At 44.8% G+C, this 57,671-nt stretch carries 54 protein-coding genes (2 of these 54 cut by a window edge); 33 read left to right on the plus strand and 21 right to left on the minus strand.

Features of this window, described 5'->3' with window-relative positions; all coding sequences use genetic code 11:
- The 6 genes from LZG72_RS24395 to LZG72_RS24420 form a co-directional block, all read right to left on the minus strand.
- A protein-coding gene (locus tag LZG72_RS24395) for a metallophosphoesterase family protein (protein ID WP_233877754.1) crosses the window boundary here: on the minus strand, positions 1-1,386 show its 5' portion. The gene continues 384 nt to the left of window position 1, outside the view; the window shows 1,386 of its 1,770 coding nt (coding positions 1-1,386); it begins with the start codon at positions 1,384-1,386; its stop codon lies off the left edge, out of view.
- A 23-nt stretch (positions 1,387-1,409) separates the two neighbouring features.
- Entirely contained in the window at positions 1,410-2,768 is a 1,359-nt protein-coding gene (locus LZG72_RS24400) for a PhoPQ-activated pathogenicity-related family protein (RefSeq protein ID WP_233877755.1), read from the minus strand.
- A 25-nt stretch (positions 2,769-2,793) separates the two neighbouring features.
- The gene (locus tag LZG72_RS24405) at positions 2,794-4,113 is read right to left on the minus strand and encodes a hypothetical protein (RefSeq protein WP_233877756.1); all 1,320 of its coding nucleotides are present in this window, start codon (positions 4,111-4,113) and stop codon (positions 2,794-2,796) included.
- A 99-nt stretch (positions 4,114-4,212) separates the two neighbouring features.
- Entirely contained in the window at positions 4,213-5,856 is a 1,644-nt protein-coding gene (locus tag LZG72_RS24410) for a SusD/RagB family nutrient-binding outer membrane lipoprotein (RefSeq protein WP_233877757.1), read from the minus strand.
- A 37-nt stretch (positions 5,857-5,893) separates the two neighbouring features.
- Positions 5,894-9,298, minus strand: a complete 3,405-nt coding sequence (locus LZG72_RS24415; RefSeq protein ID WP_233877758.1) for a SusC/RagA family TonB-linked outer membrane protein — start codon at positions 9,296-9,298, stop codon at positions 5,894-5,896.
- A 164-nt stretch (positions 9,299-9,462) separates the two neighbouring features.
- Positions 9,463-9,717, minus strand: coding sequence for a hypothetical protein (locus LZG72_RS24420; RefSeq protein WP_233877759.1), 255 nt, complete (start codon positions 9,715-9,717; stop codon positions 9,463-9,465).
- Between the two features lie 730 nt (positions 9,718-10,447).
- On the opposite strand from LZG72_RS24420, the gene LZG72_RS24425 reads away from it, so the two are divergent.
- The 10 genes from LZG72_RS24425 to rfbD all read left to right on the plus strand — a co-directional run bounded on the left by LZG72_RS24425 (position 10,448) and on the right by rfbD (position 18,467).
- On the plus strand, positions 10,448-11,452 hold the full coding sequence (locus tag LZG72_RS24425; RefSeq protein WP_233877760.1) for a hypothetical protein: 1,005 nt from the start codon (positions 10,448-10,450) through the stop codon (positions 11,450-11,452).
- Positions 11,425-12,135: an RHS repeat-associated core domain-containing protein gene (locus tag LZG72_RS24430; protein ID WP_233877761.1), complete on the plus strand. Its 711-nt coding sequence runs from the start codon at positions 11,425-11,427 to the stop codon at positions 12,133-12,135. The genes LZG72_RS24425 and LZG72_RS24430 overlap by 28 nt, the downstream gene beginning before the upstream one ends.
- Positions 12,136-12,407: 272 nt before the next feature.
- Positions 12,408-12,623, plus strand: coding sequence for a hypothetical protein (locus LZG72_RS24435; protein WP_233877762.1), 216 nt, complete (start codon positions 12,408-12,410; stop codon positions 12,621-12,623).
- Between the two features lie 39 nt (positions 12,624-12,662).
- Positions 12,663-13,124: a C69 family dipeptidase gene (locus LZG72_RS24440; RefSeq protein WP_233877763.1), complete on the plus strand. Its 462-nt coding sequence runs from the start codon at positions 12,663-12,665 to the stop codon at positions 13,122-13,124.
- Positions 13,121-13,486, plus strand: a complete 366-nt coding sequence (locus LZG72_RS24445; RefSeq protein WP_233877764.1) for a hypothetical protein — start codon at positions 13,121-13,123, stop codon at positions 13,484-13,486. Before LZG72_RS24440 ends, LZG72_RS24445 begins: the two co-directional genes overlap by 4 nt.
- Before the next feature lie 745 nt (positions 13,487-14,231).
- Positions 14,232-14,609 (plus strand): hypothetical protein, encoded by a 378-nt coding sequence (locus LZG72_RS24450; protein ID WP_233877765.1) that lies wholly within the window; start codon positions 14,232-14,234, stop codon positions 14,607-14,609.
- Positions 14,610-14,706: 97 nt separating this feature from the next.
- Complete coding sequence (locus tag LZG72_RS24455; protein WP_233877766.1) at positions 14,707-16,122, plus strand: BamA/TamA family outer membrane protein; 1,416 nt, start codon at positions 14,707-14,709, stop codon at positions 16,120-16,122.
- 116 nt (positions 16,123-16,238) lie between these two features.
- On the plus strand, positions 16,239-16,835 hold the full coding sequence (locus LZG72_RS24460; protein WP_233877767.1) for a hypothetical protein: 597 nt from the start codon (positions 16,239-16,241) through the stop codon (positions 16,833-16,835).
- 5 nt (positions 16,836-16,840) lie between these two features.
- Positions 16,841-17,548, plus strand: a complete 708-nt coding sequence (locus LZG72_RS24465) for a peptidylprolyl isomerase (RefSeq protein ID WP_233877768.1) — start codon at positions 16,841-16,843, stop codon at positions 17,546-17,548.
- Between the two features lie 10 nt (positions 17,549-17,558).
- Positions 17,559-18,467, plus strand: a complete 909-nt coding sequence (gene rfbD, locus LZG72_RS24470; RefSeq protein WP_233877769.1) for a dTDP-4-dehydrorhamnose reductase — start codon at positions 17,559-17,561, stop codon at positions 18,465-18,467.
- Here rfbD and glgP read toward each other — a convergent pair whose 3' ends face one another.
- The 6 genes from glgP to LZG72_RS24500 all read right to left on the minus strand — a co-directional run bounded on the left by glgP (position 18,468) and on the right by LZG72_RS24500 (position 23,993).
- Positions 18,468-20,114, minus strand: a complete 1,647-nt coding sequence (glgP, locus tag LZG72_RS24475) for an alpha-glucan family phosphorylase (RefSeq protein ID WP_233877770.1) — start codon at positions 20,112-20,114, stop codon at positions 18,468-18,470.
- 102 nt (positions 20,115-20,216) lie between these two features.
- The gene (locus LZG72_RS24480) at positions 20,217-21,365 is read right to left on the minus strand and encodes a DUF692 family multinuclear iron-containing protein (RefSeq protein WP_233877771.1); all 1,149 of its coding nucleotides are present in this window, start codon (positions 21,363-21,365) and stop codon (positions 20,217-20,219) included.
- Positions 21,341-21,499 (minus strand): hypothetical protein, encoded by a 159-nt coding sequence (locus LZG72_RS24485; RefSeq protein ID WP_233877772.1) that lies wholly within the window; start codon positions 21,497-21,499, stop codon positions 21,341-21,343. Before LZG72_RS24485 ends, LZG72_RS24480 begins: the two co-directional genes overlap by 25 nt.
- Positions 21,500-21,641: 142 nt before the next feature.
- Positions 21,642-22,457: a hypothetical protein gene (locus LZG72_RS24490; protein ID WP_233877773.1), complete on the minus strand. Its 816-nt coding sequence runs from the start codon at positions 22,455-22,457 to the stop codon at positions 21,642-21,644.
- A gap of 93 nt (positions 22,458-22,550) precedes the next feature.
- Positions 22,551-23,117 (minus strand): hypothetical protein, encoded by a 567-nt coding sequence (locus tag LZG72_RS24495; protein WP_233877774.1) that lies wholly within the window; start codon positions 23,115-23,117, stop codon positions 22,551-22,553.
- 111 nt (positions 23,118-23,228) lie between these two features.
- Positions 23,229-23,993 carry a DUF1080 domain-containing protein gene (locus LZG72_RS24500; protein ID WP_233877775.1) on the minus strand — a complete coding sequence of 255 codons (765 nt, stop codon included), beginning with the start codon at positions 23,991-23,993 and terminating at the stop codon, positions 23,229-23,231.
- Positions 23,994-24,183: 190 nt separating this feature from the next.
- Between LZG72_RS24500 and LZG72_RS24505 the strand changes: the two genes are divergently transcribed.
- The 3 genes from LZG72_RS24505 to LZG72_RS24515 all read left to right on the plus strand — a co-directional run bounded on the left by LZG72_RS24505 (position 24,184) and on the right by LZG72_RS24515 (position 30,712).
- Entirely contained in the window at positions 24,184-26,034 is a 1,851-nt protein-coding gene (locus LZG72_RS24505; protein ID WP_233877776.1) for a family 16 glycoside hydrolase, read from the plus strand.
- Between the two features lie 24 nt (positions 26,035-26,058).
- Complete coding sequence (locus LZG72_RS24510) at positions 26,059-27,993, plus strand: c-type cytochrome (protein ID WP_233877777.1); 1,935 nt, start codon at positions 26,059-26,061, stop codon at positions 27,991-27,993.
- A gap of 187 nt (positions 27,994-28,180) precedes the next feature.
- A complete protein-coding gene (locus tag LZG72_RS24515) occupies positions 28,181-30,712 on the plus strand; it encodes a hybrid sensor histidine kinase/response regulator (protein WP_233877778.1) in 2,532 nt (843 codons plus the stop codon).
- Here LZG72_RS24515 and LZG72_RS24520 read toward each other — a convergent pair.
- Entirely contained in the window at positions 30,700-32,073 is a 1,374-nt protein-coding gene (locus tag LZG72_RS24520) for a sigma-54 dependent transcriptional regulator (protein WP_233877779.1), read from the minus strand. The genes LZG72_RS24515 and LZG72_RS24520 overlap by 13 nt on opposite strands.
- A gap of 68 nt (positions 32,074-32,141) precedes the next feature.
- The gene (locus LZG72_RS24525) at positions 32,142-32,444 is read right to left on the minus strand and encodes a hypothetical protein (protein WP_233877780.1); all 303 of its coding nucleotides are present in this window, start codon (positions 32,442-32,444) and stop codon (positions 32,142-32,144) included.
- Between the two features lie 515 nt (positions 32,445-32,959).
- On the opposite strand from LZG72_RS24525, the gene LZG72_RS24530 reads away from it, so the two are divergent.
- The 13 genes from LZG72_RS24530 (at position 32,960) to cysM (ending at position 45,638) form a co-directional block, all read left to right on the plus strand.
- A complete protein-coding gene (locus LZG72_RS24530) occupies positions 32,960-33,679 on the plus strand; it encodes a ferritin-like domain-containing protein (RefSeq protein ID WP_233877781.1) in 720 nt (239 codons plus the stop codon).
- A gap of 27 nt (positions 33,680-33,706) precedes the next feature.
- Positions 33,707-34,498 carry a ferritin-like domain-containing protein gene (locus LZG72_RS24535; protein WP_233877782.1) on the plus strand — a complete coding sequence of 264 codons (792 nt, stop codon included), beginning with the start codon at positions 33,707-33,709 and terminating at the stop codon, positions 34,496-34,498.
- A gap of 206 nt (positions 34,499-34,704) precedes the next feature.
- On the plus strand, positions 34,705-35,937 hold the full coding sequence (locus tag LZG72_RS24540; RefSeq protein ID WP_233877783.1) for a sulfite oxidase: 1,233 nt from the start codon (positions 34,705-34,707) through the stop codon (positions 35,935-35,937).
- 1 nt (position 35,938) lies between these two features.
- Positions 35,939-36,343: a hypothetical protein gene (locus tag LZG72_RS24545; RefSeq protein WP_233877784.1), complete on the plus strand. Its 405-nt coding sequence runs from the start codon at positions 35,939-35,941 to the stop codon at positions 36,341-36,343.
- Positions 36,344-36,379: 36 nt separating this feature from the next.
- On the plus strand, positions 36,380-36,919 hold the full coding sequence (locus tag LZG72_RS24550; protein ID WP_233877785.1) for a thermonuclease family protein: 540 nt from the start codon (positions 36,380-36,382) through the stop codon (positions 36,917-36,919).
- Positions 36,920-36,928: 9 nt separating this feature from the next.
- On the plus strand, positions 36,929-37,525 hold the full coding sequence (locus LZG72_RS24555; protein ID WP_233877786.1) for a hypothetical protein: 597 nt from the start codon (positions 36,929-36,931) through the stop codon (positions 37,523-37,525).
- Positions 37,526-37,623: 98 nt separating this feature from the next.
- Entirely contained in the window at positions 37,624-38,754 is a 1,131-nt protein-coding gene (locus LZG72_RS24560; RefSeq protein WP_233877787.1) for a hypothetical protein, read from the plus strand.
- 77 nt (positions 38,755-38,831) lie between these two features.
- On the plus strand, positions 38,832-40,223 hold the full coding sequence (locus LZG72_RS24565) for a hypothetical protein (RefSeq protein WP_233877788.1): 1,392 nt from the start codon (positions 38,832-38,834) through the stop codon (positions 40,221-40,223).
- Positions 40,224-40,255: 32 nt separating this feature from the next.
- Positions 40,256-40,765: a GNAT family N-acetyltransferase gene (locus LZG72_RS24570; RefSeq protein ID WP_233877789.1), complete on the plus strand. Its 510-nt coding sequence runs from the start codon at positions 40,256-40,258 to the stop codon at positions 40,763-40,765.
- Between the two features lie 141 nt (positions 40,766-40,906).
- On the plus strand, positions 40,907-42,625 hold the full coding sequence (locus tag LZG72_RS24575; protein ID WP_233877790.1) for an AMP-binding protein: 1,719 nt from the start codon (positions 40,907-40,909) through the stop codon (positions 42,623-42,625).
- A 66-nt stretch (positions 42,626-42,691) separates the two neighbouring features.
- Complete coding sequence (locus LZG72_RS24580; RefSeq protein WP_233877791.1) at positions 42,692-43,423, plus strand: alpha/beta fold hydrolase; 732 nt, start codon at positions 42,692-42,694, stop codon at positions 43,421-43,423.
- An 80-nt stretch (positions 43,424-43,503) separates the two neighbouring features.
- The gene (locus LZG72_RS24585; RefSeq protein WP_233877792.1) at positions 43,504-44,709 is read left to right on the plus strand and encodes a S9 family peptidase; all 1,206 of its coding nucleotides are present in this window, start codon (positions 43,504-43,506) and stop codon (positions 44,707-44,709) included.
- Between the two features lie 56 nt (positions 44,710-44,765).
- A complete protein-coding gene (cysM, locus tag LZG72_RS24590) occupies positions 44,766-45,638 on the plus strand; it encodes a cysteine synthase CysM (RefSeq protein ID WP_233877793.1) in 873 nt (290 codons plus the stop codon).
- A 74-nt stretch (positions 45,639-45,712) separates the two neighbouring features.
- Here the strand turns inward: cysM and LZG72_RS24595 are convergent, their stop codons facing one another.
- A complete protein-coding gene (locus LZG72_RS24595; protein WP_233877794.1) occupies positions 45,713-46,132 on the minus strand; it encodes a cytochrome B in 420 nt (139 codons plus the stop codon).
- Between the two features lie 77 nt (positions 46,133-46,209).
- Between LZG72_RS24595 and LZG72_RS24600 the strand changes: the two genes are divergently transcribed.
- The 3 genes from LZG72_RS24600 to LZG72_RS24610 all read left to right on the plus strand — a co-directional run bounded on the left by LZG72_RS24600 (position 46,210) and on the right by LZG72_RS24610 (position 47,596).
- Complete coding sequence (locus LZG72_RS24600; protein ID WP_233877795.1) at positions 46,210-46,512, plus strand: DUF4286 family protein; 303 nt, start codon at positions 46,210-46,212, stop codon at positions 46,510-46,512.
- A 229-nt stretch (positions 46,513-46,741) separates the two neighbouring features.
- The gene (locus LZG72_RS24605; RefSeq protein ID WP_233877796.1) at positions 46,742-47,113 is read left to right on the plus strand and encodes an HPF/RaiA family ribosome-associated protein; all 372 of its coding nucleotides are present in this window, start codon (positions 46,742-46,744) and stop codon (positions 47,111-47,113) included.
- A gap of 69 nt (positions 47,114-47,182) precedes the next feature.
- Positions 47,183-47,596, plus strand: a complete 414-nt coding sequence (locus tag LZG72_RS24610) for a MaoC family dehydratase (protein ID WP_233877808.1) — start codon at positions 47,183-47,185, stop codon at positions 47,594-47,596.
- 57 nt (positions 47,597-47,653) lie between these two features.
- Here LZG72_RS24610 and LZG72_RS24615 read toward each other — a convergent pair whose 3' ends face one another.
- Positions 47,654-47,833 carry a histone H1 gene (locus LZG72_RS24615; protein ID WP_233877797.1) on the minus strand — a complete coding sequence of 60 codons (180 nt, stop codon included), beginning with the start codon at positions 47,831-47,833 and terminating at the stop codon, positions 47,654-47,656.
- Between the two features lie 258 nt (positions 47,834-48,091).
- Positions 48,092-49,360, minus strand: coding sequence for a pyridoxal phosphate-dependent aminotransferase family protein (locus LZG72_RS24620; RefSeq protein WP_233877798.1), 1,269 nt, complete (start codon positions 49,358-49,360; stop codon positions 48,092-48,094).
- A 188-nt stretch (positions 49,361-49,548) separates the two neighbouring features.
- Between LZG72_RS24620 and accC the strand changes: the two genes are divergently transcribed.
- The 4 genes from accC (at position 49,549) to LZG72_RS24640 (ending at position 54,138) form a co-directional block, all read left to right on the plus strand.
- On the plus strand, positions 49,549-51,051 hold the full coding sequence (gene accC, locus LZG72_RS24625) for an acetyl-CoA carboxylase biotin carboxylase subunit (protein ID WP_233877799.1): 1,503 nt from the start codon (positions 49,549-49,551) through the stop codon (positions 51,049-51,051).
- A gap of 200 nt (positions 51,052-51,251) precedes the next feature.
- Positions 51,252-52,301, plus strand: coding sequence for a tRNA preQ1(34) S-adenosylmethionine ribosyltransferase-isomerase QueA (queA, locus tag LZG72_RS24630; RefSeq protein ID WP_233877800.1), 1,050 nt, complete (start codon positions 51,252-51,254; stop codon positions 52,299-52,301).
- 86 nt (positions 52,302-52,387) lie between these two features.
- Positions 52,388-53,059 carry a 2-C-methyl-D-erythritol 4-phosphate cytidylyltransferase gene (locus LZG72_RS24635; protein ID WP_233877801.1) on the plus strand — a complete coding sequence of 224 codons (672 nt, stop codon included), beginning with the start codon at positions 52,388-52,390 and terminating at the stop codon, positions 53,057-53,059.
- Complete coding sequence (locus LZG72_RS24640; RefSeq protein WP_233877802.1) at positions 53,056-54,138, plus strand: winged helix DNA-binding domain-containing protein; 1,083 nt, start codon at positions 53,056-53,058, stop codon at positions 54,136-54,138. The genes LZG72_RS24635 and LZG72_RS24640 overlap by 4 nt, the downstream gene beginning before the upstream one ends.
- A 2-nt stretch (positions 54,139-54,140) precedes the next feature.
- Here LZG72_RS24640 and LZG72_RS24645 read toward each other — a convergent pair whose 3' ends face one another.
- The 4 genes from LZG72_RS24645 to LZG72_RS24660 form a co-directional block, all read right to left on the minus strand.
- Positions 54,141-55,295 (minus strand): alpha/beta hydrolase family protein, encoded by a 1,155-nt coding sequence (locus LZG72_RS24645; protein WP_233877803.1) that lies wholly within the window; start codon positions 55,293-55,295, stop codon positions 54,141-54,143.
- Positions 55,296-55,427: 132 nt separating this feature from the next.
- A complete protein-coding gene (locus LZG72_RS24650; protein WP_233877804.1) occupies positions 55,428-56,570 on the minus strand; it encodes an acyltransferase family protein in 1,143 nt (380 codons plus the stop codon).
- Positions 56,571-56,655: 85 nt separating this feature from the next.
- Complete coding sequence (locus tag LZG72_RS24655) at positions 56,656-57,402, minus strand: glucosamine-6-phosphate deaminase (protein ID WP_233877805.1); 747 nt, start codon at positions 57,400-57,402, stop codon at positions 56,656-56,658.
- Between the two features lie 4 nt (positions 57,403-57,406).
- Positions 57,407-57,671 carry the 3' end of a Gfo/Idh/MocA family oxidoreductase gene (locus tag LZG72_RS24660; protein ID WP_233877806.1) on the minus strand. The gene runs 1,142 nt beyond the window's last position, so the window shows 265 of its 1,407 coding nt (coding positions 1,143-1,407); its start codon lies off the right edge, out of view; it ends in the stop codon at positions 57,407-57,409.

The raw sequence follows: 57,671 nt of genomic DNA on the forward strand, positions 1-57,671 counted from the left end.
TTTCTTCAACTGCTCCTCCACCCACGCACTTTGCTGCGGAACAGATAACGTCGCATCGAGCATTAAAAACAGCGCATCCTGATAGCTGAACGCATAGGTCATTTCCGACGGCTGTTTCGCCGGCCCGTTTTCAGGCAGACTGAACATTTCCTTATACATCCACGCACCCAGCCCATCCTGGCTGTCGTGATTCCCCGGAACCGGCATCAATGGTTTAGTCGTAAACGTGTTGCCCCCGTGTGCCCAAAGCTGGTCCCAGTCGTCGCGGTTTAATCCGGTACTTACCAGATCCCCGGCGATAGAAAAGAAAGCCGTTTCAGGATGCCGTTTTACAGATTTTTGCGCCATTTCGCCCCAGATCGGCGAGTAATGCGTATCTCCGAACCAGATAAACGAAAAGCCTTCATTTTTAACAGAAGCGGTTTTGAAAGATGCTGGCACCGTCCATTTCCCTGGTTCAGAACAAATTGAATAATGGTATAATGTACCCGGTTTAAGATCTTTCAGTGTAGAAGTAAAGCGTTTTACATACCGATCATTCTGCAAAAGCCTGTCCTCCATTTCAAATGCGGAGGCATCATTGAACAAAGTGTCCGTCTTCTCTGGAATCCAATATTTCACTTTGCCTGATTTCGCTTTAAAATTACTTCTCCATTGAACGTTCACCGAACTGGTCGGATCGCTACTCCACGTCAGGATTATCTGATCGGGGTTCTCGGACGAAGGTGTTGCTGTTTTTCGGAATGCCTGCACTAAATGTGCTTCTCTTGCACGTCCTCGCACAGTCGTAAAAAGTGTTTGTCCGGTAAGCTGTTCGGGGACTTCTGTGAGGATCAATCCGTCCCAGTCATGATAGGTGAATGCACCTTTTTGCAGGGTACCCAACGAATATTCCGAAGGCGTCACCTGCGTAATCGTCAGTTTTTGATCACTATCCTGAGGCGCGACGCTGATAAAGTAAACCGGCCTGTGTTTGTCAAATCCATTGATTCCCAGACCGACCGTACCCTCATCAAAATCCTTTTTCCACACTTCATAGGTATACTCTTCATTCTTCACAAACACGTCAGTCTTTATAAATCCGCTTTTTGCGAGCCAGAAAGGCACTACTTTCTGAGCCGTGTCCCGCATTAATGAAACGGTAACGGGTACACTGGCATTAAATGACCAAAACTTCGTGGCTAGTATTTCTTTTTCTTCATCACTCAGCGAACTGAGAATGTAACTTTCAGAAATCGTGTCCAGCTGTGCCGCTGAAAGTTTTTCGTAAAACCGTGTCACGGCACGATCGATAACTTCCTTGACTGTCCCGGAAACAGGCTCCTTTTTCGGTTGGCAAGACATGAATGTGCCTGCCAGCAGAATGGCTAGTATTATAACCTTCAATTGCATTTCGTTTTTTGAATTAATTATAGCAGTGCTTTGCTGCTGGTCAGGAACACGCGGGTACTTTCGGTGTAGGTATCGCCTTTCGGGGTCCTGTATTTCAAATCCACGTAAAAAGCACGGAAACCGCTTGCCGGGAAAGTTGATGATACTTTTACGGACGATTGCTTTTTGATACCCAAGCTTTTACTTGTCCATTGATCATTTCGCAAATCCTGATCTGTAGAATTGGCTGACCACAGGATCACATCTTCCAAGACATCCGGCGACGTTTTAATGGTAAGGTTCACTGTTTTGTTGCTTACCGTTTGCGTCCATTTACATTCCGTATATGGTTTTTTATTAATGGTCGAACCAAAAAAAGCGCTCAATGCTTCCATGGCCTGTACACCGTCGCCCAGATCGTGACCGGCATTCGGAACGTAATGCAGCATGTTGTTTCCGGGAATTTTATCCAGATAGTTTTTGATATTATCCACCACCCAGTATTCGTCATTGGTCCCCATAAAAATCATCTTCGGCATGGTCAGTTTAGCTCGGTACGAATAGGGATCGATCATCGCGGTAATGGCCTCTCCATCGGCTGAGCCGGTGGATTGCGGAATGCCCAGCTTCACATAATCTTCGATCTGAATGCTATACTCGCCCCAGGATTTGATCTGGTAGTCCAAACTTACCGGCATATTCAACACATCGATCACCATAGGCGCAATCGCCTCCACCCTTTTATCACTTGCCCCGGTAAGCCAGGTTGTCCAGCCGCGTTTCGACGCTCCGGTCACCACAAATTTGTCAATCGTGTGATTCAATTTTTCTTTTGAAAACTGCTGAACGGCGTCCATTGCCTTCACGGCACTTTTCACCATCGGAAAAAGCAGCGGCCAGCTGTAATCCTTGTCTTTTTTGAAGTTATGTAAGGTATAGGAAATCAGCGCATCCTCGGTAAGATCGCCAAAGAAAGGCTGGTTCGGCGTCTGTTTCAGCAATGCAACAATGGCCTGGTTCGTCTCCACCACTTTGCCGAGCGACGCGTACATTTTGTCGTCTTTTTTACTGTTCCAATTCGGCAGCTCATTGGTATTGGAGCCTCCTGTGATAAAAAGCAATGCATCATCGTGCTTGTTTTCTTTTGGAACAATGAGGGTTAACTGGTGTGTCCAGGTAAACTCCCGCCATTTCTGAGAGGTCAGCAGCAGATTGTAAATCGTCAGATCACCTCGTTGGAAAGTTTCCTTAAGCTCCCATTTAAACGTTTTATCCCCATTTGCGAGATAACTTTCAAGGGCGTTTTCAGGTGTAATTTTTTGTGCAAATAAATGATTGACACTGAGAATGTTGATGAAAAGCACTAGCAATGCAATGCGCAAATTTTTCAATTTCATACAATACGGATTGTTAATTGGGAGGTCATTTTACTTCTTCTGGTTTCGGGCCATCCCGTCGGGAGCCTTCCGATCCGGAGCCTTCCGGCCAGGGACTTTCCTTAATTAGTTTGAGGGCTTGTTCGATGTAAATCTCGCCGGTCATCTCGCCCAGACTTGTCCGGCTCACATACTCATACCTTTTAAAACTATTAAAATCCACTTTTGTCAGCATATACCCAAACGCATCGTTGGTCAGGCCAAACAAAAAAGGCTGTTTTGTATTCATATGTCTTTTCACGTAAAACCCGATATTCGGTAGCGCCTCGCCGGGAATGGAGAGGATTTGAGCGGTGCCGATATTCAGGAGATTAAGCTGGGTGGCGATCCGGTTTTCACCGGCCATTTCATTTTTTATCGGTGATTTTTGTAGAATGTACCGCATGATCTCGGAATCTACCGGAAATTCTATCTTCCTGGCGGTGCAGTAGAGTTGTGGATTTTCCAGTACCGGCGCATTTTTCACAATTCTTAATGCTTCATCCGCCAGCAACTCGCCTATCCGTTTGCATTCATTCCAGTCGTTGGCTTCCTTTCCGTTTTCAAGCCGGACGTCCGCAGTCACCATACCCCCTTGTGCCCCATTCATAAAAACGGCCACTCCACCGCCCTGAGCCTCAATCCGGTCGTATAACGGGCCACATAGGTCGGGACTTAATATTCCCCGTCCCGAACCGATTACCTCGGGATGGATTGCATAATTAACCAAAGTGGCGATCGGAGTTCCTTTTTTGGCACCCGAAGTGGCAATTGCCTGTATTACCCCGCAACGCGGATCATAAAGTTGGTCTGCATAATAATTGTAAGCGATTTTCCCTTTGGCCTCACCTACTGCTATTTTCAAGGAAGCATCCTGCAGATTTTTAACGGCTTCATTTACGGCATCCGCAATTTGCTGCACACATTGATCCAGGTATTTCAAATCCGCAAATGACTCTCCTTTTTCATTCGGAAAACCATATGCATCCGGTCCGCTGTGGGTATGAGTAGCTCCGATCAGAATGTTTTCCGGTTTAATGCCTTTAATCAAAGCTCTTGATTTATTACCAAGTGCCGCAGGCCAGCCGAGATTGTCGACGTTCACAATGGCAATCCGGACATCGCCTTTTTCAAGAACTAAGGCACGGGCATACAGCTCGCCATTTTTCTCGGTTGATTTTTTGGGTGTACCAATGCCGCCGGAAACGGGCAGAAGTGGGTTTGGTGTGATCACCCGTACTGCCGCAGCTGCCTTGAAATGCTGCGCAGCCAGGCCGTGAAACAAACTAAAAACAAAACAGAGAATGAATGCGATTGTGATTTTCATCTCAAAGAATGTTTGATTCGTCTTTTAAAAGTAAACCGGAACTGTCGGTACAAATCGGACAGCCCCGGTTTCAATTACTTCACCTTAATTCAAATTACACTACCAGGGTTTGCCAGTTCCTTGTATCAGCCATGGTTTCGACCAGGCGCTATTTCCTTTGTCGGCCTGAGAATAAGCGGTTATTTCCAACTTACTCACCGCCGCCTCTGCATTTGCCTTGTTGATACGCAGCTCATCCTGCATGTAGTAGAACCTTACCGGCAACACATTTCTTTTCGCCGCAGGGCCTGCTTTCAACTCCGGAAAACCAGTCCTTCTGAAATCAAACCAGGCTTCGGTTGCAGCAGTCCAGCTTGCGATCCATTTCTGTTCGATCACCTGCTTGATGGTTTTGTCAAAAGCAACGGTTGGCTGTGCGATGTAAGCAGCATACGAACTACCCACTGTCCAGGTTTCGAAAGAAGCCTTTATCGCAGCCTCATAATGGTCTTTTGCGACACCGGCAGACCAGCCTTTCAGTCCGGCCTCCGCAAGTATAAAATGTACTTCGGCCGCAGAGATCAGACGTGCTTTCAATAATGGCCCTTTTGCAGCTTTATAAATGTTGTTCAAAAACGACACGTGCGGGTTGAACGAAGTCTGCCCGGGAGTTGGGTTCAAATTGTAAGCCGATGGCAAAGCGGAGAAGCTCGTCGGCAGGCCTACGTATTCAGGATCCGTGTCATAAAGTGTATTTTTCACTTTATCCGGAGAAAGAATCCGTTTTCCATCTACAATTTTGTCCGTTCCGGCAGGCTGAGTTGCGTCAACGACTAATGGTATTTCAACCTTATTAGCCCAGATACCCAATCGCGGATCTTTCAATATCTGTAACTTTTCGACCAAAGTAGCAGCCATTTTAATGCGGCGATAATTGCTCCCGCTCGCATCAATAACTGCATTTGCCGGCCAGGCGTCTGCTTCGGTGTTACCAGGAAATGACATCGTAGCATCATCGGAATTGCTGGTAATGATCGGGTACATCGCCGCATTGCCTGCGATTTTTTCGATACCGGCCTTGGCAATATCGGGCTGTTTTGAAGAGAGACGCATGTAGTAACGCAGCAGCAATGAATTTGCCATTTTCCGCCATTTGGCAGGGTCGCCGCCGTAGTATACATCTACATTGTCAACGATTCCAGGGTAATCCGCTCTCGCTTTGGAAAGAAGTGTATTGGCCTTTTCAAGATCAGCAATAATGCCCGCGTAAATTTTATCCTGCGTGTCGAATGCAGGCAAGATATTCTCAGTACCACCGGTTTCTCCTTTTAGCGCATTGGTGTAAGGAGCATCTCCCCACAGATCTGTAATGAGCCCGAACATGAAGGATTTCATCACTAGAGCAACTCCCTGGTGAAATTCATAATTCAACTCAATAGCCCTTTTGTATAAAAGGTCATTGGTTCTCAAGATGTCATAGTACTCGTTCCAGCTTTGGTTTCCACCCCAGTCGTAGTCATTATGACCACTGGACCAGGCATCCTTCTGAGTATGTTGTACAACTCCGGCGATATCCTGATAACCCAGGTTGACGTACCTTTTTGCAGCTTCGGTCAAAACAGTCGGCATAACCAGATTCGGGTTAACGCTTTCCGGACCCACACCGTTGGGGTTTTCGTTCAGCTCTGAGAGATCTTTACAGGAAAAGACCAGACCAGCCAGAAGCAACGGCATGATGAGAAATTTTTTGCTAAATAGTTTCATGAGTTTATTTATAATTAAATAGACTATCTGATTTAAATTAGAATGTTAACCCAAGTTTGAAACCGATTGGCATCACCCACGGAGTCACATTATAGCGTTCGATTCCCTGCTTGAACTGGGTCCCAGCCTGCGCACTTGATTCCTGCTGGAATGCCATTTCAGGGTCGATACCGATCTTGGCTTTGGTCCAAAGGATAATGTTGCGGCTATACACGGCCACGTTCGCATTCTGCAGACCAAGTCTTTTTACAAAACCGGATGGCAGGTCGTAACCCAGTGAAACTTCGCGAAGCTTCACAAAAGAGGCGTCAAACGTTGCTGCGCGCGTGAAGTCCCATGGATAATTGTCTCCATAAGGAATGTATTTGGTACCAGGCCCGCCAAGGTTTTCAACATAACCCGTGATATTGCCCTCTGCATTGTATTCGGCAATCACACCTGGGTTGAATACTGCGTAATCATAAGTATTTCCGCCATATTCGAATGGGAAACCACCATATTCCTTGGTTGGCCCACCCACGATGTTGAACTTGTTCCCTTCAATAACCACCTTATTGTTATTGACAAGGTAATTTCTTAATTCATCGCCGCTCATTCCATTTGGATTGATCAGATTGTCAAGAAAACGTTGCGATTTCAAATCCGATTCGCCATAACGATACGTTTGCGATACAAAATCACCACCATTTCTCCAGTCAAATGTCATGTTCAGAGAGAAGCCTTTGTAAGACACTGAAGTTTGCATACCCAGGATAAAATCCGGATTGAAGTTTCCGATCTTGTTACGCGAGTTGGCTGCGCTAACACTTTGCCACGAACCGTTCTCATCCAGGATTGGATAACCATAATAAGGTGATGCTTTGTCCTCAACTGTCACGATTTCAGAATCGTACAAATCTCCGATCTGCTCCCCTACATACGTCCATGCACCACCTTTTGCATCCGTCCAGAGCGTGTAGAAATCAAGTCCTTCTGTGAGTGATTTGATCGTCGTACGGTTTCTCGACCAGTTTGCATTCACATCCCATCTCCATCCGTTTTTGTCAATCGGTGTTCCGCCCAGTGTGAATTCAAGCCCTTTACTTACCAGAAGGCCTGCATTGATCTTCTTATTGGTGGAGCCACTTGAACCCGGCAGCTTGGTTGGGATGATCTGGTTACGGTTTTCAACCTGATAATAAGTGGCTGAAAAACGTAGCTTATTCCGGTATAGGTTGAGGTCAAGCCCATATTCATAAGAAGTAGCGATTTCAGGTTTCAGATCAGGCAGAAGAATGGTCCCCCCTTTGTTCAACCTGGTCACACCATCCCATGCACCACTGTTTTCCAGCGTGGCCAGAAGGTTATATGGATCTGTGTCATTACCAACCTTTGCCGCGCCACCTCGCAATTTGAACAAGCTGATCGCATTGGTCATAGGCACCATTTCATTGATCAACAAGCTGAGTGAAGCAGATGGATAAAAGTACGACCGGTTCGCTTTTGGCAATGTACTCGACCAGTCATTCCGGGCAGTAAGGTCAAGGAAAACCATGTCTTTAAATCCGAGGTTAGCCAATCCGTACGCACTGAACACCGCACGTTGTGACCTGTAGCTTTCATAACGCAGACTGGCAGGAGCAATGTTCGCAATGTTGAATAAGCCTGGAATAACCAAACCAGCACCATTTTTGGTCGCGGTATTCAGATCGCTGTTTTTCTGATAACGTGTGTTTCCACCCGCTGAAACGGAGAAGCTGAAATCGCTGATGTCTCTTTTATAAGTTGCCAGGAAATCTGCATTTCTTTCAAACCTCGCCAGGTTGATGATACCATAAGCACCGCGGGCGTCATTGGTATAACTATTCCCGATTTTCGTCTCACGCTCCTCACGATACGTATCCAACGAATACCGCCCCATTAAGCTCAGATGCGGGGTGATCTGCCAGTCTGCTTTCAGGTTTCCGAACACGCGGTCACGGACAAAGCTGTTGTTCACTTCGTAAGCAAGGAAATAAGGGTTGTTATAATCACCAGGTGCTTGTGAAAATTGTTGCAAACCCTCCTGACCAGGAACCCAATAGTTTCTCAGATCACGTATATCGATGTGCGGTGAAACTGCATAAGCCCATTGCAACGGGTTGGCGCCTCTGTTTGTTGCCGGGCGGTTGTTGGAGTTGTTACGACTGAAATCGATGTTGGAGCTTACCCGGACTTTATCGCTCAGTTTCACAGAAGTGTTCAAGCTCAGCGAATTACGGAACAGGTCCGAATTTGGAATAATCCCTCTGTTTGACATATTGGAATACGACAAACGGTAATTCACCAGATCCGTGCTATTCGAAATTGAAACGCCATTGGTAGTGGTGATACCGGTGCGCACGAAGTTCTTTACATTATCCGGGTGCGAAACCAGTTCCGTCGCGATCGGGTTACCATTCGCATCATTCGGACTATTCCATTGAATCGCTTTATAGCCTTTATCCAGCTCCGGACCAACTCCACCCGCCGAACCTTCCTCGATCTGCAGAATGCCACCGGGAAATGGATTGTTGTCTGGCGTAAATGGCAAAACCCCTGTTGCAAACTTCGAATGCATGTTCAGGAATCTGTAAGGCTTGTCGAATACGGTATTTGAATTGACCGAAACCGTCATTTTCTTGGCTTTATTGCCACTTTTTGTGGTGATCAAAACAACACCGTGACCTGCCCGTGAGCCATACAATGCAGCTGCATTTGGTCCTTTGAGGATCGAAACACTTTCAACATCGTCGGGGTTAATGCTCGAAATCGCATTTCCATAATCCACACGGTTATCGTTACCAATCTGGCTGATGTTGTTCAGCGTGTTGGTGATCGGAACACCATCCACTACGAAAAGTGGCTGATTATCATTACTTAATGAAGTAGCACCGCGGATGATCATGCTCACGGAAGAACCTGTTCCACCTGTGGAGCTGATCGTTACACCCGGCACTTTACCTGCCATGGAATTCAACACATTTTCCTGAGCCACCCGGCTGATGTCTTTCCCATCTATTTCGCCCACTGAATAACCCAGCGACCGTTTTTCACGGGAAATACCCAGTGCGGTAACAACAGCCTCGTTTAAGGTTTCTGCACCTTCAACCAGTGAAATATTGATGACAGACTCATTACCAATGGTAATTTCCTGTGTTTCATGACCAATGTAGGAAAACACCAGGACCGGCTTGTTACGCTCATCAACCGTGATCGTATAATTTCCACCCGCATCAGAAGTCGTACCGATCTGCGTGCCTTTCAGGATCACGTTGACGCCGGGCATCGCTGATCCGTCTGTTTTGGCCGTTATTTTTCCTCTTACGGTTTTATCCAGAACCTTTGCATTCAGTGCCTGCGAAAAATCGGGCCTGATGAGAAGAGCAGCAACGAGCAAACACCAAAGCATTCGCCTGACATTAATAATAGAATTTGGATCCATAGTTTTTGAATTTAAGGTGATTGTCACAAGTCATGAACTGGAAATAGAGCTGGTAAAAATGAATAGTAAAGAAGCTTCTAACTGGTGTCCCGGGAAAACCCGTCAATTCTGTTTACATTACTTTGAAACTCAATGCAAGTACTATCTGGTAACAATTATTTAATTCAGGGGGAAGAGTCTGCCGGATCCTGCTCCGAATCCCCAGTCTGAGCCTCCCCAGGCCGGGGCTTCCCCGACTGGGAGGCCCCATTTGGATGATTTGCATTCAGCAGCTCATTGAAATAGGTTTCGAGCGCATCTGAATAATCCTTTTGCTCCTTCTCACTGGAAATACCTTCAAGAAGTTCCGACAATTCCTTACCCGAGAGTTTGTTGCTGATCAATTTTTGGATCAATTTTTCAGCCCGGGATAGTGACATAATATTAGCTGGTTTAGTCTGCGTTGAATACTACTCTTTGTATTTAAAAGACTATTCGCGGGGGAGGTTTTTCTTCTGGCTACGGGAATACTTAGCACAGAAACTCTGAACGATTTAACATTATACCGTTAAATAATTCCTGCTCACCTAAGAGTATTTGGGTTCGTAGATATTTCAATAGTTGGCTTATCCTGCCAACTATTTCTTTGACCCCCATACTCACATCCTTCAAAAACTTGGCCCCCAGCTTGCCACAAGCCGGCAAAAACTGCCTATGAGCAGGTTTAGGTCATTTTTTACTAAAAACAATTAAAGGATGAAAATTCATTACCTGTTCTCGTTCTCATTTTTACGCTTGTCCTATCAAAAGTGTTTGGGCAACTGAAGCCCGCACAGGACAGCATCAAATCAGCTGACAATCCGGTGTTTTCATTGCTAGCACAAGAGAATGTGCCCAAGCCTCCACACACCGTACAAAGTCCAAATACCGCAGCGCTAACCCTAATGATGCCACGGGCACATTCATTGACACCGAGCCCGACGAATATAGCTTCATTGCCCCGGGACTTTCGGGCAAGTTTTATTTGGGAGCGATGGAATTTGGAAAGTTCAATGTGACAGGCCGGTTAAAGTCGAGCGGATCACCACACAAGGGATTCATTTATACACACCTTTTACGCCGCCGACCAATATCAAAAATGGTAATCCGTGGTTAGCGAAAGGTAACTACATGGAGCACTTTCAAGGTTTCATCATCACGGATGAGTTTGGCACACAATACACTTTTGGCGGAAGTGACATGGCTTTCATGGAATATAGCATCGACTTTTTTGAGCAGGGTACGGATACGTGGATTTGTAATGCCTGGTACCTCAAATCGATAGTCCGGCACACCGGTCAAGCTGTCAACTTTACCTATGAGAGAGGTCATTTGGTCAATCAGATGTATTTTTCAGTTTATAATAAGACTTCAAAAATTAATGGCGACTCATACTGGCCAAATGGGTTACTCGACATCACGTCGAATAATAATAGCAAAGGTGGCTTCCTAAAAACAAGTTACAAATACAACTTTAATCTGGCAGATGCGGTCAACGTCGCAATGGTCGCGAAAAATATCGTAGCCCCGGCTCGTGAAGTTTTCCATTATACCGGATCTGACGCGCTGCCCTCTCCTATCAAGCTGACCACCATTAGCTACAATGTGTTCAATGGGCTTTATCTGCCTCAAATAGTGACAAGTAAATATGGAAACTCCGCATCATCGTACACAGACGCCGAATTCCTCACATATGACGCCCGTGGAAATCTCCTCACTTTCAAAGAACAAAATGGCCCGGTTAACAAGCTGGAATATTATGGTATTGCGGACATTGGGAAAACAGATTTGCTAAAAAAGCGAACAATTGCTGACGGAACTCTGGCAGCCCAAACGGTTTCTTACAATTACAAACCGCTGATTGGCGTAGAAACCATTCAGGACCCAAATGCGAAGACAATTTTTTACGAATATGATTTCTTTAATCGCCTGAAAAGTACGCTTACCAATAATGCTGGCGGATCTGTTCGCTCTTCTTTTTGCTACAATTACGCAGGTCAGATCGTGGATTGCGCAGCAATATCGCCGGCTGGCAGTGTTGCGGCCAGCACGTTGTTTTTAATGAGTTTGGGCAAATTTTGCAGAGGACGGATTATTATCCTTTTGGGTTGGAGATTGATCGGAATAGCCCGGTAACGAATATTAAGATTCGAAATGAAATAAATAGGTATTTGTTCAACGGGATTGAGCGCCAGCCCGAGACGGGGATTTATCAGGCACGTTATCGCGGATTGGATCCAGCCATTGGCCGCTGGATGCAAATTGACCCAAAACCAAATCTGTCTGTGAGCTTATATGCCGCCATGAACAACAATCCGGTGCGGTTCAGCGATCCATTAGGAGATACTACGATTGTCAATAACAGAGGCGTTGTTCAAAAACAATATGGTGGAGATAATATCATTTATCAGCAGGGAAGAAAGGGAACACTCACCCAAATTGGAGAGTTTGGCAAGTCTGTAGACATAAGTGGAATATTACCTAATGTCATGAAAGACAATAAAAACGCGGCCAAGATGATGGGGGCATTAGGCTTCGCAAATGCAGTACGCCCCGGAGGAAAGTGGGATTACAAAGATGTCAGTGCTCAAAAGGGAAATCTTTTCGGAGCTGCTGCGCAATACGAAAAAAGCACAGATAGGGTAACCTCTTTTACTTCCGGGAAGTTAAACTTCATTGAAGGCGGTGCTGATTTCGGGAACTATAACTTCGGTTATACCGGACGATATGTTGGAGGTGATGGATATAGCCCTGTGACATTATGGGGAGCGGCTGGTATTCTTCAAACGGGAAAAGATCTCATTAAGAAACTGGGATAAAGCAATTGGCGAATTTGGCTCAATGCTGCCTACGACCCGTCCACCACTTGGAGATGAGGCCGATGATTTTATTTGGACAACAACAGGAATGATCCATGCTGACAATGAAAAAAAGAGCAATTAAGAGTATTTTGATTCTGATCTTGATTATTGCAGGAGTTAGATTTTGTGATAATGTATACAAGTTCAATAAAAGTAACCACCAGCACACTGAGCGTTTAAGAGATACTATTTTCAAAGAGAAATTTGAAACTTTTAAGGGGGGAGTTCTCATGACGAACGACTACTCCTATTATGTAACTGATTCAGTAACATTTAGAAAGTTTATTGGTCAATGTGATGAAAAGGAGCTGTATAAATGCGAAGTACTTGGAGATACGATCAAAGCTGTAAAATATTCACGGCGTATTCGTTACGGAAAAGAAATAGCGATCGACAGTGTGTATTTCTCAATCAAATCACTTCAAAACGATGGGAGATTCGACTAATGTTTAGTAAGCGTGGTGAGGCCTGGATATCAGAAAGAATTGGATAAAGAGTACTTTGGGCAGTACCAAAATTACAGCCCTTGGTTACCTGACGCATATGGCATTCAGGTAAATGCATCCGCGAGCGGAATTTTTGGAGAAGCCGGATTCAATGCAGGTGTTGCTATGGATAGTCGAGGTATCGCGCCCTTCGTTTCAACCGGGATCGGAGTTGGATTGGCTCCTCCGGGGATTGATTTTTCTTTGCAAGTGACTATGAGTAAGAGAGCGAATAATTTAAGGCGTCATCGCAATTTAAGGTTCGTCGACGGGGTTGATATTGGAAATTCTTATGGCCTCGGGTTTGCATTTAGTGAGTCTCAAACTTCTAACGATAATACACTTTTCAATAGAGACCGAAACGGTTACAAGACCTACGGCTTTGGTGCTGGATTTTCATTTGGCTACAAGAGATCATACTCCACTTCATTTTCCACTGAAATTGATTTCAAAAAAAGATGATAAAAGATATAGTAAAAGCGACTATCATACTTGTAATACTGGCACAAGTTCTTTCATGTTACAATTTCAAAGAAGTCTCATGCGAAGAGGCTGCCGATGGGGTTAGGCTTGATTCGTGTAATGTTGTTGTTTCAGAGTTTTCCAAGAATGAATACAAATTCTATTTGCATGGAATTATTCCAGGGACTAACACAGCAAGTACTTTTAAAAAAACTAACTATACTTGGGGCTATTGGTTTGTTGATAAGATTGCCAAAGGTGATACGGTAGTGAAAAAAGGAGGAGAACTCCTATTTTACATTTATAAGAAAGATACAGTTCTAGTTTTTCCATTTGAATGCGATGGCAAAATCTATGAGTAGGCTAAAATAGCCAGCACCATCGGCATCCCTATTACGAGACAGAACAGGGCAGACATCCTGTTCTGTTAACCATCGCCATTTTCAGAGTCAAAAATTTTTACCCCACAAAACGAAACAAACACAACTATGAAAAATCATTCTACACACTTGGGTTACGCACACATGTATGTCTCATTTAATGCATTCACAATCTTATTATTCACCTTTTTAATCACAAATTCTAATCTTTTTTGCCCAAGCTAAACTCGTTGAAGGATATATTATCACAAATCAAAACGACACCATTCGGGGATTTATTAAAAACGAAGATTGGACCAGAAGTCCTCAGAACATTCAATTCAAAAAAAATGATGAAAAATTACTTAGAATTTCAGCCATTGATTTGAAAGGGTTTGTAATCACTTCCACAAATAACATATACAAAAGCAAAAAGATCGGCCTACTCGACATCACGCTACATCAATTGACAACAAAACACACCTACTGATTTTAGAATTTTACAAAAAACAGCTAGCCAGGTTTTGCAATGATGCCAGCAAATTTAAACGACCATCCCACCCTATCAGATCCTATATCTCAAAGACTATATCGAAGAATATAACAAGTCATTTTTAGCTCAAAATAAAATCTACTTAGCCGACCAGGCGAGAGTGGTATTTGATCTGGAAACAAATATGGGTTTGGAAAACTGGAATGAGCGCGGCTTCGTTGTACATAACAAGGTCACCTTGGGTTTGGTCTTAGAGTGAGCTTTCCAAGGAAGTTTCACAATCGTTTCATCAAGTTCAGCTATTTCCTTACCCCTAATGCACTCAGTGGATACAGCCAGGCACCATATGAAGAGACTCCATTAAAAACCATCGAGTTTGGGCTCGGTAGTTATTTTGGTGCCAGCATAATCCGGCCATATGCCGCATTTCATTATAGTGGTGCTTACCGGGGACGTCGGTCTGAATTTCTAGGTCTGCAGGCAGGGTTAAGTTACAAACGTCGCATTAACCTGGAATTTGGGCACTTCGCCAACTTCTATGCGATCATTACCGAAACTCCGTTTTTCGTACGACCAAGAATCAGCCTGCATTATATGATCAACCTGAATTCTCTTCAGCGCAAGGCTTCATAAATCGTTACCGTCCGCAGCCCCTACTCACTAACCTTTCCCGAATTTTCACCATATTCAGCCCCGGATTCGTTTGGGTTTGGAAATCTGGCTGTGAAGAATGAAGTTCTATAAGAAGATCTGTTTATTCGTAATTTTTTTGATCATTGCCGGGTATGCTCATGGACAGATTGTTACGGCAGATTCCAGTGGGCTTTTGGTTATCGGGGATGTACGCGTTGAAGGAAATCACCGCACCCGGTCGGGCATTATCCTGCGCGAAATGGCGATCAAAACCGGGGACACGCTCACCACTGCCGCGCTGAAAGAACAACTCGAAATCGACCGCAGGAAGGTTGTTAACACCAATTTATTCGTCACCGTCGAGCTGCTGACGCAGGCAAACGTCGATTCCGTTCGAACGGACATTCGCATTGTAGTGAAGGAACGCTGGTACTTTATATTTCTGCCGGTTTTTCAGCTTGCCGACCGTAACTTCAATGAATGGTGGTACGAACGGAAACGGGACTTGTCGAGAACAACCTATGGTGTTTACCTGAGCTATGGGAATGTGACCGGCCGGGCAGACAAGCTGCGTTTTCTGGCTGAATTTGGCTTTATTCCGAAATTTGAGCTGGCCTATTCACTGCCCTATCTGGACAAGGCGCAAAAAACCGGTATTACCATCGGAACCTCATACTCGCTCAACAAAACAACTGCATTTCGCACGTGGCGCGACAAACTGCAATATTTCAACAGTGAGGAGGTGAACCGGGAAAGGTTCTCCGCGTATGTGGCGCTTTCACGCCGGAATAAATACTATACATTCCATTCCGTAGACCTGCGATGGAGCCATGGGAATATTTCAGACACGATCGCCACCCTCAATCCCAACTATTTTCTGGACAGTAAAAAGAAACAGGAATATTTTCAGCTGACTTATACATTCAGTTACGACAAACGCGACAATGTGCAATATGCATTGTCGGGGCAGACGGCCGGCATCCAGGTTTCGAAATCGGGCTTGCTGCCTTCCGATGATATCAACATGCTTTACTTCTACGGGTCCGTTCGAAAATATGTCCCGCTGGGCAAGAAGTTTTTCTTCAATACCGGCTTCCGCGGGCGCGTCTCTTTTCCTAAAAGGCAACCCTATCAACAGACGGTCGGGCTGGGTTACCGCAATGACCTGGTGCGGGGATATGAACTATATGTTGTTGATGGTCAGGATTATGGTTTGATAAAAAATGAATTGAAATATAGGCTTTTTTCAACACAAAAACATCTTTCCTTTATTCCGATCAGGCAGTTTAACACCATTCCGCTGGCTGTATACCTGAATACGTTCGCCGACGCGGGTTACGTCAAAAACCATTATCCAGAATTCAGTAATACCAGGCTGGGCAACTCAATGCTTTACGGGGCAGGCGCCGGATTGGATATCGTGACTTTTTACAATATTGTTACGCGATTCAATTTCACTTTGAACGGCAAGGGAGAGAAGCGGTTCTTTTTTAATGTAGCGAGGGAATTTTAGTATTTCCGAGCGATTGAAATACGTCTAATGATTATATTGTAACTGAATCTTATGGAAAGGCATGACTATTTTACAACCCATTTTAACCTAACTGAATGCAAATAATTTCTACAAACATGAAAGGTTTACAAATCCGGTCCGCCGTATTTTTTTTAGTATTAGCCCTGATCAGCTGTGATACCAAAACCAATGAGAAAACGGAATCTACACCTGATTCGGTGGTTTTGTCACAACCCGCACCGGCCGACCTGAATAGTAATCAGTCTGCATTGCTGACAACAATCCTGGGCTCCGCCGAAGAGTCTCCCGAAAACGGCATCCTGAGAGGCATTGCTTTTGGCGATCCGCTCAGTAAGGTGAAGGCTACGGAAACATTTGAAATGTTTGAGGAAACGCCGGACCATCTCGGATATACTTCGGAAACCGCCAAACTTGAAACGATCGATATTCAGTATTTTTTCACGGGAGATAAAAAGGTAAATAAGATTACCGTGGATGTTTACCTGAATAGTCCCGAAGCTACAAAACAGCTGTGGAGCGCAGCAAAAGCTCATTTTACGAAAAATTACGAAACACCAAAAGAAGAAAAAAAGACAATATCCTGGAATACAAAATCAGTAAAAGTGAATATGGAAGATGTGTCGGAGGGTAAGGATTACGGCTTGAAATTCCAGTTTTCCCCAACTGATAAAACTGCACTAGCCGCAAAATAATCATTATGAAAAATCAAAAAACCATTTTATTAAGTCTACTTGTTTTATTGTCTTTCAGCGTTTTAGCTCAGAAAAAATCAAAGAAAGACCATGTAGTAACCATTTCCACGAGTGAAGGAACGATGCGTGTGATCTTGTTTGACGAAACACCCAAACACAAGGCGAATTTCCTTAAACTGATCGATGAAAAGTTTTATGATGGCTTGCTGTTCCACCGGGTAATCGATGATTTCATGATCCAGGGTGGCGATCCTAATTCACGCAACGCCAAGCCGGGCGAGTTTCTTGGAAAAGGCGATAATGGCTATAAAATTCCTGCGGAATTCAGTCCCAAGTTGTTTCATCAGAAAGGCGCTTTAGCAGCTGCAAGGGACAATAATCCTGCAAAAGAATCCAGCGGATGTCAATTTTACATTGTCCAGGGCAGGAAATGGAGTAAAATTGATCTGGACAAACAAGCCGCACGCGCTGCCAGAAAATTGACGGCTGAGCAACGAAAGGTATATGAAACGATTGGCGGAACACCGCATTTAGACGGTGCGTATACCGTATTCGGTCAGGTAATCGATGGCATGGAAGTGATGGACAAGATCGGCGCTGTCGAAAAAGACGAGCGTGACCGGCCTGAAAAAGATATATCCATGAAGGTTTCGGTGAAGAAAATGAAGAAGAAAAAGATCACCAAAAAATACGGCTGGGATTACAACGCTTAACGTTTTTGCATTGAAAAAAAGACGGATACTGATTACAGGGTCAAACGGCCTGCTCGGGCAAAAACTAGTCGAGCTACTCACGCAGCAAGCTGGTTTTGAAACAATTGCGACAGCAAAAGGACCAAACAGATTACCAATTACCGGCGGCTACCGCTACATGGAAATGGATATTACAGATCCTGACCAGGTAGAAGCGGTATTTGGTGAAACCCAGCCGGAAATCGTGATCCATACTGCTGCGATGACCAATGTGGATCAATGCGAACTGGAAAAAGAAGCATGCTGGAAGCTGAATGTAACCGCGGTCGAAAACCTGATACAGGCCTGCAAAAAATATAATGTCTTTTTACAGCACCTTTCTACCGACTTTATTTTTGATGGTAAATCCGGTCCGTATAAAGAAGAAGACAGTCCCAATCCAATCAGTTTTTACGGATGGAGCAAATATGCCGCAGAAAAAGCAGTGATCCATTCAGGAATTGAATGGGCGATCGCGCGGACGGTTTTGGTATATGGCATTGCGCATGATATGAGCCGCAGCAATATTATTCTGTGGGTCAAAAAATCCTTGCAGGAAGGAAAGCAGATTAAAGTCGTAACCGATCAGTTCAGGACGCCCACCTTAGCGGAAGATCTGGCAATGGGGTGTTTTCTGATTGCAGAAAAAAAGGCGCAGGGAATTTTCCATATTTCAGGAAAAGACTTTCTGACGCCTTTTGAAATGGCTATAATGGCCGCTGACTATTTTTCTCTGGACAAATCGCTCATTTCCCCCACCGATGCTTCGGTATTTACCCAGCCCGCCCGCCGACCTCCGCGGACGGGATTTGATCTGACAAAATCCCGTGAAATTTTAGGGTATAACCCTCATTCTTTCGAGGAAGGAATTGCCATTCTGGCCGGACAAACGGGCATTTAATTAATATAGCTTTTCATAATATTCCCGCGCCATCCGGTCCGAGTTGAAATCGACGCTGACATCGTTCATGCTTTGTAACGTCATTTGCTTCCACTTTTCCTGATTCGTATAATAGGTCGGAATAACATCCGTTTCGAGCTTTTCCATCAGATTATCACAATCCTGTTTGTTGATATCTTCGCCAGTAGCAACGGGCAAAATGAAGGAATTTTCACCATCTCTGGCAAATTCGCAGATCCAGCCATCATAAGTCGAGAGGTTCAACGATGCATTCATCGCAGCGGTCATCCCGCTGGTACCCGAAGCCTCACGGGTTACGACCGGCGTGTTTAACCAAATATCGGAACCGTCTTTCAGTAACTTGGACAAGCCCAGTTCATACCCGGTGAGAACAGCCATATTTGGAAAAAGATGGCTCAGGTAAAACAAATGATTGAATGTATTGATTGCACCTTCATCTTTTGGATACGGTTTCCCAGCCCAGATCACCTGAACCGGTTTCTCGGTATCGCTCATCATTTTCCGGAAACGTTCGAGGTCCCATGCAAGCATATCCGGTCTTTTGTAAGCTGCAAACCGGCGTGCCCACACTATCGTAAGTATTTCAGGATCAAACAATTTACCACTCTGATCAGCAACTGTTTTAAACAAAAGCCTTTTCAACTCTTTTTTCCTGGAAGTAATTCGTTCGGTATCGCCGGCCAATCTGGCTTGTTCAAGCTCTGGGTCAACCCAATAACGGTTGTTTTGTGCATTGGTAATGTGATCGATCGGCGCCAGGTTTGGAAATGCTTTCCACATCTGCCGGGACACCTCGCCGTGTAATTTCGAGACGGCATTCGCTTTTCTGCTGAGACTTAATGCAGCGAGAGAATGGTTAAAAATTTCACCTTTCGTGCCGCTGATTTTCCGGACCGTTTCAAGATTTAATCCTGAAAAAAATCCGAGCTTTTCCAGGAAATGAATATCATGTTTCTCATTACCAGCTTCCTCGGGCGTATGTGTTGTAAATACCACCCGTTTTTTGACCTCCGCTATTTTTTTATGTTTTTTAAACAAATGGAAAATCCCGGAAACCGCATGGGCCTCATTGAAATGATAAACCTGGGGCTCATACTTTAATTCTTCCAGAAGCCTGGTCCCGCCTATGCCTAAAACCATACATTGAGCTACCTTATACGAAACATCGGCATCATAAAGTGAATACGAAATCGCCCGGGTAGTCTCATCATTTCCATCCGTATCGGTGGTTAACAAAAACAATGGAGCTGAGTTAAACACGTCCGGCGCAAGGTAGTAGGCCGCAATCCAAACCTGTTTGCCCATCATCGGGATCTGGAAGCGTATGCCCGTATCTGTCAAAAATGAATACATTTTTTCATGAAATTCCGGCTGCATACTCCCGTCCTTTTTTCGGCCCTGGTCGTAGTACCCGTACTTCCAAAGCATTCCGATCCCGATCACATTTTGTTTCAGGTCGTAAACGCTGCGCATGTGCGATCCGGCCAGAAAACCCAGTCCGCCTGAATAAATTTTCAGGGCCTGGTCGATGGCGAATTCCATTGAAAAGTATGCTACTGATTTTTTGTATTGATTATCCGGAGTGAATGGATGCTGGTAGGGAATTGAAAAAGACGATTGTGACATCGGAAGCATTTTTGGTGAGAGTACGATTTCTGAATGAACAAACTACAAAATTATGCCATGTTCATTTTTGAAATTTAGTGATTCACACGGATTTCCCGCAAATCAAAACCCATTTTTCCATTTCTGCGCGATTGCAATGGCCGTATCAAGCATTGCTGGTTCCCATTGTTCAACATTCCATTCAGAGTTGGATAATGCCGAACTTTCCAGCCGCATTCGGGCATCGGTCAGGTCCCTGGCATTTTCCAGAATGTAGGAGAGTTCGGTTTGCTGATTGTATAAAGGCAGATCTTCCGGCGGCACTTTGTCGGGAATTACCCCAATCGCAGGAAGAAAGTTATTTGTTATGGAATTGATGTGTGCGCTTGATTCCTTCTTAACAATTCCATCCATTCTCAGGAAATCATTCTGAAACGCTACCCGCCGACTTTCCGAATCCAATGCAGTTCCAAGCTGTTCCAACACCACATATTTCAGATTTGCGCATTTCGGAACCGTGCGTTTCAGATAGTCAAAAACCTGTTCGGGCACGGATTCGTCGTGTGTGTCGCGTCGCACAATTTTCCCGTGTGTATTCGAAAGATCGTCCCAGCTGCCCCCCGAAATATGTATCTCCCGAACCCGATCGAGCGGATAAAGCCGGATAATCTCATTAAATGGAATGCTGAAATTGTGGCTCTGGCAATACAAATTATGTAAGTCCAGAATAATAAAGCCATTCACGCTTTCAACCAGTTGGTTCAAAAAGTCGCCGTGCTTCTTTACTTCTTCGAGTGAATACGAAAACGCCAGATTTTCCAATCCCACCGGACAACGGCACGCATCCTGAATCCGTTTCAGACGGTCCGAACCAATGGCCAGAGTGGAAGTAGTTAATGGAATACCGATGGGTGCACCTTTATGGAAATCTGCCCCGGTCAGAAACCCGAAATGTTCCGAGATATGGTCAAAATGAAATTGATCGGACAGCTTTTTAAGCTTGTCCAGCCATTGCTGCTGCTCAGGCAGCCATTTTCCGGAAAACAGTGAAAAGTAAACTCCGTGCCCGACGAGCCTGTCGTTTTTGCTGAATTCGCCGATGAGGTCCGAAAACCACGATGGTATTTCATTGAATTTAAAAAGTGTATCGAACGACCATTCAATGGCATCCACTTTCTCCTGCTCGAATAATGGAAGAGAAGCCATCAGAATGTGGGCATCGAGGTTGCAGGCTATCGAGGAGTAAATCATCCCATTCCGCATGCGGGGCATGGATCTGATTTCTTCTTATTTTCTTTTTTTTCCCCTGGTTTGATGATGTAGTCCGTACATGCCACGGTAGACGTAATGGTGGCGATCGCGACGGAGACGGCGACAGCTTGTAAAATGGTTTTTGAGATTTTCATGGGTCAGGTATTAAGGTGAATTGAAATACCTGGAAAAGACAACGATCCGCGCAGATTGGTTGTAACTGTTTGTTTATTTTTAAAAACAAAAAAGGCCTGATTTCAAGAAAAAATCGGGCCTTTTACAATACAAACGCTAATGTTATTTCCCGAACAACCTTGCCCAGAAACCTTTGGCTTTGGTCTTCGTTTCCACGTATTTTTCAGACGCAACTTCCTTTAACTCTTCCAGTTCTACTGTCGCCTTCGCTTTGAGCTCAGCGGCTTTTACTTGCGCCTCAGCTAATTTCTCAGCAGCAATTTCCTTCGCGTCTTCAAATGCTTCCGCGGCATCTTCTTTGATATCCTCGAATTTTTCAGCAGCAATCTCTTTATACTCAGCAGCCTTCTCAGTCAGATCCGCTACAATTTCTTCTGCTTTTTCTTTTCCGGCAGCGATTTTCAGTTCTACCTCGTTCTGAAGCTGCTCGGTTTTAGCAGAGAATGCCGATTTCACTTCTTCGGTTTTTTCCGAAACTACTTCTTTCGCCTCGTCGATTTTCTCTGAGGCTTCTTCTTTCACCTCGGCCGCAACCTCTTTTGCATCCTCTACTTTCGCTTCAACAACTTCCTGAGCCTCTTCCGTTTTCTCTGCCACTACCTCCTCCGCCTTTTCAGCAACAAATTCCTCTGCTTCCTCAGCCCCTTCTTCTACGATCTCAGCGGTTTCTTCCACTTTTTCTTCGCCTTGTGCTTTCAGGTCATCGAGTGTTTCATAAACTTCCGATTTCACACCGTCGGCGGCGGCTTCGGTTTCTGCTACCTTTTCTTCTGCTACTTCGACTGCCTCATCCTTAATCTCCAGTACTTCTTCCACGATCTCATCTTTGGCTTCAGCGGTTGTAGCTTTCAGTTCTTCGGTTTTATTTCCCAGGGATTCTTCTGAATCACCCGGAATAATTTGGTCGTTTTCTGGCATGGGGACAAGGTTTAAGGTACGGGAAGTGATTTTGTTGAAATCGTAAGCTACAAAGGAGTTTGCAACGTTGCAAACAATCCGTCCACCTTTCTTTCACTCTAACCTTCTAATCATCAAATTTTTAACCAACTCAAAAAACGGCTCCGGCTGCAAGGTACGCCAGTTATTGAGCTGAAGCGTTCCACCATAATTGATGTAGTAGTCGAGCCTGAACTTTTGCCATTGTTCCTCCACATGCTCACGGAAACTCACCGCGGCAATCCAGCCGTCTTCAATTTCGTCAAACCATTCCGCGTAATAATCGTCTTCGCTCCCGTGAAAGTCAAAGACATTTTCACCGAGAAGTATGAATTTATTAATACCCTCGCCGATCAGCGGATCGATGACCTGGCGTTTGAAAAACATGATATCGTTGTGCAGCGTATCATTCCATTCTCCAAACATTTCGATGATCGAATATCCTTTATTATAGTCCGTATAAAGGATTTTGACATACAAAGTTTCCGACCCTATTTCGTCCCACAACGGATGAATGTAGTATCCGTAAATCGCATTTTCATAGTAATCCAGATTGTACTTGCGCCCGAAAAAAGGCGAACGTTCATCGTCACTGGCTACATAGTGTTTCTCCCAGTTATAATAGGGCTCAATTTCCTGCATGACAACAATTTGCTACGGATAATGGATAAATAATACTCAATTTAACAAAAACAAAAAAGGCTTAAACGATGTTTCGATCGCCTAAGCCTTAAAAAAGTGTACCGCTGACTGTTATAGCTCGCGGATCCAGATATTTCTGAAACTGGTCGTATTGTTGTGGTCCTGCAATTTGATCGGTCCTTTTCCGTGCGGAGTGATCGTCGGCTGACCTACATACGGTGTTGTGCCCTGGATCATCGTGTGGTTCTGAACGAGAACGCCATTGTGGATTACCGTAATGTATGGTGGAATGAGCATCTGGCCATCCTTATTGAAATGCGGGGCTGTATAAACCACGTCATAAACCTGCCATTCACCCGGCCCAACCGATGCATTTACCAAAGGCATCGTTTGTTTGTAGATCGAACCCGCCTGCCCGTTTGAATAAGTCGCATTGTTGTAGCTGTCGAGAACTTGTAACTCGTAAATTCCCTGCATAAAAATACCACTGTTACCACGTCCCTGGCTGCTGCCTTCCACTTTGGCAGGCGTGCGCCATTCGATGTGGAGCTGATAATCGCCAAATGATTGCTTGGTCTGAATGTCGCCTGATTTCGGAGCTACCGTTATCGCGCCATCTCCAACGGTCCAGGGAGCAGCAGCTTTCCCATCTTTCCCGGAAACCCAGGCATCCAGGTTTTTTCCATCAAATAAAACGATTGCATCGGAAGGTGCAGTAAAGCCTAAAAGCGCCGGTGTAATTTTTCCTGGCGTCACAATGCGTGGAACCGGGCTCCACAATTCACTCGACTCAGGAGTTTGCTTAGCGGGTTGCAACTGTGCATGAACAGCAAAAGCAGAGGCCAGGCCGAACGCGGTAAGAATCAATTTTTTCATCTTAAAAGGACTGTTTAGTCTAATAAACCATTGAAATAATATCAAAACACAACATTAAGTAAAAAGCATTAACAAACGCGATTCTCACCGAATTAAATGCAACTTTCCAAATTCTTATCACGTAATTTGCACCGCCTTCGGCCCGACTGGCCGGGCGCAAAATCTACAACAGACCAAGCTTACCTCAAGTATGTCCAAAATCAAGAATTCATTCTTGCATCTTATCGCTGGCGGCATAGCGGTATTTGCAATGCAACACACGTATGCCCAGCAACTTGTCCCTCTGAACGACCTCAGTGCGTTTACTACCAAATCCGACAACTGGAAAATCGTCGGTAATGCCACCGCAGATATTTCGAAGGAAAACGTTTTGACCACAACACCCGGAAAAGGCGTTCTGGCCTGCTTTCATGAGAAAGGAAAATATGGCAGTCAATATGAACTCATTTCCAATTTCAAACACGGTGACCTGGACATAGAGCTAGACTTTATGATGACCAAAGGGTCCAACTCAGGCATTTACCTTCAGGGAAATTACGAAGTTCAACTTTTTGACAGCTGGGGTAAAAAAAATGCCATATACGGCGACAACGGCGGGATTTACCATCGCTGGGACGAGTCGAAACCGGAAGGTGCCAAAGGCTATGAAGGCTATGCGCCGCGTTATAATGTATCGAAAGCGCCAGGACTTTGGCAAAATATCAAAATATCGTATCAGGCACCCCGCTTTGATGCAAACGGCAAGAAAATCTCCAATGCGGTTTTCCTTTCCGTTGTTTTAAACGGAGTTACAATCCACGAGAATGTAGAAGTAAGCGGCCCGACCAGAGGTGCATTAACAGCCGAAGATGTAGCCATGGGACCGATCCGCATTCAGGGTGATCACGGCTCGCTGGCGATCAAAAACATCATTATTAATAATTTTGATCAAAAACCGGGAACATTGTCGGAGCTGACCTACAAAACCTATAATGGTGGTTTGATGGAAACGGAAGACCTTTCGAAACTGACACCTGCTGAAACCGGCAAATCGGAAGCATTGAGCTGGGAGATTTTGAAAGAAAACAACAACTATTCGTATACCTACACAGGTACCTATTCTGCTCCGACTGCGGGAGATTACAATTTCAAATTGCAGGCCTCCGGAAATTCCTACCTCAAAATCGACGGAAAATTCGTGATCGACGCGCAATGGAAAAATAACAATGAGTTCCGGAATGGCACGGTAAACCTGAAAGCCGGAGATCACTCCATTGAAATATTCAATAACAAAAGAGATGGCTGGATGCGTCCGGTACTGGGTTTGTGGGTAAATGGCCCGGGTTTCCGTGAAGTAGCTTACCATACCAAGAGCTCTGCCATGGCTGCCGGTTCCACCGATCCGATTTTGATCGGCGCGGGCACGAATACCATTACACGCAGCTTTATGGATTTCAAAAAAGATGATAAGTCGAAGAGACAGCGTATCGTACACGCGGTTTCGGTTGGCAGCCCCGCGAGCCTGCATTATACCTATGATCTGGACAAAGGAGCCGTACTGCAGGTTTGGCGCGGAGAATTCCTTGATGCTACGCCTATGTGGCACGACCGCGGTGACGGTTCGTCCCGGCCACGTGGAAGTGTGACCGTACTAGGCAACGACATGTTGCTTGGAAAAGCATCCGGAAAAGGGAAATGGGTAGCAGATACTACCGGCAGCGGTTACCGTCCAAAAGGGTATGTACTCGACGAAATGGACGTTCCAACCTTTCAGTATCAGGCATTTGGCTCAACCGTAACAGATTATGTTTCCGTTGTCAATAACCAGTATTTTGAGCGCATTGTGAAGGTTAACAATCCTGCAAAAGGTCTTGTGGCAAGATTGGCAGACGGTGCTACCATTGAGAAAGTGTCCGATGGTTTGTATGCGGTGAATAATAAATCGTACTACATTCAGCTGGCTGACAAAAGCATTAAACCTGAAATCAGGACTGCGGATGGTTCGCAGGAATTACTGGTACCGGTCACCAACGGTGAAGTAAAATATTCTATCCTTTTTTGATATAATCCTCATACCGAATAGATAATGAAAAAAATTGCTCAGATAGCATTCCTCCTTTTGGCAGCCCTGACCACGCTTAAAGCGCAGGAATCTCCAAAAGAAGAAGATTTTTATAAAATCATTACACCACCGATTCCCGAAGGAATTATCCTGGAAGTGGGTGGATTGACTACAATGCCAAATGGTTCTCTGGCGATTTCAACCCGTCGTGGTGAAGTCTGGATCGTGGATAACCCTACCAGCCGCACGCCTTTTTTCAGAAAATTTGCAACGGGTCTCCACGAGATACTCGGACTTGCTTATAAAGAAGGCGCATTATACTGCGCGCAGCGCGGTGAATTGACCAAACTCATCGACAAAAACGGCGACGGAAAAGCGGATGTTTACGAAACGGTATATGCGTGGCCATTGTCGGGACATTACCACGAATATTCATTTGGCCCGAAACTGGCGCCGGACGGAAGCTTTTTTGTGAGTGGTAACGTGGCATTTGGCGATGAAGAATGGTGGAGAGGCGAAAGCCGCGTACCAGGCCGTGGCTGGATTTTCCACATTACCAACGATGGCAAATACGAACCCTACGCAACCGGAGTCCGCTCCCCGGCGGGTATCAGTATGCTGAATGGCGAATTGTTTTATACCGACAACCAGGGTGACTGGATGGGTACCGGCGCGATTTTCCAGGTTAAAAAAGGTGGTTTTATGGGCCACCCGGCTGGTTTGAAATGGGCAGGATTACCCAACTCACCTGTAAAACTGACTGAAAAGCAATTTTTTGCAGAACGGGACAACCGTCAGACGAAAGATGATAAAGGTCGCGCCATTAAGCCTGAGAATACCCGGAACGAAGAGCCTCAGTTTTTGTATCAATTGAAACAAAAATATGACATGGTGCAACTGCCGGCGGTTTGGCTTCCGTATGGTGTTCACGGAGTGTCTACTTCCGAGCTGATCCTGGATGATACCAAAGGAAGTTTCGGGCCATTTACCGGGCAGGTATTTGTAGGTGACCAGGGACAAAGCAACATCATGCGCGTGGTTCTTGAAAAAGTAAAAGGTGAATATCAGGGAGCCAGCATTGGTTTCCGCAGCGGATTCCAGTCGGGTGTGCTGAGAATGGCATTCGACAAAGACGGTTCGATGTTCGTGGGTGAGACAAACCGCGGCTGGGGATCGGCAGGTGATGCCAATCAGGGATTGCAACGTCTGGTCTGGAATGGCAAAATACCTTTTGAAATGTATACGGTGAAAGCGCAGCCAGATGGATTTGAAATTGAGTTCACAATGCCGGTGGACCGCAAGTCGGCGGAAGATCTGGATTCTTATAAAGTGAGCAGCTACATCTACAAGCATTATCCGGTTTACGGCAGTCCGCAGATCAACCTGACAGACGTGAAAGTGACGGGTGTAAAAGTATCGGATGATAACAAAAAAGTGCGGATCGTACTGGACAAAATGCAGCAGTATTACGTCCACAAAATCCAGCTGGAAGGTGTCCGCGCGGCTACAAATAGCTGGTCACTGGTTCATACAGATGCATACTATACTCTGAACAATATTCCGGATGGTGAAAAGCTGAAAGTATCGGAACTTAAAACCGGACGGTCTGGAAACGCATCGGCATCCGTTTCTGCAACTCCTGAAAAAGAACACGTTTCTCCGGATGGAAAAGGCAAAGCCGCCGCAGGTAATGCAAAAGTACCGACCTGGGCAGAAGTGAAACCGATTCTGGAAAAAAATACCTGTCTTGCCTGCCATACTACCGACAAAAAAGTAGTCGGCCCATCCTATACCGATGTGGCAAAACGGAAATACTCGAACGAAAAGATTGTCGACCTGATCTACAATCCGAAACCTGAAAACTGGCCTGACTACGCTACCCCCATGCCGCCAATGCCGCAGGTTTCGAAAGCAGATGCTGCTAAAATTGCGGCGTGGATCAATTCACTTGCAAAATAACCAACCTGAGTTTTATCGTTTTAAGCATTGGGAAGACTGCCTGCGATCGGGCAGTCTTCTCTTTTTATGGAGGTAATACATTGATTTTTAATATTTATATTCACATCATAAATCAGATCGATGCGTGTGACTTGTACCTTTTGCAGTTTAAAATGCGTTAGTTGATATTGATTATCGCTCGTCAACTATGTCGACCCTACGTGACCAATCCTTTTTAAAGTCAGTCAAAGGCAAAGTCCTTCTCGGATTTTTTGTCGCTTTTACTGCTATCGGCGCTTCCTGGATTATTACGAATTATGCTTTCAATGGAATGCTCGAGAACCTTTCCAGTTTGTCAAATCCCGATGATAAACTGAGGCTGGTTAATAAAATCTTCAAAAATATCCTTCTGCTCGATCATTTACAGAATGCCCGTAAAGTCAAAGGAGAGGAGCATAACGAGCAGTTGTTTGAACAGTCCGCCGAGCTGATGGCAACCCTGGACTCATTAAAGATGCTCAGCCTCGAAGATCCGCATCAGATCATTCGGATCGATTCAATGAAAAAGATCATCCTTGCCCGGGAAAAAATCTATGGCAATTATGTGAAAGTCCGGACCAAGCTTGTAAATAATAAAGCACTGGAAGATGAAGTGAAGAGCATTTCAGGTTTGATCACAACCACGAAGAAAAAGCCGGACAGTACGGTTGTAAAAACAGAAAAAAGAACCACTACCACCACCGTATACACCGAAACACCCGATTCCATCCAGAAAGCCCGTGAGAAAAAAGGCTTCTTCAACCGGGTTTTTGGTAACTCAAAAAAAGCGAAAAAAGTAGTCCCCGCAGAACCTACCAAAGTGGTTCAAAAGCAGGAAGTCAATATTCAGGTGGATACAATTACCGTCGCCCAGGAGGACAGTGCCATTGAAAAAGTAGGCGAGGCAGTCCAGGCCATCGAAAAATCGCAGAAAATCCGGACAACGAGTTTTATAGACCGGGAACAGGAACTGGCTACGGCCGGAAACTCGCTGGTAAAACAGTTGCTGGATGTGATGCAGGAAGTGGAAGGCGAGGTTTTGAAGCAGTCGGACCAGGAAGGATTGCAAACCCAAAACATCGCAAACCAGAGCCGCGAATATCTCAAATACGTAATGCTCGGTGTTTCTATCCTGATCGCGTCCCTACTCTACCTGATTTTTACCGACATCGCAAAAAGCAACCAGTACCGCGCGGAACTGGAAGATGCGAAAGAGGAGGCCGAATATCATAGTATGGCAAAACAACGGTTTTTGTCCAATATGAGCCACGAGATCCGGACTCCGCTTCAATCCATTATAGGTTACACCGAAGCTTTAAAAAAAGACGAAAAACCGAAAAAGCAGGATCTCGAAACATTGCACTCGGCGTCGGAGCATTTGTTATACCTTGTGAATGAGGTACTTGATTACAGCCGCATCATCTCAGACCGGTTTACATTTGAGAACCGTGTTTTCGCAATGAACCCACTTTTAACCGAAGTCGTGCAGGTTCTGAGGCCGACGGCAGTTGCAAAAGGTCTTGTATTGAGATTGGAAAATTCATTACCCGCCAACCTCTACCTCAACGGCGATCCGTTCCGGTTGAGACAGATCCTCTACAACCTTCTCACCAATGCGATCAAATTTACTGAGAACGGCGAAGTAGTCTTGAAGGTACATGGTGTTGACTTTGGCAACGAAATTCAGCTGGAATACCACATCACAGATACGGGCATCGGACTTACGCCGGATCAGGTACAAAAAATATTCAATCAGTTTGAGCAGGCCGATTCTTCCATTTCCCGCCGTTATGGAGGCACCGGGCTGGGCCTCAGCATTGTAAAAGCGCTCGTGGAGGGCATGGGGGGCACTGTTAAGATCAAAAGTATTCCCGGACAAGGCACGACTTTTTCTGTCAGCAGCACTATGAAAAAGGCAGAAGCACTGGAACTGGCAGAAGAAACACCCGAAAGGAGTTACAACATTACCGGAAAGGTCTGGCTGGTAGATGATGACGCTTTTATACTTAAATGGTGTTCGTCCGTTCTGCAGATGAACGGTATCCCGCATACCTCGTTTTCTTCCGCGGAGGAAGTGTTGAGCAGACCGGGGGACAACCAGGTCCGGTTTGTGCTCACCGATATGCGCATGTCGGGAATGACCGGGGCCGAAATGGTGAAAAGGCTCCGCAAGAATGTACCCGATCACGTCAAGTTCTTTGTACTCACTGCGCAAGCTTTGCCTGAGGAGCGAAATAACCTGCTGAATATGGGATTTGACGGGTACCTGATGAAGCCGTTTCACTCGAAAGAGTTATTGGAACTGCTCGAATCGTCCTCGGTTCCTACAAAGTCCGTCTCCCCACCTGCACCGACGGCTGAAATCGATTTTACATCTTTAAATGAGATGACATTTGGTGATGAAAGCCTGATGCGGGAGATACTCGACCAGTTTGTAATGGACTCACGGAAAGATATAGACGCACTTCAAATTCACCTCGAAAATCGGGAGCTTCACATTGTACAGGAACTCATGCACCGCCTTGCCGGACGTATCGGGCAGATCGGTGCGAAAGAACTGTCGATCCGTTTTAGAAATTTTGAGATCGCTTTGCGGGACGACCCCTCACAGGTATCTGTTGCTGAAATGTGGGAGGTTGTGGAAAACGCGAAAATGACGATTGAGCAAGTTGAAGAGCGGGCACTTGCCTACTCGATATGATACTTTTCAATCTTGTAATAAAGCGTCTTGCGATCGATATTCAGCAGTTTTGCGGCTTTACTTTTATTATAGCGAACTTCTTGCAACACTTTTTCAATCATTTCCTTTTCGTGCGTTTCCTGCAATGCTTTCAGATCGGAACCGGCGGCGGGTTTGTGACTTCCTTCCATGGCGGTGATCATTTCTGCAGGCAATGCGCTCGAAGTTGCTACTTCTTCTTTGGAAAGTAGTACCAGCCTTTTTATTACATTATTCAATTCTCTGAGGTTACCCGGCCAGTCGTATTTCTGGAAGATATCCATTACCTCTTTGGAAAGTTCTTTTACATTCCTTCCCAGTTCTTCATTTGCTCTATCTACAAAATGCTGGATAAAAATGCCGATATCCTCCCCTCTTTTACGGAGCGCCGGGACTTCGATTTTAAACTCATTTAAACGGTGATAAAGATCCTCCCGGAAATCACCGCTGGCAGAAATGGTGATCAGATCTTCGTTGGTAGCGGCAATGAGCCTCACATTGACTTTAACAGGCTGCGTACTTCCAATTGGCACGATGATGCGTTCCTGCAATGCCCGCAGCAATTTGATCTGTACATCGTAGCCCAGGTTTCCTATTTCATCGAGAAAAAGCGTACCTCCGTCGGCAGCTTCAAACTGCCCGATTTTATCAGTTAATGCACCCGTAAAAGCACCTTTTTTGTGGCCAAATAATTCACTGGCCGCCAGGTCTTTTGATAACGAACCACAGTCTATCGCGACGAATGGCCCATTTGCACGCTTGCTGAGCTTATGAATGGACTTCGCGACATGCTCTTTTCCGGTACCACTTTCACCTTGGATGATCACCGACATATCGGTAGGTGCCACCAGCCTCACATATTCGTACAGTTGTTTTGAAATGCTACTTTTGCCCTCAATGTATTCGAGCGATTGCTTGTCCGCTTTTACATTGGATTTGGCTTTTGGGACAGACTTCACACTTGTCACTTCGCCTTTATTTAGCGCTTCGCGCAGTACCATCAACAGTTCCTCAGGATTAACAGGCTTTGTAATATAGTCGAATGCGCCGATCTGCATGGCGGTAACGGCCGTACGCACATCGTTAAAGCTTGTCATGATAAATGCAGCTGTGCGGTTTCCTTCGCTGCGTAACGTCTTAAGAAAATCGACTGAGTTCCCATCCGGCAACCGATAATCAAGCATCAATACTTCAAATGGATCTCCCGGATCACTTTCTTTTAATGCTTCCCTCGCTTCTTTCAGACTGGAACATACCTTTATCTGGTGACCATGCTTGCCTAGAAAGTTGCTAAGAAGCTTTGAGAATGTTGTGTCGTCTTCAACGAGGAGCAGGTGAGCCATAGGGTAATAATTTCAGAAAATAATACTTGCTAACGATCGGGGAATTGTAAAATTATAAAAACAAAAACCTAATCAACTTTCTTTCCATACTTATCGAGGTTCAAGGTTGCGGTTTCTTCGCCTTTCTTGATGTTGACCTCGTAATATTGAGAATTGTTGTCCCTCGTAACCAGGTATGCATTCGTAATTTTCCAATCGGCATATCCATCCCCGGCCAGGGCCGACTTAACTGCTTCCGGCAAATCTTCCGGCCTGACAGAAACTTTGGTTTGATCCGCTCCCAGGTCGAGCTGAGTCTTTTCTTTCATCGTGCCGGCTTCTACAGAAACTCCTGCCAGGAGCATCATCGCGGCGAGCATCAGATTTTTCATATTAATACTAAATTTTTCGATAAATATAAAGACTGCATTTAACAAATGATATTTCTACACGATTTACCGCCGGAATACCTCCGTCAAAAGCTCCGACAAACATCAGAATTTTAGTAAGATAAATACATAAAAATTGATAGGATATTGACTCAAATTAACAAAATTCAAAATTTTTTAGTTATTATATTTAACTGAACCTCATAATCCATTATATTTGAATCTGAAATAGTTTTACCGTTTTTTGTAGTAAAATAGCTACAAATCAAGAAATATAACCCTATACATTCATTTAATCCCAAAAGGATATTCCGCTCAACGTTGCTGATATCACTTATCGGTTAGTCTGAAAGCATTAAGAGTCTAGAAATAGACTCTTTTTGTTTTTTAAGCCCATCATACTGTCTTCAAATTTTACTGTAATTACAAATCGTCTGATCTAAAGCAAAAATAAGGTCGTAGGTCTTTTCAAATAATCTTTTCGACGAACGAGAAGAGACTCAGTAATCACCAATGCTATGATCAGATTGATGAAATCAAAAAACAACTCCGGTGAAAAGGAAGGTACGTCAGTAGTCAACAGACGCCTTTTTTTACGTTCCGCCGGACTGGCAACTTCACTAGGAACCATTGTTATCAGTGCAGCTTGTAGTGACGACGATCCGGATCCGATGATTCCGGGAACAGGCGATGCCGTTGATCTTGGATCAGGAGATATAGGCGTTTTGAACTATGCATACGCGCTCGAACAGCTGGAAGCTGCATTTTACACTCAGGTAATAGCCACCCCATACGCCGGCATGACAGATGCCGAAAAGACAATCCTGACCGATATCCGCGATCATGAAGTGATTCACCGCGAGTTTTTCAAAACTGCATTGGGCGATAAAGCAATTAAGGGACTTACTCCGAATTTCGCCGCCATTGACTTTACAAAAAGAGATGCGGTATTAGGTGCAGCCAAATTGTTCGAAGATACTGGCGTTGCTGCTTACAATGGCGCAGGAAAACTCATTAAAGATGACGGTTACCTTTTGCTGGCTGGAAAAATCGTTTCGGTTGAAGCTCGCCATGCCGCAGTTATCCGTGATTTGATCAAGCCAAAATCAGCTGACTTTGCTGGTGATGACATTCTTAACGGCGACGGTATGGACAAAGCGGTTGCCCCAGCCGACATTCTGGCTGCGGTGAAAGGATACGTAAAAGATACCATCACCGGAGCCAATGTAGGCAAATAATTTTCAACCTTATCTGATTAAGAACTAATGGATATTTTCAAAATAATAGATGATTTTCAAAGAATTGACGGCGATGCACTGGGGCGTCTGGAATATGCTTCCCGTCGTCATTTTATGAATCGGATTGGGTCGAAAGTAGCACAAGCTGCCGTTCCAACCCTTTTTGCTTCCATTGTTAATAAAGCATTTGCACAATCGGCCGGCGCCGTTGCCGTACTCAACTACGCGCTGACATTGGAATACCTGGAAGATGAGTTTTACAAGGCAGGTAATGCGGCTGCTAACCTCATTCCAGCTTCGGACAAGACCATTTTTACGCAGATCGGCAAGCATGAAACACAGCATGTTGCGTTTCTTGTGAAAGCATTGGGAACCAGCGCAATTGCGAAGCCAACATTTGACTTCAAGTATGGCGGCGCATTTGGTGATGTTTTTACCAATTATAAAACGTTCGTAACAGTATCAAGTGCACTGGAAGATACCGGTGTGCGTGCATATAAAGGTCAGGCTACCGCATTGAAGGCCGATCCCACGATCCTTGAATACGCATTACAAGTACATTCGGTAGAAGCCCGTCATGCGGCGGTAGTTCGCAGACTTGCAGCCACCGTTACCGGGAATGCGGCAATGAAAGGCTGGATCACCGGTAAGGAAGGGGCGGTGCCCGCGATCTATGCCGGCGAAGATAACATGACCCAAGGCGGAAAAGATCTGAAAGGCCTGGCTTCGAAATCGGATGCGGCCATTTCGGAAGCATTTGATGAACCGTTGTCAAAAGAAGCGGTACTCGCCATTGCGGGACCGTTTATAAAAGCATAAGTGTAAATTCTCCCTGTTGAACGCATACATACACTTTAATTAGTGAGTAAGGGTTCTAAAGTGTAACACACTATGTATAAAGCAGAGGTTGCCAAACGGCGGCCTCTTTTTTGTTTAAATCCGCCGGTAAGTTCAGACGAGGCGGTGGTTAACAAATATCGTTTGCTTAAATTTGAACGTTGTTGTATTTCATTCCAAAGCCCAACATGAACTCTGCGCTGAATAGAAGAGGTTTTCTGAAACAAACCGGCCTCACTGCTCTGGGTACCGCATTAGGTAGCCAGATTGTCTTTGCCCACAAGATACCCCCGGGCTATATCCCATTATTTCTGGACGAAAAAGATGCTTTGAAAGGCAAAAGCACGGAGATGATCGTGCAGGGTGACAAACCCTGGAATGTGGAGTCACCTGTCCATTTGCTAGACGACCGCATTACCCCGGTTGAAAAAATGTTCATCCGCAACAACGGGCTGATTCCCGAAAAGATTGACGTTGCCAACTGGACACTGACCATTGACGGAGAGTCCGTAAAAGCACCGAAAACATATACGCTGGCCGATATTAAGAAGCGTTTTAAGCAATACAGCTATCAGCTTGTTTTGGAATGCGGAGGCAACGGCCGGTCGGGGTTTCAGCCGCAGGCGTCGGGGAACCAGTGGGGACAGGGTGCGGTTCATTGTGCGACCTGGACGGGCGTTCGGTTGAAGGACATTCTGGCCGATGTTGGCTTAAAAAGTGACGCGGTTTACATTGGCTACCATGGTAAAGATCTCCATTTGAGCCGGGACCCAAAGAAAGAATCCATTTCACGTGGCGTGCCGATTGCAAAGGCCCTGGAAGATGAAACGCTTCTGGCCTGGCAGGTCAATGGAAAAGATATTCCGGAATTCCACGGCTATCCGTTGAGACTTGTCATCGGCGGCTGGCCTGCGTCTGTTTCCGGTAAATGGCTGAGTGGCATTTCTGTCAGGAACAAAGTGCATGACGGTGCCAAAATGGAAGGCCACAGTTATAAGATGCCCCGCAATCCAGTCGCGCCGGGAGAAGATGTGCCGCAGACTGATGAGTATTTTAAGATTATCGAGTCTATGCCGGTTAAATCGCTCATTACCTATCCAAAAAGCGGGGCGATGATCGGCCCGGAAACGGAGCTGGCTTTACGAGGTCACGCCTGGGCAGGTGACCATGCGATCAAGAAAGTGGAGGTTTCCATTGATTTCGGCGCTACATGGAAAGATTGCAAGCTGGAAGCTCCGGCAAACCGGCTGGCGTGGCAGCATTGGAATAGTAAAATAAAATTCCCGGTTAAAGGGTATTATGAAGTCTGGGTACGTGCGACCGACGACAAGGGAATATCTCAACCGATGATAGCACCGGCCTGGAATCCGGGAGGTTATCTGAATAACGCCTGTGAAAGAATCGCTGTCAAAGTAGGTTAGAATGAAAGAACTGATAAAAATAACGTCGATTCTGTTGGTCGCATTTGCATGGGTATCCAATGTATTTGTCGAAAAAGCATCTGTTTTTAAGCCTGGCGAGGCTGTGAAATCAGATACCTTGAAAAAAGACGCGGAAACCGGATTGATTGCCGATCCGAACTTTTATATGGTCAAAGCGCAATGCACGAGTTGCCATTCCTCGAAGCTCATTATACAGAACCGTTTTACCCGGGACGGATGGAAGCAAAAGATCCGGTGGATGCAGGCTAAGCATAACCTTTGGGATCTGGGCGAAACAGAAAAACAGGTACTCGATTACCTTGAAAAAAACTACAGCCCCACAGCATCCGTGGCCCGCAGAACTCCTCTAAAAAACATCCAATGGTACAAGCTGGATCAGAAATGATCGTCAGTTTGCCAAATCTCAACTCTTTATTATTTAATGCGCGTGCGTTTTCCCCGATTTACAATTGTTTTCTTTGCTGGGTTGATATCGTTTGTTTTAACCTCATCAACCCCATTATATCATCAAATACCAAAAAGCGATTTTTTACCCAACCCTGTAAAAGCAGAAGTAGTAGGCATTCAGGATGGAGATACGATCGAACTGAAATTTTTGTTCACAGGAAAAAAGGCGGGACACCGTACCGGCAAGCCATTGCGGATAAGATTACTCCATGTGAATTGCCCGGAACGCGGACGACCTTATTATAAAGTGGCCAAAAGCTTTACGAGTGATAAATGCTTTCGGAAAATCGTAAAAGTCACACATAAAGGTAATTTTGATAAATATGGCCGGTTACTTGGTGAAATCGTTTTGCCGGATGGAAAGATCCTTAATAAAGAGCTGGTAAAAAATGGCCTGGCTGTCCATTTCAAAAAATACTCGAGTGATGTTGAATATTCTAATCTGGAAATCCGTGCTAAAAAACAGAAAGTCGGTATCTGGAGCCAGCCAGGGACGTTTCTGGGAACACTTTAACATTTTGCAATGAGCTCAACCGCACTTTTTCAGATTTTATACCAAAATGAGACCTTGTTCCGTGTCGGAGAACCATCACTAACAAGGGAACCAACGGTTGCAAAAGAAGCGGTGGAAACCAGTAAAGTACAATCTCCAGCACCGAATATAGCCGCGCCGAAAACGGCAGCAGAAGTGATTGTTCCTCCAAAACCCATTATCGTTCCCGCTGAAAAAGCACCGGATTTTCCCGCATTAAAACACAAGGTCCTCATCCTTTTGGACGAGCCAAAAAACAAAGTAATGCCGGCTTCCGAAGCAACGTTTCTGGATAATATCCTCAAAGCAGTGGGACATTCTGCGGAAACTTCGGACATTTTGAATTTCAGTTATCTGCCCGGACAAGATGCGAGGGCGGTTCTCTCAGAGAAAAAAACCAACTTCTTTATCACATTCGGCGTTCCGCTCATTAAGCTGAACCTCGATCTGTTGCTTGCCCCATATACCCCCAAATTTGTGGATGGCATCTGGTTCCTTCTGGCCGAGCCCCTGGCGACTATTGAGGCAGATCGGAATCTTAAAAAACAACTCTGGCAAGCGTTACAGAAGATGTTCGAAATGTCCTAGTTCTGAACACCTTACCGTTTTTTACCAACCGGTCATCACAATAATGTGGACAGTTTCCCTGTTTTCATGGATACTTACAGGCAAACCCATGAAAATCTATGGCCAAACTCACTGAATATCTCGCCAACTGGTTCCGTCCGAAAGAAGCTGACGTCGACCAATATTATGATGATGAACCTGTTACAGTAAATACTTCACCCATTACCCAGGAAGAACCCGTTACTCCATTTCAGCCGTTCGCGTCTACTGAAAATCAGCAGATTTTGTCGGCTATGGCTGCGCCTCAAAAACAGGAAATCGCCCCGATCGAAGTTACTATTCCATATTGGCTGGATGACGAAGACACGCTTCGTGATGAAGGAGTTTTGTTTGGATTATCTGAATCGGATCCGAATGAAAAAACAGACATCATCCAAAAGTATTTTTCGAATCTGGCGGCGAGTCACATTGCTGTAGTTGAGGAGCAAAACGAGCGTATCCAGGAGCTGAACCTGTTTATTGGGCAGAAAAATAACCGCATTGAAGAATTGCAGGAAAAGCTCAAAGATCCGGCCGGAAGGTCTGACGGAGAACATCATTTACCTCGGACCCTCATCGGGATCAGCCTTTGCGTTGCGATGTGCGTTGGCAACTTTTTCCTGATACGCGAATCTTTGAAGCCCGTTTTTAATGATAATTCCTGGATTGCATTGGGTGTGTTTCTCGCTGGTATGTTCAGTTTGTTCGGCCGGATTTCCTTATTCCACGATGCCGACTCCCGCGTGACCTGGAAGTCACTTTTGGAAGAAGTAGGATTACCTTTTGCTACCGCATTATTCGTTTTCGCCAATGTAATGACCTACCAAACGTGGTGGCAGGCTTTTGCGCTGTTCATTTTCGTGTTCTTCCTGTTTTTGTTTGCGGGGAAATTGCTTCTAAGTAACATTACCGTACTCCGAAACGACCTGCAGGTTTGGCTGAATATCCGCCGCGACCGCCAGGATACATCCGATAATACCTACAACTGGGAGACGGAGTGCCAGACATTACAAGGTGAAATTGATGAATTAAGGGTCAAAAAATGGCAGGTTTTACGCGAACAAAGCAACGCGGAAATCGAGCGTGACAGGCTGTATGCCAAAAGAGATATGCTAATTAAACTATTCGAAAGTGAGTTTTATCTGGCCAGGAGAATGAAAAATGAGCTAACGACACGTCAATTGAACCTGATCCAGAAAGGGATTAAATAGGTTGCAGCACAATCCATTCAGAAGGTGTTGGCCTGGTTTTTTAAAAAATATACATCGATCAACCAAAAAAAGAGGTCATGAACGAGCAAAATCCAAATGAAAGCGGCGATTACCAACACGGTTACAGCAGAGGGATCGAGGGGATCGACCGCCAGGTTTATGAGTCCTATTTGTCCAGTGATGTGAACCATGACTGGATTTCAGAGAGACTCACCGACAAAAGAGACGAGCTTTCATCCGTAAAAAATAAATATCAGGAAGCAAGCGTGCAGCATAGAAGTGCATACGATAGGCTGCAAAATGAAGTAATGGGATTGAATAATGCCGCCAGGCAGATGAAAGACCATGAAAATGCAATCGCTGAAATAGATGCTCAAACAGTTGAGTTGAAAGAAAAAAGGGCTGATAAAGCTCCGTCTTATTCACTGGTAGCCGGTCTGATATTCCTTGCCGCCGGTATTTCTTTCATTGCAGGTGACCTGATCATTTCGCATGAGATCGTCGCCTACGCATTGAATATCCGCAATGTGAACGAGGCCTGGGCTTTTGCGATTGGTTTGGCAATGCTTTCGATCCTGTTGAAGCCGGCATATGACCGATTGGTAGAGGAACCCTATCATAAAAATGAGACTCCAAAAGCGAGATCGAGGTATGCGGGTTTTAAATTGGTACTTTCCATTTTCGCAATTGTTACCCTGATCATCCTCGGATGGTTCCGATATGAGGCATATCGGACTGACAAGCTAAAAGAAGCGATCAATAAATCCGTTAAAAACTTGCAATTGAATGCCGTCGATCCACTGACCGGCGCGCCGATCAACAGTCCGGAGCTGACCAAGAAGATTGAAGATGCATTACAAAACTCCGATCAGCTCAATCTCGACCTGGTTAACAGTCCATGGGCATTGCTTTCATTCGTTTTAAGTGGTGTTTTGTTCGCAATCGCAGGCGCCGTGTCGCTGGGTATGGCATTGCCGGTTTTACAGGGATTTTGGTACCGCTGGCTGCAAATCGATCCAAAGCTGGGTCGATTGAGAAGAAGACGTAAAAGAATTTTGAAAGAGATCGAGGCACTTCAACCGGAAGTAACACGTCACATGACGCAGAAAAGCATTCTGGAAAACGACATTTCTATCTTGCCGAGACTGGAGGAATTACGTGAGGAAGAAGCAAAGATCAAAGCTGAAATTGAAAGTCTGGAAAATGAGCGTAAGAATGCATTAACCGACAGCCGAATCAAGTCATTTGGTGATGGTTACGAGCATGGTAAGGTTAGCCGGGATGTAATGAGCGAGGAAGAATATGATTCGTGGAGGGACAGTCATCTAACGGTTTCGAATCTTGCGCTCCGTGCCAAATCCAACGCTTCTGCGGATCGGGCCGTACCTCGTACGAAGAGTTCGGGAATGCGTCCTCATCAGGCGATCCGAAAAGCAATTACGGACCGTTTTGACGAAAACAATTCATAGTTTCTTAAATTGGGGGGTTGTTAATCTGACTTATGATTGTAACCCCCCGATTAAAAATAGTACCCTGCGACGATACGCTTTTTGACGCGATCCGTATGGGAAACAATACACTAGCACGTGTAATGGGCGTAAACGTCCCCAAAAAGTGGACCGAATTCCGGGACACTTTTACTCCATCTTACCATCGTTGGAAAGCCCATCCTCCCTTGCGCGACTGGTGGGTTTATTTGATTATCTACGTTCCAGACAACATTCTGATCGGCTCGTGTGGCTACAAAGGTGAACCAGACTCCAATGGAATGGTAGAAATCGGCTATGAAATTGTGCCGTCTCACCGTGAAAAAGGACTTGGTTTCGAAACTGCGAAAGGATTAGTCGATCACGCATTTTCACATGCTGCTGTGCGAAAAGTCTTGGCCCACACCCTGGCAGAAGAAAATGCATCCGCCCGAATTTTGGAAAAAGTAGGTTTTGCGCAAACCGAAGATGTGCGCGATCCCGATGAGGGGCCACTCTGGCGCTGGGAAATTTCCCGGCATTAATTTTCGTTTTACTGATAGCAAGCGAGGATAAAGGGTATAAAACCGCCTGAAAATAATTGCACTGGTTTAATAAAATTTTATCTTAATTGACTACCTTGATTTTCTGAATAACGCCATTACGTACCCTAGACTCTTTAAATTATGGTCGAAATATCAAAGGATTCCTTCCCCTGGCTTAAAAACTATCCTGAGGGTATTCCCTACGAAATAAATCCGGATGCCTACACTTCCCTCATGGAAATGATGGAAATCACGTTTCGCGACAATGCGGAGAAACCTGCCTATACCAACATGGGCAAGGAGCTTACGTTTGGTAAACTGGATAAACTTTCGAGAGATTTCGCCGCCTATTTACAAAGTGTAGGCTTGCAGCAAGGTGATCGCATTGCCATTCAAATGCCTAATTTGTTGCAATATCCGGTAGTGATGATGGGCGCGATCCGGGCGGGGCTAACTATTGTGAATACAAATCCTTTGTATACATCGAGGGAAATGCAGCACCAGTTCAAAGACTCTGGCGCAAAGGCCATTGTGATCCTGGCCAACTTTGCATCCAATCTTCAAAAGATCATTGAAAACACCCATATTCAACACGTTGTTATCACCGAAATCGGAGACTTACTGGGTTTTCCTAAAAAACTGATTGTCAATACGGTTGTGAAATATATAAAGAAAATGGTGCCTGATTTTCAGTTGAAAAAATACACCAGTTTCTCTGATGCATTATCCATCGGTTCAGGACTAACGTATAAACGGCCTCACATTTCAGGACTTGACATCGCATTTATACAATATACAGGCGGAACTACCGGCGTTTCCAAAGGTGCAATGCTGAACCATCGGAACCTGATTGCCAATGTCGAGGGGATTAATGAATGGCTCATGTCGAAAATGCGCAATTCACAGACTTCGGGGCAACTTACACTGGTAGCGGCATTGCCTCTGTACCATGTTTTTGCGATGACTATCAATGGGTTGTGCGGAATAAAGTGGGGCGCACTGAATATCATGATTACCAATCCGAAAGACATTCCGGCATTTGTTAAAGAACTCAAAAAATTCAGGTTTAATATTTTTCCCGGCCTTAACACGCTTTTTAATGGGCTCCTCAATAACCCCGATTTTGCTTCCATTGATTTTACCGATCTTAAAATAACCATTGCCGGTGGCATGGCTTTGCAAAAAGTAGTTGCCGAGCGTTGGGAAAAAGTGACTGGCTGCGCATTGGTGGAAGGCTACGGACTTTCCGAAACCTCACCCGTACTTTCTGTAAATCCGCTGGATGGAAAACACAAGCCGGGTACCATCGGTTTGCCGTTTCCGAGTACTGAAATGCGCATTCTGAAAGATGACAATACCTGGGGATCCATCGGAGAAAGGGGTGAGATATGTGCGAAAGGCCCGCAGATCATGCTTGGATATTACAATCGCCCGGACGAAACCGTGAAAGTGATCCTGGAAGATGAAAATGGAAGGTGGTTCAAAACCGGGGATATTGGAATCGAAGATGAAGGCGGTTTTTTCAAAATCGTAGATCGCAAGAAAGACATGATCCTGGTTTCAGGGTTTAATGTTTATCCCAATGAAATCGAGGAAGTTGTATCTCAATGCCCCGGAGTTCTGGAAGTGGCGTGCGTGGGCGTGCCGGATGAGAAGTCAGGGGAAATGGTAAAGATTTATGTGGTTAAAAAAGACCCGGAACTGACCGAAGAAAAAGTGAAGGCTTACTGTAAAGAAAACCTCACCGGATACAAATGTCCCCGAAAAATTGAGTTCAGGACGGAGCTGCCCAAAACCAATGTCGGCAAGATTCTCAGACGTGCATTGCGGGAGGAAGAATTGGCAAAAGTTGGGGATTGACGGTCAACTGGAACGAGGTTTATGTATATTAGCCTGATAACTCAACCATTTTGAAAGGCAAATTATATGAATCTACACCGAAAAACACTCGTTCTGCTGCATGGCCACGGTGTCGACGATTCGATTTGGGATAACGTCGACGCCTCTCTGAATGAAGATTTTACAATTGTAAGACCTAATATTTCGCTCTTCACATTCTGCCAGTCCGTTGAGGATTACGCAGACGAACTGCACCGGTTTCTCACCAATGCGACCATTACAAAATTCACATTGATCGGGCATTCGATGGGAGGCTATGTTGCCCTGGCATTTGCCGAAAAATACCCGGATATGCTGGAAGGTTTCGGTTTGTTCCATTCCACAGCTTACGCCGACGACGATGCGAAAAGGCAGCAGCGCAGCCAGATGATCGAACTTTTAAAGAATCATGGAACCGAGTCATTTATAAAGAATACGGCTGGTAACATGTTCGGCGACCGGTTTAAAGAGCTTTTTCCTGAAAAAATAAAATCACACATTGCCAAGTTCGGCAAACTTCCGGCAGAAGCCCTGATCGCAGGTATTAATGCCATGCGCAACCGACCAGATCGAACTTCTGTTTTACAAAACCTCTCATTCCCGGTTTTGTTTATCATTGGAATGCAGGATAAGCTTATTCCTTTCGAAAGCATTATCAGCTTATCCGAATTCCCGAAACAAAGTTATCCATTCATACTAGCCGAAGCCGGGCATATGGGAATGGTAGAACGTCCCGATGCAACAGCCAGAATGATAAGCTGGTATATGAATAAAATTTAACAAGAAAAACGATCGCCTTGTAATCGAAAACAGATCAGCATTCGTTATGTATCGGATACTGACCTGTTTTATTGAAACTCATGCAAAAATTTACCCTTCCTGTTTCCATTAAGAAGCTTTCTTTCCTGCTCCTATGGAGCGTTCTACTGCTTAATTCCTGTAAGGATGATTCTCCGGTAAAGCCGGGAGAGGAGGAAAATAAGTACCTGGATGAAAGCAGCGTCATTACCGAGCTCACGCGGGAACAGGTTGCTCAGAAAGCCAGCGCACTCAATCCGCTCCTAGCGGCCTATGTGAAAAATGGCATCAAAGTTTATAAAATTACCTATAAGACGAAAAATACGGATGGCACGGACATTACAGCCTCAGGTGCATTGATCCTGCCGGTAACCGATCAGCCTGCGTCTCTGATCAGCATTCAGCATGGTACGATCCGGGACGATGCATCGGCACCGTCCAATTTTAACGATGGCAGCGAGGGGGCTTCTTTTGGTTCTTTATTCAGCTCAATGGGTTACATTATCGCCTACCCGGATTACATCGGGTACGGTGCCTCCAAGGATTTACCTCATCCGTACGAACACCGGGCGAGCCTGGCAAGTAGCTGCCTGGATATGCTGCGGGCAGCAAAAGAATTCCTGAAAGATCAGAATGCGGTTAAATGGGATGAGAAATTGTATGTCGCCGGGTATTCCGAGGGTGGTTATGCGACCATGTCCCTGCAAAAGAAAATCGAGGAAGAAGCTGCTTCAGAGTTTAACCTGAGAGCTTCAAGCTGCGGGGCCGGAGCTTATGATAAAACGGCTTTCATGAAATACATTATCAACACTCCGACGACAGGAGTAGCTTCTTACAACTCACTATATCTCTGGGTTTTACTTACGTATGACAGGATTTATAAGCTTAACAAGCCAACATCCTATTATTTCAAAGAGCCTTTTGCTACTCAGATCACGGCCTCCGGGATCAATGTAAGGATCAATCAAAGCTTTGATTCAATCCTGAATGATTCCTTCAAAAAAGCATTGAATGATGGTACCGACACCGGATTTGTGAATGCAATCGGTGACAATGATGTCTATAACTGGAAACCTAAAACACCGACCAGGCTTTTCCATGGGGATGAAGACAATCTGGTCTTTTATTTTAATTCCAAAAAAGCCTACGATACAATGAAAGCATTGGGCGCAAATGTGGAATTGACGACGATTCCAAAAGGTGATCACGGGAGCTCTATAACAACTTTTCTGATCGGCACACAAGCGTTTTTTACCTCTACAAAGTAACTAAAGGCTATATTTGCAATCTATCAATTGGATAGAGTAAATATGCATGATTAGCGATGTCCTCACTTCTCGATCTTGTCGGTAACACGCCGCTTGTTGAATTAAAAAAAATCAACCCCAATCCCAAAGTAACGCTTCTAGGAAAACTGGAAGGGAATAATCCAGGTGGCAGCGTCAAAGACCGTGCGGCTTATAACATGATCCAGGGTGCATTGGACCGCGGCGAAATCAAGCCGGGTATGAAGCTGATCGAGGCTACCAGTGGAAACACCGGAATTGCACTGGCGATGATCGCCCGCGTTTTCGACCTGGAAATCGAGCTCATAATGCCTCAGAATTCAACCAAAGAACGAGTCCTGACAATGGAAGCTTTCGGTGCAAAAGTGATTTTAACCGAAACCATGGAAGGCGCCCGTGACTTAGCCGATGAAAAAGCTATGGATGGTAAATACTTCATGCTGAACCAGTTTTCAAATTCAGACAACTGGAAAGCACATTATAAAACAACAGGTCCAGAGATTTTGCGCGATACGGATGGTAAGATTACGCATTTCGTTTCCTCAATGGGCACCACGGGTACCATCATGGGCGTATCCCGGTATTTGAAAGAACAGAATGATGATATTCAAATCATTGGCTGCCAACCAACCGACGGTTCCAGCATTCCGGGAATCCGTAAGTGGCCTGTGGAATATCTTCCCAAAATATTTGAAAGAGAACGCGTAGACAGAGTAATTGAAGTTACGCAGGAAGAGGCTATGCTGACTACCCGCAAACTGGCGAAGGAAGAAGCAATTTTTGCAGGAATGAGTAGTGGAGGAGCAGCCTGGGCGGCCATCAAGCTTGCTCAGGAATTAGAGGAAGGTGTCATTGTATTTATTATCTGCGACCGCGGTGACCGTTATTTGTCAAGCGATTTGTTTGGTTGACGGGGCAGCTTTCGGCAATCAGCGGTCGGCGGTCGGCTGTCAAAATCTAGCTGACAGCCGATCGCCGAAGTCCATTAAAACCATCCCGCTCCCAGATTCCTGAATGGCCAGGGAATCGCTACCAGAATGATAATCAGGGCCATGGCATAAAAGTACAGAACCGTACGATGTTTATCCGCGCCAGTCAATTTCTTTGACCGAATGCGGCCCAATGTAATGAGGACAATTGCGATGATCATCATAAAAACGTGTTCGATAGAATAAAACCTGAACACTTTTTCACCGAGCAGATCAAAATTAACTTTGGGGCTCAGGAAATAAAGAATCAATCCGATAAGCAACTGGGTATGTGTGGCGATAAATGCAAAAAGATAGATCTTGCTGTCTTCCTGCTTACCCTTTTGCCAGTTCGAATAAGCCGTAAAAATGGCAGCCAACAAAAGTGCAAGAACCACATAACGGAGGCCCGAGTGGGCACGTATAAGAGCATTCATGATAAAACCGGATTTTGGTGAATAAGTATGAGTGCAAATGTAACGCCCAACCGAACATCCCCCAAATCAACACAAATATGATTATCTACAACATTACGTACAGTATCAGCCACGAGGCAGAAAAGGAATGGCTGCGTTACATGAAAAACACGCATATTCCGGCAATACTTGAAACTACGCTTCCTCTGGAATGCAAGTTATTAAGGCTCCTGACTGAGATTGAAAATGAAGGCACAACCTACACGAATCAATATCTTTTCCGGACTATGGAGGATTTCCTGGCATATCAGACACATTTTCAGGCAGATTCCCAGCAACGTCATCATGAGCTTTTCAATGGTAAATATGTGTCTTTCAGGACACTTTTGGAAGAAGCCTGAGCGTAGAATTACGGCGTAAATTATTATGCGACAAATCTGTAAAAACAATTCGATTTACTTGACATTAGCTTAATATTTCCCTTTATTTAATTAACCGTTACCCCAATTTTGTAGCCTTTACGAGGCTTAAAAATGGATTTTTTTATAAGAATTCCATGAAAGCCTTTCCCGGGGCACAACTATTGAGGAACCGGATTGGAAATATGTTTTATCTTTAAACGATGTGCTTATGAGACTGCAGATGCAAGCAATTCATTTTGATGCCGATCCAAAACTGTTGACATTTATTCAGCAAAAGTTAGATAAACTAGATACATTTTATGATCGGATTACCAGTGGGGAAGTATTCCTTAAGCTAGATAAAAGTGAGAGTGCAAAACTTCACACGAAATGCCTTGAAATTAAGCTTTATGTTCCGGGCGGAAGTATGTTTGTGAGAGAGCAGGGGACGACTTTTGAAGAAGCAACTGATTTAGCGATTGACGCTTTGAAAATGCAGGTTAAAAAATTTAAAAATAAGCGTAATAATGCCAGGGCACCGAAAGTTGTTGATGGTGAGGCCGAAGGCGTTATAGTTCTGGCAGAAGAAACCGAAGAATAAAAAATATATAAAGTCAATACAGGAAGTCGTCCAAACGGACGGCTTTCTTTGTTTAACCCCCCAATCATGATGCATGTAGAACCTGTTGTTGATTCAACCTTTGAGTACCCGTTTAAAATTACGCAGGAAGAAGTCCAGCGTTTCGCCGACCTGACCGGTGATAACAATCCGATCCACCTCGACGCAGAATATGCGGCCACTACCTCATTTAAAAGACCTATTATTCACGGAATGCTGGGCGCCACTGTTTTCACGAAAGTATTAGGCACTCAGTTTCCCGGTTTCGGTTCTATTTATGTGAAACAGACACTGGAGTTTTTGAGGCCGATGTTTGTGGAAACGGATTACAAGGGAGTTTTCAGGATCATCTCGATCAATGCAGAAAAGCATGTGGCCGAGATATCGACCGAGATAGTCGATGTGACTACCAATAAGGTGATTACCAAAGGCGTAGCCACGATGATCAATAAGGAAAAGTTCTAAAAAGAACGAGGCCGGATTAGTAAATCCGGCCTCAAAATCGTTCGTGTGCTTTTTAAACTATTCGCTTGCGTTCTTCTGGTTTTGAACCTCTGCGCGAATATCCTGAGCCAACGTTTTCAGGTCTTGCATACCTTTACGAACACGCGTACCAGCAGCCTGATTACCTTTAGCATAAAACTTATCAAAATCTCCTTCCAGTGAAAGGATCAGATCTTTTACTTCATCAAATCTTGCCATGTTTTCTTATGTTTTTTAGTTTAAAAAGTGCCTCACACGCGCTAAAAACGCATGTTTTGACCGAAATTTAGTAATTAAAAGTATTTCCGCAACCCAAAAAACAAAAAAAAACACTTCTAAAATACAATTATTCGGAACCTGATATTTAATTACCTATTGTTCAGCAGGTTACGTTAAATAAATTTTACTGCCGATAATAACAAAAAAGAGGACTTTTATCTAAAAAGCCCTCTCAAAGCATAAAATGCATATTTTTCGTTACTCCGTCACTTCTACATCTTCAATTTGGTAAACCCGGTTCTTCAGTTTTTCGGCGAGTGTAGTAAATGCATTTAGCGTGTACTCTACATCATCCAGCGTGTGCGCGGCAGTTGGGATAATCCGCAACATGATCTGACCTTTTGGAACAACCGGATAAACGACGATCGAACAAAAGACTCCCATATTCTCGCGAAGGTCGCGCACCATGCGGGTAACTTCGGGGACACCACCTTCACTATGCAGGAAAACCGGTGTTACGGGCGACTCGGTCTCACCGATGTTGAACCCACGGTTGCGTAAGCCATCCTGCATTGCCTTCACATTTTCCCAAAGCTTAGAACGCAATTCTGGCATTCGTTTGATCATGTCAAGTCGCTTGCGGCAACCTTCCACGTATGGCATCGGAAGCGCTTTCGCATAAGTTTGCGAACGCATGTTGTATTTTAAGAACATGATGATATCCGGATCATCAGACGCAATAAATGCTCCGATAGCCGCCATTGACTTCGCGAACGTAGAAAAATAAAGGTCCACTTCTTTTTGTACTCCCAGCAACTCACCGACTCCCGCTCCCGTTTCGCCCATCGTTCCAAAACCATGAGCATCATCTACCATCAATCGAAAATCGTATTTCTTTTTGAGCTCTACAATCGCCCGTAGGTCGCCTACTTTACCAGACATCCCAAAAACGCCCTCCGTGATCACCAGTACACCTCCGCCTTTTTCATTGGCAAGCTTTGTGGCGCGGACAAGATTTTTTTCCAGGCTAACCATGTCATTATGGTTAAACTTATAATATTCTCCAAGCTTTGCTTTATGAAGACGAATTCCGTCAATAATACAAGCATGTGACTCAGCGTCATATACAATCACATCCCGGTGGTCACATAGGCATTCGATTGCCGACATGATACCCTGGTACCCATAATTCAGGAGAAATGCATCTTTTTTACCGACAAATTCCGCAAGTTCCTGCTCGAATATTTCGTGGAGTGTCGAGTTGCCTGACATCATTCTCGCTCCCATCGGATAAGCAAGTCCCCATTTGGCAGCTGCCTCCGCATCTGTCTCTCTCACTTCCGGATGATTTGCCAGACCCAGATAATTGTTCAGGCTCCAGTTCAGTACCTCACGTCCCATAAACCTCATGCGCGGGCCCAATTCTCCTTCCAACATCGGAAATGAAAAATAATGATGGCTATTCAGCATTTTAGCCGGAGTACCGATTGGACCTGAGTTATTACGCAACTTCTCGAAAATATCCACTCTCTTCTGTTTTATGTGGGTAACAATGATTGTAAATGTTAGATAAATGCAAAATTAAAAAAAATAGCGTACTTTAAATATACTTCTGCATTCAGCCCATCCGTGTAAATTAGTAAATTAATACTAAGTACCCCTTTTCTCCCGTAGTAATTTTGGGCAAATCCAATCTGTAACCCACGAAGTCAAATATGCCATCAATCAAAAAAATCCTGATTGCCAATCGTGGCGAGATTGCGTTAAGAATTATGCGTACAGCCAGAGAAATGGATATTGCGACGGTTGCTGTATTCAGTGAAGCAGATCGGAAATCGCCGCATGTTCGCTATGCAGATGAGGCTGTTTGCATTGGTCCGGCGCCTTCGTCCGAATCATATTTGAATGCTGAAAAAATAATCCAGGTTTGTAAGGATCTTGGCGTCGACGCCATTCATCCGGGGTATGGCTTTTTGTCTGAAAATGCTGGTTTCGCACAAAAGGTCAAAAACGCAGGTCTCATTTTTATCGGCCCATCAGCCGAGTCCATTGAGGTGATGGGAAGCAAGTTAGCAGCAAAAGAAGCTGCCGGGCGATATAACATCCCGATGGTCCCAGGCACGGCGGGTGCTATCGAAGACCGGCACGAAGCGAAGCAGATTGCAATAGAAATAGGATACCCGATCCTCATTAAAGCAAGTGCGGGAGGTGGCGGAAAGGGTATGCGGGTCGTGGAGAATGAGGGTGAATTCGACGAACAAATGGACCGGGCAGTGAGTGAAGCGCAGTCTTCCTTCGGCGATGGTTCCGTTTTCATTGAAAAATACATCACCTCACCCAAACACATTGAAATTCAGGTCCTGGGCGACCAGCATGGGAATGTGATCCATTTGTTTGAAAGAGAATGCTCCATTCAGCGTCGGCACCAGAAGGTCGTGGAAGAAGCCCCGTCCATTTCGATTACACCTGCAATTCGCGAGGAAATGGGGCAATGTGCCATTGATGTGGCCAAATCGTGCGGTTACTTTGGGGCAGGTACCGTCGAATTCATTCTTGATGAGGATCGTAATTTCTATTTTCTCGAAATGAATACCCGATTGCAGGTGGAACATCCGGTTACCGAACAAATCACTGGTATAGATCTTGTGAAGCAAATGATCCATATAGCGGAAGGCAGGCCGCTGGAAATAAAGCAGGAGTCTCTGGCAATTAAGGGACATTCCATTGAAATCCGGGTATATGCAGAAGATGCTTCTAACAATTTCCTTCCGGACGTGGGGACCTTGCATACCTATATCAAACCGGATGGAAATGGCGTGCGGGTGGACGACGGCTTCGAGCAGGGAATGGACATTCCGATATACTACGATCCTATGATCTCAAAACTGATTGCTTATGGTGAAAACCGGGAGGAAGCCATTCAGAAAATGGTTCGCGCGATTGACGAATATCAAATATCCGGAGTTGAAACGACGCTTTCGTTTTGCCGGTTTGTCATGAAGCATCCGGTATTCATTTCAGGTAGCTTTGACACAAATTTTGTTTCAAACTATTTTAGGCCTGATATGATTAAACCAAGTTACGATCCCGAAATGCAGGAACTTGCTGCGCTGATTTCTGGCTTTGTTTTAAATGAAAATAACTCAGAAACAATTCAAAGTGAGCCTAAAAGGACAGTTGAGTCGAACTGGAAGTCGCATCGTTTACGGCAGAGGTAGCATTTTCACTTATTTGATTTAAGGCGAAAAATCACTACTTTTGCGCTCTTAATTTTTTTGTAATATCGATTCACATAATATTTACGCTGTTTGAGGTACTATACAAGTATCCGGAATCACAAAACTTCTTTGATACATAAGTCCGAACAGGTAAATTTCATATTGTCTCACGACTAAAGAAATCCACAGATTATCCAGCTATGAAGCTATCCGAATTTAAGTTTGATCTCCCTCAGAGTCTTATTGCACTTCATCCTTCCGACCGCGGCGAATCCCGACTTATGGTTGTCCATCGCAAGACAGGAGAAATTGAACATAAAACATTTGCCGATCTGATCAACTATTTTGACGACGGGGATGTAATGGCCATTAATGATACCAAAGTTTTTCCGGCACGTCTGTACGGACAAAAAGAAAAGACCGGTGCTAAAATAGAAGTTTTTTTGCTTCGCGAGCTGAACCGCGAAATGCGTCTTTGGGATGTTTTAGTAGATCCGGCAAGAAAAATCAGGGTTGGAAACAAGCTGTATTTTGGAGATAGCGACCTGGTTGCTGAGGTAATTGATAACACAACTTCCCGCGGCCGCACGATCCGTTTTCTGTATGACGGCGATAACGACGCATTTATGAAACTTGTGGACGAATTGGGAGAAACCCCACTTCCTCCAGAAATCATTTCACGTCGTAAAGTGGAGACGTCGGACCGTGAGCGTTTTCAGACCATTTTTGCAGAACACGTTGGAGCAGTAGCAGCACCAACTGCCGGAATGCATTTTACAAAAGCGATCATGAAACGTCTCGAGATAAAAGGCGTGGATTTTGCACCGGTAACTTTGCACGTTGGATTAGGAACATTCCGTACGGTGGATGTGGAAGATCTGACGAAGCATAAGACTGATTCGGAAAACTACCGCATTACGCCCACCAGCGCAGCGATCGTAAACAAGGCGATCGACAATAAAAAACGGATTTGCGCAGTGGGTACTACGTCTCTGAAAGCGGTCGAATCTTCGGTCTCAGCCAGTGGGCATTTAAAAGCTGTTGAAGGCTGGACGGACAAGTTCGTTTTCCCACCTTATGATTTTAAAATCGCCAATGCATTATTATCCAATTTCCAGCTTCCAGAATCCATACTGTTGATGTCAGCATGTGCATTTGGAGGTTTTGACCTGGTAATGAAAGCCTACGAAATGGCTATCAAAGAGAAATACAAATTTTTTACATATGGTGATGCGATGCTGATTATATAACAGCATTTTTAACCTTATAGAATGGTCATTTGTGGTCGAGGAGTACTTCCTGATTCATAAATGACCATTTTTATTTTGATACATCTATGCAGGAATTTGCAATTATAGTCGCCGGCGGGAGCGGAAGCCGGATGAAAAGTGACATATCAAAACAATTTTTGTCAATCAATGGTCTGCCTGTTCTAATGCATACCATTTTGGCTTTCAGAACCTATTCTGCTGCTTTGGAAATCATTGTAGTGCTGCCTGAAAACCAATTCAATTTTTGGCGCGAATTGTGTCAGTTACATGAATTTAGGCAAAGTTACAGACTTGTTGCAGGCGGGGAGACACGGTTCCATTCTGTACGAAACGGTCTGGATCAGATAGTGACAGTGGAAGGCCTGGTCGCGGTTCACGATGGAGTGCGACCCATTATTTCAAAACAAATTATCGCGGAAAGTTTTAGCAACTCCCGGGAATATGGCACCGCTGTGGTCAGTGTTCCATTAAAAGACTCAATTCGCATTGTTCATTCAAAAAATGAGAATAAAACAGCCAATCGGGCAGATTTCCGGTTGATACAAACCCCGCAAACCTTCCGCCTGGATTGGATGCGCAATGCATTTGACACTCCATATCAGGAAACGTTCACCGACTGCGCCAGTGTATTGGAGGCAAAAGGCTATCCGATACATTTAATCGACGGTGAGTACGAGAACATCAAAATTACCACTCCGGAGGATTTGCTCTGGGCGGAAGTATATTTAAGAAAATGACGATCAGCGACATTATTCGGTTCAGGCTGCATAACTTATTAGTTTCCAGTAATCGATTCGCTTCCCCGGCGGAAACGGTTTCATGGTTAGGGGCTGTGCAGGCTCAGGATTACTTTGGTGCAAAATGGTCACTGGGTTTGAGAATAACCGGCTTGAAGGAACAATCCGTTGATGATGCCATTGCCAACAGGTCTATCGTTCGTACCTGGCCGATGCGCGGGACCCTGCATTTTGTTGCAGCGGAAGATGCACGCTGGATGCTGAAGCTTCTTACGCCCCGCATTATAGCTGGCTCGGCCGGCCGCCACCGTCAACTGGAATTAGATGACAAGACATTTGACAAGAGTAAGGATCTGCTCATCTCCGCCATGCAGGGTGGTAAGCAATTTATGCGTAATGAAGTGTACAAACTGCTGCAGGAGAATGGGATCTCCACTTCTGGTCAGCGCGGCATGCATATCATCGGTTTTTTGGCACAAAGTCAAATACTCTGCCACGGCTCGCATAATGACAAACAACCTACTTATGTTCTGATGGATGATTGGGTCCCGAAAACTGCGGAAATGAACAGGGAAGAAGCGCTACATGAGCTGGCAATCCGTTATTTCAAAAGCCACGGGCCAGCGACAATCAGCGATTTCGTTTGGTGGACTGGGTTACGCATTTCAGAAGCAAAGCAGGCGATAAATCTGGGATCTTCCAGTTTAAAATCAGTGGAGGTGGATGGAAACAAGTATTTGTATCACGAAGAAATGACCGAGAAAACGGATGCAGATGCTGTTTTCTTACTTCCCGGTTTTGACGAATATATACTGGGTTATACGGACAGAAATCCTGTAGTTGACAAAATCCATGCGCCTAAAATTATTCCCGGAAAGAATGGTGTCTTTGCACCGACCATTATTAGTAATGGAAAAGTGGAAGGTACCTGGAAAAGAACGCTGGTGAAGGATGCAGTTCAGATGAACTTGTCCCCATTTGGCAAGCTGAGTTTGGCGAAGAAAAAGGCGATTGAGGTGCAGTGTAAAGAATTTGCTAAATTTTTATCGAGAAAAACGGTGGATGTGAATTGGCAGTAGATTTATAGCCATTTATCAAACCAGGCAAACGCATCTTTTTGCATTTGTAAATCAAATTTGTGAGGCCCGTCGTAAAAGTTAGCTTTATATTTTTCGCTCGCATTTGCCTTTTTGTAAACGTCCCCAAGAATCGCATCCGCTTTTTTCATTTCAGCTAACGTATAAAGTTCATCCTGATTGTTGTTTAAAACCAATGTCGGCAACGGGACTCTCAAACCGAGGATTTCAGGGAATTCAAGGTATTTAGGTAATAATGGCGTGTATGTCATCCACGTATGTGTGAACGACTTATTTAAGACAAAATCTGCCCAGGTCGTCATAAACCCGACGCATACCGCACATTTGATACGCTTGTCCAGACCAGCCAAGTAAACAGTCCGCAGCCCGCCTCCTGAAAGTCCGCCACAACCGATGCGATTTGGATCCACATCGTTGCGACTACTCAAAATATCCAATGCATATTGATCTTCGGATAAAAACACGCCCGGCCAGGTCGTGCCGGCACTGAATAGTGATTTGGACATGACATGCTCATGCTCGGACGACCACGTATTATAGATTTCGATATTTTCTGATTTTTCCGGATTCTCATCACTTTTCCCAGCAGTGTTCAGCGCCCCCCATTCCAGCCCTTTCGTATCTTCATAGTATGCCCGCCGACTTCCAAATGCGAATGCATCATGTACCAAAACCACGTATCCTTGTTTTGCAATCTCATTTGCCCAGGCACGCCCCTCATAATCTGTAGCCTGATGTTCTTTCAATAATGGATGCTGATCGTCAGATGTTTTGACAATTTTACGGTATCCAAAGTATTTTTTTCCCGCGTGATCATGCAGGCCAAGAATTGCTGGCAACGGTTTAGTGGCACCCTGCGGCTTTAATAAAACAGCTTTTGTTGCTCTGCCGTAAGGTAATTCCCACGACAGCTCTTCTATTTCGAGGCCATCATAAACGTACTTTTTCTCTATCTTAACTTTTGGTGCCGCCACCCTGGTTGGACTCGCGATTAATTCGGAAGTTTTTGCTAATGCTTCCCGTTGCCATTCCGGTAAGTTGTTCCTATCTGTATTTCTGAATGATAGTAATGGCGTTTTGGGCAAAAGAGAAGCAGCCCAGGTACCATAACTCCCAATAAGACTTTTTTCAGATGGCATGACAGATCGGTTTAATGTTGGAAAGTTCAGTGGGAAATCGCCCATTGATGAGACAAACGGAATTGCTGTGGAATAAGCTGTTGCTTTCAGAAAATGTCTTCTATCAGGGTTTTCTGATCTTTCCATGAGTTATTAAACCTTTACAAAGATCTTGTGACGATATAAAAAATAGAGAAAAAGCCAAACCAGAACAAAGCCGCCCAACGCGTTGAAGACTTCATGCCATTTCTCCGGTGCGTATTTGTAAATACCCTCAAAAAGAAGCCGTGATGACGCGTTAAAATCTACAAACCGTACAGCCAGGTAAATCACAAGTGAATTCACACCTATTACCTGGAAGAAAAAAGCCCATTTTTTGTAACCTCTGACATCAATCACCCAGTAAAACAGTGCTAGCATTAAAAATGACATTCCACTAGTCAACATAATGAATGAGCTGGACCACAGATGCTTATTGATCGGGAAGAACATGTTCCAGACAATTCCACACAAAACAAAACTGCCGCCCAGGGTAAAGAGTCTCTTAAGTCTGTTCGCAGCGGGACTTTGACTTAGCAGAATGTCACCTGCAACGGTTCCAAATAATGTCAGGCAAATCGCCGGGAACTGAGTAAGAAGCGCCAGTTCGTCGTAAGTATCTTGTTTTAGTCTCCCAGGCATAAACGACCGATCGAACCAACCCACAAGGTTACCTTCAAATGAAAGATCTCCGGCACCGTAGCCAGGAACGGGTATCAGTTTCAATGCGAGATAATACGCCGCTAAAATGGCAAATGCAATGTAAAGCCTGGCCATGAACTCAAACCTCATATAAAAGATGGCGGCAACAAAAGTAGCGAGCCCGATCCTCCCCAACACACTTCCATAACGAATGTGCGCAGGATCAAAAAGGTCGATAGGTGCATTCTTATCCAAAATACCGAGTGTAATGAGGATCAACATGCGTTTGAATATCTTCATTCGCAGCTCCGATTTGCTTATTCCTTTTGCTAAACCACCGGTTATACTGAATGTCATCGAAGTACCCGCTAAAAAGAGGAATAGCGGGAAAATGAAGTCATAAAAAGTAAAACCATTCCACGCGGGATGCTCAAATTGAGCAGATATTGCGTCCACGAACCCAATTCCTGTTTTACCTCCCAGCAAAAATATAAATGCACCGCCACCGGAAATCATTAACATATCAAAACCACGCAGTGCATCAATGGATGCCAACCGCGTGGAAGATGTGTTACTTTTAGTTTCAACCGGTAAAACCGTAGTTGTTGCCTCCATATCAATCTGCTTATAGTTTAGACTAGAAGGATTTATATTGCTATGATTTACCGTCCCTGGCTAAAAATCCCGAGAATTTTTAATATCAAACTTTCGCATCAACTAATAAACTGGCAGATTCTTTGTCTAAAAAAAGCTTACAGTTCCGATGTTCCTGTAAAATGCTTGCGGGGAATTGATTACTTATTTCACTTTCAATGCTGTTTTTTACGGCAACCGCCTTTCTCTCATCAGGCACAGAACAAATGACGTGATTTGACTTCATAATTTGTCTGACCGACATGCTGATTGCCTGTTTTGGCACTTCTTCGAGCGTTTTAAACCAGCCTTCACCCATTTGCTGCATTCGGCATGGTTCGTCTAGATTAACAACCAAGTACGGGTCATTTGTTTCAAAGTCGGCTGGCGGATCGTTGAAAGCTAAATGCCCGTTTTCGCCAATTCCGACTAGAGCGATATCAATGGGGTGCTTTTCTATTGCTTCGTTGAGTGCGGTGATCTCCGTGTTCAAATCATTTTCTCCATTAATCAGGAACACCTCTTTCAGCGGAGGCACATGAGCCAAAAAACGTTCCTTCAAATATTTTCTGAAACTAGCGCCATGTGTGAACGGTAGATCAATATACTCATCCAAATGAAACATCGTCACCCGTGACCAATTGATCCCATCTTCTTGGATTAGCTGATTGATCGTCTCAAACTGACTGGTACCAGTTGCCAGAATAATGTTCGCACTACCCTTCTCTTCAATTGCTTTTCTGAGCAGTTTTCCTGTGTATGCACCGGCAGCCCGTCCCAGCGCTTCCTTATCATCTAAGATTTCAACTTTCATTTTACTACGATTTGACTCCTGTGTTTCCTCCGTTTTTCAATGTGGTATCGACCGGCTTATTTTTCTTCCACGAACCATTGGTAAAGTCCGGGACGTCGATCGAATTGGATTTGTTTGCAACTGACCATTCGCTCAAAGGTGAGATCACGCTCCATGAAGCCGCATCATAAACATCCTGATCCAGCGGTAAGCCGTTTCTTAGACAATCGATTAATCTCCAGTCCATTAGAAAATCCATTCCACCATGTCCACCCACTTTTTTTGCCAAC

This window comes from Dyadobacter sp. CY323, assembly GCF_021390245.1.
In the GTDB taxonomy this organism is placed as follows: Bacteria; Bacteroidota; Bacteroidia; order Cytophagales; family Spirosomataceae; genus Dyadobacter.

Coding starts and splice junctions, on each gene's coding strand:
- queA (WP_233877800.1), top strand. CDS start 51,252: ATGAAGCTATCCGAATTTAAGTTTGATCTCCCTCAGAGTCTTATTGCA.
- LZG72_RS24525 (WP_233877780.1), bottom strand. CDS start 32,444: ATGAAAAATCTGATGCTCGCCGCGATGATGCTCCTGGCAGGAGTTTCT.
- LZG72_RS24595 (WP_233877794.1), bottom strand. CDS start 46,132: ATGAATGCTCTTATACGTGCCCACTCGGGCCTCCGTTATGTGGTTCTT.
- LZG72_RS24425 (WP_233877760.1), top strand. CDS start 10,448: ATGGAGCACTTTCAAGGTTTCATCATCACGGATGAGTTTGGCACACAA.
- LZG72_RS24490 (WP_233877773.1), bottom strand. CDS start 22,457: ATGCCAGAAAACGACCAAATTATTCCGGGTGATTCAGAAGAATCCCTG.
- LZG72_RS24530 (WP_233877781.1), top strand. CDS start 32,960: ATGATCAGATTGATGAAATCAAAAAACAACTCCGGTGAAAAGGAAGGT.
- LZG72_RS24555 (WP_233877786.1), top strand. CDS start 36,929: ATGAGCTCAACCGCACTTTTTCAGATTTTATACCAAAATGAGACCTTG.
- LZG72_RS24645 (WP_233877803.1), bottom strand. CDS start 55,295: ATGCCATCTGAAAAAAGTCTTATTGGGAGTTATGGTACCTGGGCTGCT.
- LZG72_RS24600 (WP_233877795.1), top strand. CDS start 46,210: ATGATTATCTACAACATTACGTACAGTATCAGCCACGAGGCAGAAAAG.
- LZG72_RS24455 (WP_233877766.1), top strand. CDS start 14,707: ATGAAGTTCTATAAGAAGATCTGTTTATTCGTAATTTTTTTGATCATT.
- LZG72_RS24415 (WP_233877758.1), bottom strand. CDS start 9,298: ATGGATCCAAATTCTATTATTAATGTCAGGCGAATGCTTTGGTGTTTG.
- LZG72_RS24500 (WP_233877775.1), bottom strand. CDS start 23,993: ATGAAAAAATTGATTCTTACCGCGTTCGGCCTGGCCTCTGCTTTTGCT.
- LZG72_RS24610 (WP_233877808.1), top strand. CDS start 47,183: ATGCATGTAGAACCTGTTGTTGATTCAACCTTTGAGTACCCGTTTAAA.
- LZG72_RS24410 (WP_233877757.1), bottom strand. CDS start 5,856: ATGAAACTATTTAGCAAAAAATTTCTCATCATGCCGTTGCTTCTGGCT.
- LZG72_RS24570 (WP_233877789.1), top strand. CDS start 40,256: ATGATTGTAACCCCCCGATTAAAAATAGTACCCTGCGACGATACGCTT.
- LZG72_RS24575 (WP_233877790.1), top strand. CDS start 40,907: ATGGTCGAAATATCAAAGGATTCCTTCCCCTGGCTTAAAAACTATCCT.
- LZG72_RS24520 (WP_233877779.1), bottom strand. CDS start 32,073: ATGGCTCACCTGCTCCTCGTTGAAGACGACACAACATTCTCAAAGCTT.
- LZG72_RS24480 (WP_233877771.1), bottom strand. CDS start 21,365: ATGCCCCGCATGCGGAATGGGATGATTTACTCCTCGATAGCCTGCAAC.
- LZG72_RS24445 (WP_233877764.1), top strand. CDS start 13,121: ATGATAAAAGATATAGTAAAAGCGACTATCATACTTGTAATACTGGCA.
- LZG72_RS24550 (WP_233877785.1), top strand. CDS start 36,380: ATGCGCGTGCGTTTTCCCCGATTTACAATTGTTTTCTTTGCTGGGTTG.
- accC (WP_233877799.1), top strand. CDS start 49,549: ATGCCATCAATCAAAAAAATCCTGATTGCCAATCGTGGCGAGATTGCG.
- LZG72_RS24655 (WP_233877805.1), bottom strand. CDS start 57,402: ATGAAAGTTGAAATCTTAGATGATAAGGAAGCGCTGGGACGGGCTGCC.
- LZG72_RS24400 (WP_233877755.1), bottom strand. CDS start 2,768: ATGAAATTGAAAAATTTGCGCATTGCATTGCTAGTGCTTTTCATCAAC.
- LZG72_RS24580 (WP_233877791.1), top strand. CDS start 42,692: ATGAATCTACACCGAAAAACACTCGTTCTGCTGCATGGCCACGGTGTC.
- LZG72_RS24435 (WP_233877762.1), top strand. CDS start 12,408: ATGACGAACGACTACTCCTATTATGTAACTGATTCAGTAACATTTAGA.
- LZG72_RS24485 (WP_233877772.1), bottom strand. CDS start 21,499: ATGAAAATCTCAAAAACCATTTTACAAGCTGTCGCCGTCTCCGTCGCG.
- glgP (WP_233877770.1), bottom strand. CDS start 20,114: ATGTCACAATCGTCTTTTTCAATTCCCTACCAGCATCCATTCACTCCG.
- LZG72_RS24420 (WP_233877759.1), bottom strand. CDS start 9,717: ATGTCACTATCCCGGGCTGAAAAATTGATCCAAAAATTGATCAGCAAC.
- LZG72_RS24640 (WP_233877802.1), top strand. CDS start 53,056: ATGACGATCAGCGACATTATTCGGTTCAGGCTGCATAACTTATTAGTT.
- LZG72_RS24515 (WP_233877778.1), top strand. CDS start 28,181: ATGTCGACCCTACGTGACCAATCCTTTTTAAAGTCAGTCAAAGGCAAA.
- LZG72_RS24405 (WP_233877756.1), bottom strand. CDS start 4,113: ATGAAAATCACAATCGCATTCATTCTCTGTTTTGTTTTTAGTTTGTTT.
- LZG72_RS24540 (WP_233877783.1), top strand. CDS start 34,705: ATGAACTCTGCGCTGAATAGAAGAGGTTTTCTGAAACAAACCGGCCTC.
- LZG72_RS24495 (WP_233877774.1), bottom strand. CDS start 23,117: ATGCAGGAAATTGAGCCCTATTATAACTGGGAGAAACACTATGTAGCC.
- LZG72_RS24615 (WP_233877797.1), bottom strand. CDS start 47,833: ATGGCAAGATTTGATGAAGTAAAAGATCTGATCCTTTCACTGGAAGGA.
- LZG72_RS24510 (WP_233877777.1), top strand. CDS start 26,059: ATGAAAAAAATTGCTCAGATAGCATTCCTCCTTTTGGCAGCCCTGACC.
- LZG72_RS24650 (WP_233877804.1), bottom strand. CDS start 56,570: ATGGAGGCAACAACTACGGTTTTACCGGTTGAAACTAAAAGTAACACA.
- LZG72_RS24460 (WP_233877767.1), top strand. CDS start 16,239: ATGAAAGGTTTACAAATCCGGTCCGCCGTATTTTTTTTAGTATTAGCC.
- LZG72_RS24585 (WP_233877792.1), top strand. CDS start 43,504: ATGCAAAAATTTACCCTTCCTGTTTCCATTAAGAAGCTTTCTTTCCTG.
- LZG72_RS24465 (WP_233877768.1), top strand. CDS start 16,841: ATGAAAAATCAAAAAACCATTTTATTAAGTCTACTTGTTTTATTGTCT.
- LZG72_RS24565 (WP_233877788.1), top strand. CDS start 38,832: ATGAACGAGCAAAATCCAAATGAAAGCGGCGATTACCAACACGGTTAC.
- cysM (WP_233877793.1), top strand. CDS start 44,766: ATGTCCTCACTTCTCGATCTTGTCGGTAACACGCCGCTTGTTGAATTA.
- LZG72_RS24505 (WP_233877776.1), top strand. CDS start 24,184: ATGTCCAAAATCAAGAATTCATTCTTGCATCTTATCGCTGGCGGCATA.
- LZG72_RS24605 (WP_233877796.1), top strand. CDS start 46,742: ATGAGACTGCAGATGCAAGCAATTCATTTTGATGCCGATCCAAAACTG.
- LZG72_RS24560 (WP_233877787.1), top strand. CDS start 37,624: ATGGCCAAACTCACTGAATATCTCGCCAACTGGTTCCGTCCGAAAGAA.
- LZG72_RS24635 (WP_233877801.1), top strand. CDS start 52,388: ATGCAGGAATTTGCAATTATAGTCGCCGGCGGGAGCGGAAGCCGGATG.
- LZG72_RS24535 (WP_233877782.1), top strand. CDS start 33,707: ATGGATATTTTCAAAATAATAGATGATTTTCAAAGAATTGACGGCGAT.
- LZG72_RS24545 (WP_233877784.1), top strand. CDS start 35,939: ATGAAAGAACTGATAAAAATAACGTCGATTCTGTTGGTCGCATTTGCA.